This window comes from Nostoc sp., assembly GCF_036919895.1.
GTDB lineage: Bacteria > Cyanobacteriota > Cyanobacteriia > Cyanobacteriales > Nostocaceae > Nostoc.
Genome location: NZ_JBALBW010000065.1, coordinates 1 through 57671, shown reverse-complemented (window position 1 = coordinate 57671; position 57671 = coordinate 1). Strand labels below are relative to the sequence as shown.

Genomic DNA, 57671 nt, shown 5'->3' with positions numbered 1-57671 from the left:
GGTATAGCTTGATAATCATGTCAGTTATAATTTTACTGACTTTAATTCCAGTACTATTGCATCAAGAACAAGTTAGTAATAAATCTCAGAAATCGAACTTTTTTAAATCTTATTTTCAACCTTTTATCAACTTTCTCTCGCGTCCCAAAGCATTACCGTGGCTTTTTGTAGTATTGCTATATATGGGAGGCGAAATGATGTCAGGTACAATGCTTCGTCCACTTTTTGTTGATAGAGGCTTATCGCTCTCAGATATTGGCTTAATGTTGGGTATTGTCAGTTACAGTGTCCGTATTGTTAGTGCTTTGATTGCAGGAGTTTTGATTACCCACTTGGGAAGATTACGTTCTCTAGCTCTATTTGGCTTTGCCGCTAGCATGGTGACACTTTTGTATATCATACCTGCAATTGGTATCAGTAGTTTACCCGTGCTGTATGCTGTGTGTATAACAGTCAATGCAGCCCAAAGTATGGCATATACTGCATTACTAAGTGCCATGATGGATAAATGCGAACCTGCAACAGCCGCTACTGATTATACATTTCAGGTATCAGTAGTATACATTGGCGGAATTGCTGCTTCAGTTCTTAGCGGTGCGATCGCCAGCGCTACGGGATATACGTTTATGTTTATCATTAGTGCAGCCTTGAGTTTATTGAGCGTATTACTAATAACCAGAGTTGATGCTCTCGAAAAATAGCCAAACATCTGAGATAATTTTAATAAAAATTAACATTTTCCGCCGATGCTAAGACTGATTACTGACTTCGACGGCCCAATTATTGATGTTTCCGAACGATACTACCGCGTTTATCAATTCTGCTTAGAGAAAACCCGTCGCCCAAACCAAGTAGTGCAAGAACTTCCGAAAGCGGAATTTTGGCAGTTAAAGCGATCGCGCATTCCCGAAAAACAAATCGCTTTAAATTCAGGGTTAGACGAAGCCCAAGCCCAAGAATTTGCCCAGTTGCGGCGGGAAACTGTGCATACAGAACATTATTTCAACTATGATACTCTCGCGCCTGGTGCTGTGGATGCACTGTTAAAAATTCAACAAGCTGGAATTGATTTAGCAGTTATGACTATGCGCCGAGTTCGAGAACTAGATTATGCTTTTAAAAAATACGATTTAGGGAGATTTTTCCCAGAAAATCGTTGTTATTGCCTCAGTAACGACTACGTTAAAACTCGTGATATTGAAGATAAGCCTTTATTAATGGCTAGGGCATTACAAGAACTGCCCCCAGCAGCTGATACTTGGATGGTGGGAGATACGGAAGCCGATATCACTGCTGCTAAAAATTATAGTATTAAGGTGATGGCTGTGGAATGTGGTATCCGCGATCGCACCCAATTGGAACTCTACCACCCTGACTTAATCGTTAAGGATTTCAGCACTGCTGTAGATTTAGTTCTAAAACCTAAACGCCTTGTCTAAAAAGGCTTTGTAGTTGCAACAGACAGATTGAATTAATCAGTATTCAGCTTGCAAATTAAAGTAGGAGTCAGAATGGGTATTCTGACTCCTGAACCTCTTATTTGAGAAGAACACACAAAAGACATGTATTCTTTATAGAAACTTGCTTACAGTTGGCGGTTTACCGGAGAAAGCTACTAACCAACCACAATAATATAAACGTCACTACAGTAGAAAACTGATTCGTTCCCAGAGTGATGAACGATATTTGTGGTAGAAGCCAGCTAGCAACTAGTCCCCCAGCGATTAAGCCTATGATTAAACTTATCAGGGTAAACAAAACTGCCCGGCCAAATTTGCCTTCTTTGCGATTTAGAAAGTAAATACTGGTACCTACCCCAACCACCAATGCTAACTGCAAAACCTGCTGGCCTCCCTCTGGGTAAAACAAGCTGATAGAACTCAAACCCAGAAACCAAGCTCCTGGTAAAAGTATATCGGCAGGTGTTGGCTGATCCAGCATCCGTTGCAGCCATGCAGGTGACTGCTCACGAGGAGTTGGACTCTCTGTAGGAGGTGATTGCACTCGCAACTCTGGAAACCGGATACGTTCAGGGACTTTAATTTTACCTTCCTGGCGCATCCGTAAGCGATCCATTAAAATCGCATCGTAAGCCGCTTCAATTACTTCTAAATGCTTGGCATCGCCACCATGTTGCTCGAATAGGCGATTACGAGCATCCTGAATTTCATCGAAGCTAGCCTCTTCTGATACCCCAAGTTTTTCGTAGGGATTTTGATCGCTCATGGGAGTTTGTTACTTCAGCCTCAGTCAGCAGCAGTCTTTTGTCGAATAAAAAAACAGCTTTAGGTTTTTTTGGTCGAAACTAAAGTCCCAACCTACTTTGTGCCCTACGAGGATAGTAGCACGTGTTAGTTTGATTTGCTTTGTAATTTCAACTATAGTCACTTTAACATATCGCTATAACTCCGTGTATACCCTCATGTCGATTGTCTAATTCTGGCTCTAATCTAGAATTTGAACGGAGAGTACCTAAAATGCATAGTTTTTATGAAGAAATCTACTTTACTGTTTCAAATTTGGCAACTTACAGTGCCTTAGTAGAGTTTTTTTAATTATACTGAATAATCGCTTGTGGTATATATCCGCATATCGATTTAAAATTGAAACGTTTTAAGTTGCCACCTAACTGGGATTGAGAAGGTGTTTTGGTGTCAAGAACTATTGCGGCTAAAGTCAGAGTACTTATATACTGTGGCTAACATGAGTTTCACGTTCTCATCGCCTACAATCTCGATCGCAGTATTTATTTTTAAACGATCGGGATTCTCATACTGTAGCTATGTAGATTCTTAGTTAGTCCCAAAGTGGCAACTGCGTTTTTACGCAACCCCTCTTGTTAATCTTACGAATTTTTGTGCAAAATAATGGTCATGGCTCCTGCCAAGATTCTTGTAGTTGACGACGACCCTGCGGTTCGGAATTTAATCCAACGCTTTTTGATTAAGCAGAACTATCAGGTGGAGGCTGCCGAAGATGGAAAGACAGCCTTAAATCTATTTGAGCAATTTAACCCTGATTTGGTGATTCTAGATGTGAATTTACCAGATGTAACAGGGTTTAACCTCTGCCAAGAGATGCAAAGTCGTAATGGTGTTTTTGTTCTGATGTTGACTAGCCGTGCTGACGAAGCTGACAAAATTCGCGGCTTTGCTAAAGGTGCTGACGACTATCTCACCAAGCCTTTTGGACTAGGAGAGCTAGAAGTCAGAGTCGGAGCTATTTTAAGACGTCAGCGAGTGATAACTACTGCCGAGCAGAAACGCTTGGTATTTGAAAAACTGATGATCGATCCGGTGCGGCGGGAGGTAGCACTTAATAACCAAGCAGTACCTTTAACTGCTCTGGAATTTGACTTGTTGCATTTTTTAGCAAGTCATCCAGGTCGAGTTTGGCGGCGTGCAGAACTAATCCAAGAGGTATGGGACTATGAATATGTCGGCGACCAACGGGTTGTAGATGTACATATTGGTCAAATTCGCAAGAAGATTGAAATTGATGCTAGTCAGCCAGCATTAATTCAAACTGTACGTGGCGTAGGGTATAAGTTTGAATCTCCTGCTCACCCCCAACATCTGGAAGCAAAGTCCTGAGTTTATAGTCTAGAGTTTTTTAACTCTTGACTGTTAACTCTTGGGGTAATGATTTAGTGAATTTTTTTCGGCTTTAGTAAAAGACAAATTTAGACAATCGAACATAGGTAGATATTGCTCAAATACAGACCAGGCTGTTATTTGAGATATTCGTTTATCTGTTTAAAATAGTGGACAAGGAAGAGAGTCCACTGGAAAATATTTCTTAGCTAAAGCTGGTTAAGTAAGTGCGTATGTAAAAACATACATTGTCATTGCGTTCGTCCTTGGCGTTCCCGTTCGCGTAGCGTCTCCGAAGGAGAAGGGTACTAAGTGAAGCAATCCCAAGCCTTTGCGATTGATCACTTGGCTCCACTCTACTCGCAATGACAATGTATATTTAATTTTGTATTGCTTCAACCGTAAAATTAAGACCTAAGTACAAAGACAGGGGCATTTTTTTAATTGATAGGGCACGGTAAACCGTGCCCACATTAGGCTATGAGCCAAAATAACGCCCGTACCTATGGGGTGTCTAATAGATTAGCTGTTGCGGGTGAATCGATGACAGGCGTTTCTACTGAGGAGTGGTGGAACAAAGTTTCCAGATAGACTCGGGCAGCACGGCGATCGCTATCTCCATTTTGGAGTAAAAACAATGATAGTGCCGCCGTCAATACCCTGTTCTCATCCCAATCAGGATGGGTTTCTAAGTAGTTTTTTAAGGATTCGTGGAGTGTTTCGGGAATTTCTGTAAAGATGCTAACCGTTGATTTCATGAGATTTTCCTCCTATGAGGATAATCAAGAGGGACAAGTTGCTTGCGGTGAAGTGGCAATCAGGCTTCCTCACCACTCTTTTGCCAGTTCGACAATCTGCGCTTACATCTGGTGGTAATATATTTTACACATTTGATGCCAACGGTTGAACGAATTACAAAAGCAAGCCGAATCATTGTGCGCTAAGAGGGGGTGGGTTTGTCAATGCTGCGAAATGTTAAAAACGATTGTATAAAAAATAAATCCGAACGAAATAATCAGCACTTGAGTCTATTTTTCGTTACTTTTATTTATAAAAACTCAGTCATTGAAGTTCCTTGGCACTGTTAATTCACAATCCCCAGCCAGAGGGTAAGAAGCCCATTAGTTCGTTGTCAGCCTGTGGAAAACTGCTAAAATCCCTGTGGAAACCCTGTGGAATGAGTGAGAAAAATAGCAGCCAATGATAAGAATTACAAAATAGTCATGGTTTCATGACATTTAAGCTTAAAAAATTATCTTCTTAATCTCGGCTATCATCGTGGCTGCCTTCGATACATCCCCAAGTCTGAATTTTTGCGTGGTACTGGCTTTACCCCGTTTTATGCCCCTATCTTTTTTGTCAGCTGATTGAGTGTGATAAACCTAGAAGATAAATCACGGGTGGAGGAATCATCGGGTTATCCCGTGCGTTTATAACGCCTGGTATTCCTAGTGTTCTTGTTTCTTTATCGCGTTTCCCGGTCTGGTGAGATACAAGAACCCCACCCCCAACCTCTCCCCGCAAGCGAGGAGAGGGCTATGATATACCTGATTAGGAAAAGCTATATGGGCAGAGAATTAATAATGGAATTCTACCGAAATATGCAAGAGCATCATCTCAACAAAGCGCAAGGGGTATGACAAGCAATGCTAACTACAATGCAAAAGAGCGATCGCTATCATCTGCAAAACTGCTGACTGACAAACTAGCTTTAACCCTCCCAAAGAAGCTTGGTGGTGGTCATTGCAACTCGAACGCAAGTCAGATAAATTTTGGGATGGGTTTGATTGGTTTTGGAGTGCCGTTTCTGTCTTTAATTTGTTAAAACTGACACCAATTTTTTAGAATTGACAAATAATTAGTTAATGTACCTAAGTTTTAAAGCGGGTGATGGGACTCGAACCCACGACGATCAACATGGGAAGATGACATTCTACCACTGAATTACACCCGCGAATTGCTGCCAGATAATTTAAATATAAGAGCAATTATACCACTATTTATAGCTGTTTTCAATTGGCTAGAATATACACTGTTTTAATAACTGCTGATGGATATTTTTATCTGATAGCTGTTCAGATTGAAAAATCTTTTTAGCTACCTAATGACAGCACTTACTATCATATTTAACTAAAGAACAATGTCCTTACCTGCCTCGGTGAAGCGAACCTCTTTTATATTCCATTGAGCATTACTAGTTAAGGTTTTGCGGAGACTGCCAAACAGAGCAAACTGTTCGCAACTAGAAAGAGAAGCTAATTGCCGCTTCGACTCAGGAGATATTCGCAAATCAACTGTAGCAATGCCATTTTTGATATTGACACGATATCCAGACAAGCTAAAATCGCTTGTATCTCGTTTCTCTAAAATTTTACTTACTGCATTTTTCACAGGTTCTTCGGCTGGTATAGAAACCTTTTCGGGAATTAGTTCTTGGCACTGGGCATCACTTGTATATAGTGTGACATTAGTAGTTTTGCCAGTAACAGCTTTAGTTGATGAGGAAGGTGTCTTTTCTTTGGGAGATTCTGGACTAGGAGATTTTTCTCTCAACTGAGCTACGCTAGGAATCTGGCTGGGAGTTTGAGAAGAGACGCTATTCGTTGGTGTTGTCGGTGTTGTCGTAGGGGATGGCGTTCCGCTTTCAATATTACGAACGGTGGGGTTAGAACTACAACTGCTGAGGCTGACAAAGATTGTCGCAAAAATAAGGGGTAAAAAATATTTTTTGGGTGTGTTCATAATTTTGCTCATACATAAATGATGTTGTTGCTATCAACTTCAGTGTCGCTGGAATGAATTCCGTATAAAATTGTTAATTTTCGGCCAGTCTATAAAGTGTCAACCCGAAATCTGTTAAAGTCAAAGGTTACACTATACACCCAAATTAAAAAATCTCCTTTTTAAAGAGCGATATCTGACAACAAACCACTTTTAAAAAGCTTGACTATAAGAAGGACGAGTGTAGCAAAGGAAATATTGACGCTAAAATATTCTAGACTTTAGTTGTTAATTCCTATTAACCCTAATTGCTAGTTTTCACTACTTTTTTGCTTAGTCAACTCTTGAACTAATAATTGCACTCCCAAAGCCAACAAACCAATTGCTACTATACCAAATATCCCGCTTCCTAAAGCAACTACACCAACAACCAAAGTCCGAACAGCAGAAGAAATCTTAATTACCAATGGATTAATTGAATGGACAGGTTTAGCAGCAAAATTTGTAGCGATCGCAATCATCAGCGAATACATTGCATATCCCATTCCCCCAGAAATTACTGCCCCAGTAAAACAGCGTAACGGACTCGCTGTTGCCGGTGTTTTAGTTTCTGTTTGTGGTGTTAAATTTTGGTCACTCATACTATTTTCGATTGGGCGATTTAAAATGTTCTTGTCTATTGCCTTCGCTTCATTAGCGAAAAATAATTATTTAAACAGACAATGACACTTTAATACCATGTGTGATTGTCCGAGTTACAAACAATTCCAAATCTTCATCAAGAATTGCTTCCCTGACTTGCCGCAAAACTAGTTCTGCTTGCTGTTGAGACTCAAACAGAGCAAATACTGTTGGCCCAGAACCAGACATCATTGTTCCTAAAACGCCTTCTTGATTTGCAAACACTTCTCGTAACTGCAAGACTTGGGGATAGGCTGGCAATACCACGCGCTCTAAATCATTGTGCAATTTTTGGGCAATTTCTCTCGGATCTTTATCCAGGATAGCTTTAACTATTGCTCCTGAATGAACTGCGTTAGCACGTGCTGCCAAGTTATCACTATCTCTAATATAAGAATGACCAAATTGCTGCCGATAGGTTTTGTATGCCCAAGGTGTGGAAACTTCCAGACTGCGGTATTTCCCCAATACTATATATATATTATCTAAACTCGGCAGGGGAGAAAGTTGTTCGCCTCTACCTGTTGCGATCGCAGTTCCACCCGCTACACAAAAGGGGACATCTGAACCAAGTGTGCCTCCCAACTCCTCTAATTCTGACTGAGTTAATCCCAACTTCCACAGTAAATCTATCCCTACCAGCACAGCTGCTGCATTAGTCGAACCCCCAGCCAACCCAGCCGCTACAGGAATCTGCTTATTGACGGTAATCTCCACACCCCCATATTTAGCGAAGGCTTCGGGAAATTGCTTTACCATTAATTCTGCTGCTCGGTATGCCAGATTACTTTTATCTGTCGGTACTTGTGGGTGGTTGCAGTGAACGCGAATGCTGTCAGTGGTGATAGAACGCACATCAACTTGATCTGCAAGTCCAATACTTTGAAGTATCATGGCTAACTCGTGATAGCCATCGGGGCCATCGCCAATGATTTCCAGATACAAGTTGATTTTAGCAGGGGCAATTAGGCTGTAGGAACGCATTTTATAAGAATGGGGAATGGGGGAATGGGGAATTGGAAATTGGGAATGTCCCCTATTCCTTGCTGCCCACTCCTAGTTCATTTGCTAGAATTACCCATTGCTGAACGCTGATATCTTCGGCTCTGGCTTGGGGATTTATTTTTAATTGTTCCAGTAAGTGGCTCAAGCGATCGCGTTCTATAACAGATTGCAAATTATTTCGTAACATTTTGCGCTTGGCACCAAACCCCAGTTTTAAGAAAGTCTCTAACTGTCGGGGATTAAGTGCTGGTATTTCTATTTTTCGGGGGCGCAATCGCACCACTGCTGAATCGACTTTTGGCGGTGGATGGAATGCGGCTGCTGGAACGGTGCAAATTAACTCACACTCGGCCAAATACTGGACCCGCACGCTCAACGCCCCAAAGGTTTTTGACCCTGGTTTAGCATACAATCTTTCTGCGACTTCTTTTTGTACCAACAACACTATTGAGTCAAATGGTTCGGGGTTGGGGTTGGCGATCGTCCCCAGTAGTTTTTCAATGATTGGCCCTGTAATGTTGTAGGGAATATTGGCTACTACTTTATTTGGCTTTTGGAAATTGGGAAAGGCTACCAAATAAGATGGTAAATCTAGGGTGAGAAAATCGCCTTGCAGCAATAAGAAATTTTCAGTCTTGCCCAGTTGTTTTGACAACAGGTGGCATAAGTCGCGGTCTATTTCAACTGCAATCAGAGATTGGACTAAGGGCAATAAACGACGAGTTAGAATGCCGGTTCCAGGGCCAATTTCTAGGACGCGTTCGCCCTTGGCGTTGGCGGAGCCATCGCTTTCTGTACACTCTGCTGCTCGAATAATTGCGTCGAGTGCCTTTTCACTTTTGAGCCAATGTTGAGCAAAGACCTTACGCGGTCGGATCATCTGTATTTATTGCCTAGTCTAGTTTTTCGCTTTTTCTCAAAAACTTATTATAAATTGTGAAATCCGTCTACAGCGCTAGACTCACTGTAACGGATTTTGAACGGGTCGGGAATGTTGAAAAATTGCTAAAAGGACAATATTGTGGAGGCTTTAGCAAGTTCAACAGCTGAAATTTCAGAAACTTTGAATCTAGCGAAGCGAAATCTTAAGTAGTTCATGAATTTTCTGCGGTAGGAACGCTGCATAATTTGGATTGAGGGAGCAAAATAGAAAACATGACAATTGAATCCGATTCCCCTAATCTACCAACCCCAGAACCAGTTCCTGAAAACGACTTACAACCGGATGACTTTGACGGTACTTCAACTAAGAAAAACTTAACCTCAGAAGTACTAGCGGTGATTGGATCTTTACAATCTCCGCAACATACAATTGCTCTACAACAAGCCCGTTCCGAGTTCAAGCAACCCATTACCAACCAATTCACAGTTAAACCGAGAGCATTGCTAATTACTCTAATAGCGATCGCCATCACTTTCATCGGAATTATCTTCAATAACTGGATCGTCGGCATTATTGGAACGCTGATAGCTTTGCTGTTATCTTTAGCGATATTATTGCCCTGGTTCCAAGAAGTTTTCAACGAGTGGTTTTCACCCCAAGAACGCACCCTGTTTGTGGCCTTTTTGGGACTAATAGTAGCGATCGTTGGTTTGATTCGGTTCACAGGTATAGGCGATCGCTTACTTGTTGTAGCACGCCAAATTAACTGGGCTATTGCTGGAACCCTAGCAGATTGGTTTGGCGCTTTGGGACAAATTCTCATCGCCATCATTGCCGTCTATGTAGCTTGGCGACAATATGTAATTTCCAAAGACTTGACAATTCAGCAAAACCTACTCACAGTTCAGCAAAATATTATTACCCAGCAACAAACAATTGATTCCTATTTCCAAGGTGTTTCAGACTTAGTATTAGATGAAGAAGGATTATTAGAAGATTGGCCTCAAGAAAGAGCGATCGCTGAAGGACGCACTGCGGCAATTTTAAGTAGTGTCGATGGTAGTGGTAAAGCAAAAATTCTCCGCTTTCTCTCACGTTCCAAGTTGCTGTCACCTCTAAAGCGCGATGGTCGATTAGGTCGAGCCATTCTTGACGGAAGTGGCGGATATGCAGAAGACCGCCTAGAAGGTGTGCGCGTCATCGATTTAGGCGTAACGCTAGCCGCAGCAGACCTTTCTGGTAATGATTTGCGTTGGACTGACCTAAGTGAAGCAAATCTTGTCCGCGCTAATCTGGTTGGTTGTGATTTAGTTAAAGCTAACCTCTCCCGCACAATTTTATATTACGCTAATCTTAGCGGTGCTGACCTGAACGGGATTCGCTTATTCTACGGTACAGTGGACAAAGCATCACCCCGGAGTCGGACTGAACGACCAGATTATGAAACCGGCGAACACACTGGCGCTGTGGTAGAAAATGCCGATTTCAGCAATGTGCAACGGATGTCTGAGTCGGCGCGTTGCTACTGTTGCAGTTGGGGTGGCGAAAAAACGAGAGTTACTATCCCTGGTGGTTGTGAAGGTATTCCGAATAGGTTGGGAAAATAGTTATAAAAAATTAGTTAGCCGCATTAAAAATCTGCTGTGCAGTTAAATTTAATTGAGGAAAGGTAGGTGATGAAATCGCGGTGTTACCTTGAAATGATGTCATTTGATATTCACCATCAACTAATTCGCATACAAAAATAGTAGGTTGTTTGGGATTACCGATAAACTTTCTTGCACCCAATGCAGCATAATCAGCAATCCAATATTCGGGAATGCTCATTTCCTCATAATCCCTAAATTTATTGTAGTAATCATCTCGCCAGTTACTTGAAACAATCTCAATAACTATTGGAACCGATGCTGCTTGGCTTACTGTTGACTGTTTTTGAAAAAGCGGTTCATTCTCGAGATTATCAAGATTTAGCAGCAATACATCAGGCGAGTAAGCAGATTCGGCAGAAGGAGTTTGGATCAATACGGTTTTGGGAATTCCGTAGGGTAAATCAAGACGATCAAACTCTACGGTTAATTTCCGCGACAAAAACGCAATAACTTTCTCATGGGAACCAATTGGGGGTGGCATTTCAATAATTACTCCTTTGTGCAATTCATAGCGTTTTCCATCATTGGGATACCATTCAATAAATTCATTGAAGGTGAGTAATTTGGGCAACACTTGGGTCATAATCTTACCTCCATATTTTGCTTTATTTTTAACTTTTAACTTTTATCTTTTTACTTTTTAACTTCAGGTAAAGTTAGAATTTCAACGCCATCTTCAGTTACAGCTAAGGTATGCTCGCATTGAGCAGAAAGCTTGCGATCGCGCGTTACCGCAGTCCACTTGTCGCTGAGAACTTCGACTTCGTAAGTACCTTCATTGATCATTGGCTCAATAGTAAAAACCATCCCTGGTCTGAGACGCTTACCCTTCCCACGTGTACCATAATGCGGAACATCCGGCGCAGTATGAAAAATATTACTGATGCCGTGTCCAACGAAATCTCGCACTACAGAAAAGCCTTGTCCTTCAGCATACTCTTGAATAGCTGCACCAATATCGCCAATGCGTCCCCCAGGTTTAACTTCAACAATACCCAGGCGCAAACACTCCTCTGTCACCTCTACCAGCTTCCTTGTTTTTGCCGAAGGTGTACCAACAAAGAATGTCTTAGATGTATCGCCGTGATAACCTTCAACAATGGGCGTTACATCAATATTGATAATGTCACCTTCTTTAAGAATCTGCTTGGCATTGGGAATGCCATGACAAATTACCTCATTTACACTGGTGCAAATCGATTTCGGATAACCCTTATAGCCAAGGGGTGCGCTTTTTGCTCCATGCGCTTGCGTCCAACGTTCGGCTTCATCATTTAGTTCTAGAGTGCTAACCCCTGGTTTGACAAACGGTTCGAGATGCTGAAGAAGTTTGGCTGCTAAACGCCCAGCTTGACGCATTTTCTCTATTTCTCGTTGGGATAAAATAACAATTAGTTCAGTTTTCATTAACTTTTATCTAGACAAATTTACATAAACATAGTGAACCCTGTCTGTGCAGCTCTTTGAGCAGCATCAGCAACCTTTAAGGTATATAAACTCTCCTCTGGGGTAACGTACAAAGGAGTGCCATCAAAAAGATGATCTAACACCATATTTGTGTCTTTGGCAAACAAACCCCGCCGAGGGCCAACCTCTATAGTTGTTGTTTCCCCTGGCTGGATGAAAATTCCTGTGTCGCCATCAAAAATCAAACCACCCTTTTCCCCGTGAACTTCAAACTTGCGTTCTGATTGCCATATACTTTCACCTTTGCCATAAACTACTTGGGCTAAAAGTCCACTGTTAAAACAGATTTCGCTAGTGCAGAAACAGGTTTGGTAATATTCCGGTTCTATTTCCCAATATCGCTGGTGACAGTTAACAGTAAATACTTTACCAAATAAATCGGTGAGGCGATGTAGGCGGGACAGCCCCCCAATTAAGGGAAAGCCGAATAACTCGTGGTTATAAGTCCATTTGCGAGGTGCAGGATTTTGGGGATTGATGGTGCTGTAGCGAACATAAAACACTTCACCAATTTTGGCTAAGTTTTGCTTTAAGGCTTGATGCAAGCCACCCAAAAGTTCTAAATGTTCTACGTGCAGGAGTTTTTGTTGTGTTTTGGCTAAGGCAATCAGTTCCTCTGCTTCGACTACATCCAACGAAAGGGGATACTCTACAATTACATGTTTGCCGTTGGTAAGTGCTGCACGAGCGATCGCACCATGATCTCGATTCACAGTGCAAATTACCACCAGGTCTACATCTTCACGCTTTACTAGCTCTTGCCAAGAACTCAACGCTTCAATTGGGTACTCTTTGACAAAGGCTTCTGTTTTTTCTGCGGTATGACCAACAACTGCAATTAACTGCGATCGCTCATCATGGAGCAATGCCTCAGCCCGGAACTTTGCCGCATACCCCGTACCTACCAAACCTACACGCACTCTTGCTTTTTCCAAAGCTGCTCCTGAATTATACATGATCCTGATATATAAAAATTTGGCACAAACCCATTATGTTACGTACTGACAAATAGGTTTTTGTTCGTCTTTAAATTCTCGGAGTTTTTGGAGAAAATTTTTTGATTTCAAATTTTTTCAAGTTTCTTGATTGTCTTGACAAAAATCTTATCTTATGAATGAAAAGTCATTTGGTAAATCTAAATAACATCAAATTTAATCATAGTTACTTAGCTAAAGGATAGTTTTTTATTATCACAGCCCGACTATGGCAGTAAATACATAAATAAAACTTATCGGGATTAAGCAACTAAATTTCATTACTAATCGGGTTCAATTTCCAGTTACATCGTTTAATTTTTCTCGTAGTATCAGAATTGAAGCAAATATAAACTAGCGGCTAATTCCACAGAACAGCCGCGACCTTTGGCTTAAGATAACTTATACTGCCGTTCAGAAAAGAGAGGATTATTCAATGCCAACTTATAAAGTGACACTAGTCAACGAGGCTGAAGGGCTGAACACAACCCTTGATGTTGAGGACGATACCTATATTCTAGACGCTGCTGAAGAAGCTGGTATTGACCTGCCTTACTCTTGCCGCGCTGGTGCTTGCTCGACTTGTGCAGGTAAACTCGTATCAGGTACAGTCGATCAAGGCGATCAATCATTCTTAGATGACGATCAAATCGAAGCTGGATATGTACTGACCTGTGTTGCTTACCCAACTTCTAATCTGACAATCGAAACTCACAAAGAAGAAGAACTCTATTAAGAGCAAAACTAAATAGCCAAAAACCTATTTAAATTGGTGATTATAGTTGCTCAACTTCTTAACTGAGCGATCGCCACAAGTCTCAATCTTAGAGGACTAAACACCAAGTTGTGTGTGCCTCTTAAAGCCTCTTTGACAAAAAACCTGATTTCCTATTAGGCAGGAACACCAAATTTACTGTGTTCCTGCTTAATTTTTATTCCTACCTAAAGATAGATGCAAGTTAAATGGCGATTAGCTTAAGGTTTAATCTCTTTATTAAGAACTCGAATCTCAGTACCAGGATAGTAGAATTGAAGAATTTTTGGACTTGACCAACCTAATTTTGCTAGATTTTGAGCGCCAGTTTGACTTAAGCCAACTCCATGTCCTAATCCACCACCAATAAAAGCGTATCCCCACAGTTCAGCTTTGCCCTTATTCAGAGGTTCTAGGTAAAAAAGCGTACTCGTAGGAGCAGCAAAGGCACTGCGAACTTCGTCTTTGTGGAGAATAAAGGTGCTTTTATCAGTTTTAACTGCGAGTTCAAGGATGCGTCCGCTCTCACTCCGCTTCACTACTGCCATAGCCTGAATTGTCTTAAATTTGGCATGGGGACTGTTTTTCACCTGCAAAAATTTCTGTAAGTCCTTGATGATATCCTTTAAAGAGGTTTCCTTATGCCAACGAAACGCATCCCACTTGCTCTCATTAAATCCTTGTTGGATACTAATAAATTTCTGGAAGTTCTTTTCATCTGCCAAACTTTGCTTAGACAAGTCCCAAAAATTAGTCGCAGCATCTAGTACAGGGCGCAGATAGGGGCGATCGTCGCCATTCCAGACATCGCTGAAGGAAGCAGTAACGCCACCTGTGGTGGAAGAATACAGGGCATCTACTAGTTCGTTTTTATAAGTTACTACCTTACCTCTGGTGGAGGCGATCGCTCGATCTGTTTTAGCAGCCGCTCCATTTAGCCCATAATAAACTTGGCAGTGAGTATCAGCACACAACTGATAGTTATCTGCGGCAAACCTGCGTAAATTTCTTAAAGCATAAGTCCGGGCGAGAATTGCTTGGGCTTCTAGCGCCGCAGTTGGTGCATCCGTGCCTATTTCGTAAGGTACAACCCCACGTAAATAAGTTTCTAAGGGGACTTGGTTAACTAGAGTGTATGTGCCATAGGCATTTGGCTGCAAATTCAGTTGCCCAGCATAAAGACGAGCATTTTCTGGTTTTTCGCTTTTATTCACCCGAATCAAGTTTTTATCAGTGCTGATTTCTAAATCATTTGGGCTATAGCGTTTACCATCTACCACCCAACTAACTTGCGGCACTTGTTTTAAGACTTTAGTATCAAGATATACTTTTTCTTTAATAGAAGCTTGGATGTTCTGCAAAAGCAAGCGTCGCAGTAAAGGAGTGCTATAAACATCTCGTTTAGCCCAAACCTGCCAGCGTTCTGGCTGGGCTATTTCCACTTCTATTCCCTGAGAACGCCATTTGTTAGCACTATCTTCCGCAGTTTCAAAAGTGCGGTATGTGCCTAAAACTACCATTTCTTCAACATCTGGCTGGGGTAAAGCTTGCATGACTGTTTCCAGCTTTACGGGGTTCTTTGTTACCAGGGTTTGCAGCTTGTTGCCCACTTGAAATTTTAGCTTTAAGCGATCGCCTTTTGTGGGTTCCAGTTGCAGTTTGGCTGTGGGTTGTGAGCCAAATCGCTGCACAATCCCAATTTTCAATTCCATACCCTGGATGTCGCTCTCAGGCCCTGATGCAGCAGTCAGACCCAATAGACAAAATGTTGTCAGCACAGTGTGGGAAAAACGCCAAAACGAAAATTTCATGGCTACCTGATAGCATTCGCACAGCGTCTCGTAGAGAAGCGGTAGTAAGTAATCCTTCGCGTTGGCGGTTCCTCTTCTCGCAGAGAGCCTCTTTTGCCCCTTAATGCGGCGTTGGAGCTGATTTTCCAATTGCTTTGCAGCGCGGTCTTTTTGTCGCATGAGTGCTCCAATGATACCATTACCAGTTTTGCCCCAAATATCCATTGCAAAACAAAGTCATAACGACTATGATTTACTTAAAGGTACAAAACAGAACTAGTTGGATAAACTCCTTATGGTTAGAGTCCAAGAAATTCCATTAAATCAGATAAAACGACCATTGCCCCGTGCAAACGATCCAAATAAAGTACAAGCCTTAATGGAATCGATTGCGGAGATTGGGCAGCAAGAACCTATTGATGTCCTAGAAGTAGATGGACAATATTATGGCTTTTCTGGTTGCCATCGGTATGAAGCTTGCCAGCGTTTAGGCAAAGAAACCGTTTTAGCCAGAGTCCGTAAAGCACCCCGCAGCGTTTTAAAGATGCACTTGGCATAGATAATAGGCATGGGGCATGGGGCATGGGGAATAGGGACTTAATTTTCTTGCCAATAGCCCAATTCCTAATGCCGAATTTCCAATCCCCAATTACATATAACCTAATTAGGAGAAAATTATGTCATCGAAAGTAACAGTCAAAAATGTAAATATCGGCATTGACGAGGCTAGTAGGGCTAAAATTGCCGAGGGTTTATCTCGTCTGTTGGCTGACACTTATACACTGTATCTGAAAACTCATAATTTCCATTGGAATGTAACGGGGCCAATGTTCCAAACCTTACATTTGATGTTTGAAACCCAGTATACAGAATTAGCCTTAGCAGTTGATTTAATCGCCGAGAGAATTAGAGCGCTTGGCTATCCCGCACCAGGAACCTACAGCGAATATGCCAAACTGAGTTCGATCCCAGAAACACTCGGAGTTCCTAAAGCTGTGGATATGATCCGCTTATTAGTGGAAGGACAAGAAGCCGTAGTCAGAACTGCACGGTCTATTTTCCCCGTCACAGAGGAAGTTAACGACGAACCTACTGCCGATTTATTAACTCAACGGATGCAAGTACACGAAAAGACAGCTTGGATGTTGAGAAGCTTACTGGAAGAATAGGGACTAGTACCGCAAGGCAGAATTCAAAATTAATGCGGCGTAAGCGTTTCGTTGATTTTGAATGGTCTGTTTATTTCCGGCGTGTTGTAAGCTAATCGGCATTTAAATTGCATAATCAGGGCGCTCATGTTGCCTACCCCACAAGATATTGAGCAAATTTGAATATGCAAGTTAGATGTGTTCTAGCTTACTAGGGTGTGTTTTCAAACTATAACCACAATTGAAAACACGCCCTAGCATTCAGCTAAACTTGCGATCGCTCGAAGAGGAAAAGCGTAGGCGTAGCCCGTCGTTCGCGTAGCGTCTCGCAGAGAAGATATCGCTTTCATCAATGGCTAATCCGTTATTACCTTCGTCTGTATTTGTCCCATCTGTTGGGGAATTGAAATCAGAATTACTAAAACTAGCGATGGTTTCTGATGTCAGATATTTTACTGTTTCTGCGTAGATGCCTAGTACCTTGTCGTTAGACATTGCTTGACTCACTAGAGAACTAACATCATAGTTATTAAAACTAGAAATTGTCTGTGACGTGAGATTATCGGCAATTTGTCCATAGACGCGTAGCAGATTGTTGTCAGAAATCACCTGCCTTGCTAGAGAACTGACATTAGAAAGATTTAAACTAGGGTTTGTAACTTGTGGACTATTTCCTGCGGTATTTGCGATCGCTTGACTAACTAGAGAACTGGCATTAGAAAGATTTAAACTAGAGTTTGTAGTTTGTGTACTATTTTCTGCGGTTTCTGCGATAATCTGCCGTACTTGGGCATCAGTCAGATTGTGGTTAGCACTAAGCATCAGAGCAACTACACCAGCAACGTGGGGAGTCGCCATAGAAGTACCGCTATAAGTGGCATATTTATTATTTGGAACCGATGAATAGACCTTAACTCCTGGGGCTGTGACGTAAGTGATTTTATTCGTTCCAGAACGGTTAGAGAAGTCGGCCAAATTGTTATTGCTATCTACTGCTCCAACGGCAATTCCCGACTTGGATGCATAGCGGGCAGGATAACCTGGTGATGAGTCACCATCATTACCTGCTGCCATGACGACAATCACTCCTTTACTGCTGGCATATTTAATGGCTGACTCCAGAGTACTGTTGGAAGATGAGCCTCCTAAACTGAGGTTAATCACATTCGCTCCATTATCCACAGCGTAGTGAATACCTTTAGATATGGAACTATAGGAACCAGAGCCAGAGTCATTCAACACTTTGACGGGCATGATCTTGGCATCATAAGCAATACCAGTGACACCGTAGCTATTATTTTCTCCTGCGATCGTGCCGGAAACATGAGTGCCATGACCGTTTTTATCTAAGGTGTTGTTGTTTTTGTCGGCAAAGTTCCAGCCCGAAACATCATCAACATAGCCATTACCATCATCATCTATACCGTTACCTGGAATTTCCTTGGTATTCGTCCAGATATTATTTTTTAAATCCTCGTGGTTGTAGTCAACCCCAGTATCTAAAACAGCAACCACGACTCCCTTACCTGTATATCCGCGTGCCCAAACTTCCGGTGCTTTAACGAGGTCTGCTCCCCAATTATTGCCGCCAAGATCGGGAACATCAGCAAAAGTATTCTGACCAGCAGCTTTAGCCACTGCTGCTGCTGCATTAATTAAGCCATAGCCGTTGGTGGAGTTATAACTTTCCGTGCTAAAAGCATTAGTCGTAGAGTCACTATTATTTAGCAACTGCACATCAGAATCAGCTGAATTGTAGCTACTACGTCCGCTTAAGTTGAGACTAGAGCCATCCTTAGTATTAAATGTATCTAATGAAGAGGTTGAAGTAAAATTTAAGCTTTTATTAGTAGAAAAAAAGTTGTTATTCGTCTTATCATTGAGCATAATTTTTTCTCAAAATCAGCAATTTTTTTTACAACTAAAATATTAAAATTTCTGCAAAACAAAAACTTTAATATGTAAATTAGCCGTATTGTTAATAATTACTATGAAATCTAATAATAAAATGCTAATTTTATTACCAAAAAATATTATGAGAATCGTGTTTTTTCTGAAGAGCTACACTGATTTTCACATATTTTAAATATGCTTAATTATGAAATAAGCGGCAGAATGAGTGGCATTTGCTGCTCATTCTGCCGCCTATAGGAATTCTATTTTACTTTTGCTCAACCACACTTAAGGGATTGTTTTATGCCAAACTATTTGCTGCTGTGGTTGTGACAATCTGACGCACTTGGGCATTAGTTAGACCTTTCTTAGCACTGAGCATTAAAGCTATTACCCCAGCAACGTGAGGAGCCGCCATAGATGTTCCGTCTTCAAAACCATACTTATTACCCGGAAGTGTCGAGTAGATACCAATTCCTAGATACCCGTCGTCTTCAAGTGTCAAGTATGCTCCAGGAGCTGTAACGTATGCGAGTGGAGTCGTTCCAGCACGGTTGGAGAAGTCAGCCAGTGTTCTATTATAAGAGACTGCTCCAACCGCAAGTCCCCATTGGTCAGCATAGCGAGCTGGATAGATTGGTGCTGTCCCGCCGTCATTACCTGCTGCTGAGACGACAAATACCCCTTTGCTGGCAGCATATTGAATGGCTGACTGTTCATCACTGTTAGGAGAAGAGCTACCTAAGCTGAGGTTAATGACATTGGCTCCATTATCCACAGCATAACGAATACCTTTGGCGATCGCGCTACTGTTACCTTGACCATCGCTATCTAAAACCTTGACTGGCATAATCTTGGCATTATAGGCAATCCCAGTGACACCAAAGTTATTTTTTACTGCTGCGATCGTACCAGAAACGTGAGTACCATGACCTTCGTCGTCTAATGGATTGTTATTGTTGCCAACGAAGTTCCAACCGTTGACATCATCGATGTAACCGTTACCATCATCATCTTTGCCGTTACCAGCAATTTCCTTGGTATTTTTCCAGATATTAGCGTTCAAGTCAGGGTGATTGTAGTCTACTCCACTATCTATCACAGCTACAATAACGCCCTGACCTGTGTATCCCTTTGCCCAGACTTCCGGTGCTTTAATTGCGTCGGCTCCCCAATTATCACCACCTAAGTCAGGGACATCCGCAAATGCACTTTGACCTAAAGCTTTTGCCACTGCTGCTGCGGCATTAATTAAGCCATAACCTGTAGTTGAGTTAAATCCGCCACCGTTGACAGGATTCAAAGTAATTTGTGTGGTAATGTAAAAAGCGTTGTTACCTTCATTGCTTTCAGCAACATTTCCCGGCCCATCGGCTTTCAATATCAGGTAGTATTTACCGGCATTAATTGTAGGAGCAAGGGTAATAGATGTGGAGCGAGAAATAACGGCAGAAGGTGTCACACTTGCACTCGCATCAATTTCAGTCCCTAAGCTGATATCATCGTCATCACCAAATGTTGTATCTCGTGAAAGATAAAAACTTGTCTTACTCCCCCCAGCAGTGCCATTACCTTGGTTTTTCAGTTGATAATTAACTAGGAGTGTAGTACCAATAGCAGCACTACTAGCAGATGTAGCATTTTGGATGACCAAATCTGGTGCAGTAATTGTAATCGCTTTGGCAACAACGTTGTTATTTTCATTGCTTTCTCTCAAAGACCCAGAGCCATCTGCTTTATACAGCAGATAGTAACTACCAGTGGTAATGGTGCGAGAAATGGACAAAGATGTAGATTCTGAGCTTACAGCAGAGGGTGCAAGGTCGTTCAAGTTATTAACGAAGTCAGAACCTAAATAGACATCATCATTGCTGAAGCTTGTATCTTTGGAAAGATAGAAGTATGTAGAGTTAATACTAGCTTTGCCATTACCTTGGTTTTTCACCTGATAGCTGAGTGTGATTGAAGTGCCGATGTTAGCGCTAGCAGGAGCGGAAGGATTTTGTATTAATAAGTCTGGTGCAGCAACCGTAATTGCTTTAGCAGTGACGTTGTTGCTTTCATTGCTTTCAAAAATCTCGCCATTGCCATCAGCTTGTAATAGCAGATAGTAGTTTCCAAAAGTGGTACTACTGCTGAGTACGAAAAAGTCAGATTCTGAGCTATAGTAACCAGCACCCAATCCAGAATAGAAGTAGTTCTGGTTAGAGGCTAAGAGTGTATCATCGTTGCTCAAAGCGGCATCTTTAGACAGATAAAACTTTGTTGTACTTGTACCAGCAGTTGCAGTCCCTTGATTTGCTAGTTGATAATTGACTGTGATTAAGCTACCAGGGTCAACAAGACTAGGAGCGGAAACATTTTGGATGATTAGGTCTGGTTTGGGGCCATTAATAGCGATCGCTCGGCTGACAATATTATTAGTTTCGTTACTTTCGCCAATATTGCCATTAGCATCGGCTTGATACAACAGATAATAGTTACCTGCGGCGATCGCATTTTTAATGGTGACTGATACTGTCTCTGAACTAGTAGCACCTGCGGCAATGGCGTTAACGGTATCGGAGCCGACCAACATATCATCATTACTAAGAGCAGTATCCTTGGATATATAAAACTTGGTGGTAGTTGCAACAGCACCACCAACACCTTGGTTTTTCACCTGATAGCTGAGTTGAATGGTGCCACCAACGGCTGTTGTACTGGGAGCTACAGCGTTTTGTATTATCAAGTCTGCTTGAGTAATAGCGATCGCTTTACTAGCAAAGTTGTTGGTTTCATTGCTCTCAACCGCATTCCCTGCACCATCAGCTTGATAGAGCAAGTAATAATTACCCGTGGCGATCGCATTTTTAATGATGACTGATGCTGTCTCTGAGCTAGTAGCACCCGCGGTAATAGCGTTAACTCCATCGGAATCTAAAAACACATCATCATTACTAAAAGCAGTATCTTTGGATAGATAAAACTTGGTAGTAGTTGCAACAGCACCACCAGCACCTTGATTCTTGACCTGATAGCTTAGTTGAATAGTGCTACCAACAGATGCTGTACTAGGGGCTGAGGTATTTTGAACTATCAGGTCTGATTTTTTAGCTTGAGTAATGGTGATTACGCCGGCAATACTATTGTTAGTTTCATTGCTTTCGGCAACATTCCCATCACCATCGGCTACATAAGCTAAGTAATAATTCCCAGCAGTGATGTTACTCCCAAGGGTGAGCGTGGTTGACTCGGAACTATAATTACCCGCAGCAATACCGCTAACGTAGTCATAGCCCAAGTACACATCTTCATTGCCGATATTTAAATCTTGGGAGAGATAAAACTTGGTGTTGCTAGCAACAGCACTAGCATTGCCTTGGTTTTTGATTTGATAGTTCAGTTGAATGCTACTTCCAGCCGCCGCCGAACTGGGATTTGAGGTATTTTGTACTATCAGGTCTGGTTTAGTAATATTAATCACGCCAGCAACAGCGTTGTTGTTTTCGTTGCTTTCGGCAACATAGTTATAGCCATCGGCTTGATACACCAGATAATAGCTACCTGCGGCGACGCTATTACCGATGGTGAGTGTGGTTGACTCTGACCGATAGTAACCAGATAGGATGCTATCAACGTAGTCATCACCTAACAATATATCTTCACTTCCTAAAGAGAGATCCTGAGACAGATAAAACTTGGTGTAGCTATAACCAGCACTGGCATTGCCTTGGTTTTCAATTTCATAGCTTAGTTGAATGGTACTGCCAGCTGCGGCAGAACTGGGAGCCGAAACGGTACGTGCTATCAGGTCTGGCTGAATAGCAGCAGCGATCGCTTGAGTATCATTCTTGTTGCTTTTGCTGCTCTTTAAAGCATAATCATCCGTGTAATTTCTACCTCGAAAAGTGTCAATTCCTGTAGAAGTGTAACTACTGCGATCGCTCGATCTAAAACTAGTTACACCACTCAGATTGGAGCTAGAGTCATTATTATCAAAAGTATTAGATTTTTCTGATGATGCGAGGCTGGCTTTTATACCAGAATTTTCATTAATAGAGTTACGGTCTTTGGTAAAAAACATTAGTAATTTCACCTCGTATATATTCAAGTAAATTTGCACGAAAAAAAGTACTCAAATCCAGATATATCAGGGATTGAGCCGGGAAATATTTCTTTGTAAGACAAGTGCTACAAATACACTTAACTATAAGATGGCGTAATTAGCAAGTAAAATTACAGTTTTCTGCATACTTAAGAAACTCAAAAGGCGAATAGAGCATAACTCCATTCGCCAAAGACTATCTTTAAGCCGATTTTCAGGGATCAAGTCAGCATGAGTTAGAAGCTTGTTAAAGCTACTAAATGTTTGCTTGCTGCCGTTGATATAGTGACCAATACAAACCCTTTTGTTGCAATAACTCTGAGTGAGTACCACGTTCAGCAATCACGCCTTGCTCTAATACCAAAATCAAATCGGCGCGTTTGAGGGGAGCAAAGCGGTGAGCAATCAAGAACACGGTACGGTTAGCGGAAACTTTTTGCAGGTTTTGTAGTACTTGTTGTTCAGTTTCACTATCCAAAGCGCTGGTAGCTTCATCCAAAACTAAAATCGGCGCTTGGGAAAGAAATAACCTTGCGAGGGCAATACGTTGTCTTTGTCCGCCAGATAAAGCTGTACCGCGTTCACCCACATTGGTTTCGTAACCATAAGGTAATTGACTGATGAAGTCGTGTGCTACTGCTAGTCTTGCCGCCTCTACCACTTGCTCTGCGGTAATATCGGGAGTACCGAGAGTGATATTTTCCAAAATTGAACCGTTGAATAAAAAGTCTTCTTGGAGAACTACACTAACTTGTTGCCGCAGTGAGGCTAAATCGGCACTTTTAATATCAAAACCATCAATCAAGATGCGTCCTGATTCAATTTGATAAAGGCGTTGCAATAGTTTAGACAGGGTACTTTTCCCAGAACCGCTACGTCCGACAATGCCAACAAATTGCCCTGGTTCGGCATTAAAAGATATTCCCCGCAGAATTGCTTCAAAGTTAGGCCGGTAGCGGAAAAATACTTGCTCGAAGGTGACTTGTCCTTTCAGGGGTGGTAAAACTAGGCCAGTTCCCAGTTCAGCTTCTGGAGCAACGTTGAGAATATCACCAATGCGATCTACAGAAAGTAGCACTTGTTGGAGGGTTTGCCATAACTGTACTAAGCGCAAAAGCGGGCCTGTTACCCTACCAGATAGCATTTGAAATGCAACTAGCTGTCCAATCGTCAGCTTTTGTTCGATGACTAATTTAGCTCCAAACCAGAGAATCAGCATGGTGGAAAAATTGGTGAGGAAGTCACCAATATTGCTGCTGATATTGGAGGTAGTAGAGGCTTTAAAACCTGTGCGGATAAAGCGAGCAAATAAGCCTTCCCAGCGATCGCGGGCGACTGGTTCTGCTGCATGGGCTTTAACTGAATGAATCCCGGTGATTGTCTCTACTAGAAAGGATTGACTATCGGCACTCCGGTTAAAGGTTTCGTTCAGCCAGTTACGCAGAATTGGTGTTGCAACTATCGTCAAAGTCGCAAACAGTGGCAATACTGCTAAAGCCACAAAGGTAAGCGGGACATTATAGTAAAACATCAATGCTAGATAGACCACAGCAAAGATGCTATCTAGAATCACAGTTAATGCTGTACCTGTGAGAAACTGACGAATTTGTTCGAGTTCCTGGACTCTTGCTACTGTGTCGCCGACGCGCCGCGCCTCAAAATAAGCCAAAGGCAGCCGCATCAGATGGCGAAATAGCTGTGCTGATAAACTTAAATCTAGACGACGGGCTGTATGGGTAAAGATGAATAGGCGTAAGATGCCAAGTACAGACTCAAATATGGCTACGCAAAGAAGTGCGATCGCCATCACATCAAGAGTCGGCAAACTCCCCTGCACCATCACTTTATCAATGACAACTTGGGTAATTAGCGGTGTTGTTAACCCCAAAAGCTGTAAGGTAAAAGATGCTAATAATACCTCTGTTAGCAATTTCTTATACTTCCAAACTGCTGGAGTGAACCAACTGAGGTTAAACTTTTCTTGCCGGGATATGAGTTCTACTTGCCACAATCGCCCATCCCAAGATGCCTCAACTATCGACTGCGGTAAGCTTTCACAAATGCGATCGGGATTTAGAGGATTAGCGATAATTAAGCGATCGCCTTTAACTCCATAAGCTACCACCCAAGATGGACTCTGGGGTGAGTCAGAATTCCACAACAGTAAAGCTGGAAATGATAGCTGTCGCAACTCACCCCAACTAACTTGTAACCGCCGCAACGTTAGCCCTATTTTTTCTCCTGCTTCCACAACCTGTTTTGGGCGTTGTCCTCTGAGTTGACGCTGCACCCATTCCAGTTGCACAGAATTTTCTAACTGTTGCGCCACCATTGTTAAACAAGCAGCAGCAGTGTTCCAGCTAGCAACAAACGGATAATTTGAGACGATTAAATTGGCGGCTGGGAGTCCTCTTTGCGGTTGGAGGCTGTGAGGGCTGGAAGTCCCCTCTGAGGCTGGTGCTAGTGAAGGAGTGGAAGAGAAGGAAAATGTCTCTCTTTCTCGCTCCATATTCACCGGTAACATTTGCCAAAATTCTTTAATTTGTGGGTTAGAAAATTCTGTCCACAGGGCTGAATCCCAATATACTACTATTACTTCTTTGCTAGCAGCTACAGCTTTAAAATCCGCAGACAGCTTTTGTAAATCACCAAACCAATCCCCTACATCTAGGGCGGCTATTGGTTTACCAATGCCTTCTTCGCGTAAGCGAACTTTTCCAGCCACAATTAAGAATTGGTAACGCCCAACATCGTTTGACCAAATTTTCTCTCCCAAACGATATTGACGAGTTTGGCACTCATTTTCTAATTGAGATTTTTGTTCGGGAGTTAGCCAGCATAGTGGTGGCTGACTCCAAGGCAAAGAAGCTAGCACTTTTAATCGTAAAGATTCATTATCCAGAATATTTAACTCACTTGTAACTTGACTGTCAGTTTTTGAATTTTCTCTGCTAGCCATTTTTCAAATAACTCATTTTGTAATGCAAGATTTAATTGAGTATCTTCTAAAGATGCTGGCAGAAATTGTTCTACTCGAAACAAACCATAAGGGCCTTCTCCTTGAGGAGAGTCTTTGCCAACGATTTCTATTGGTCCTACCAATTGTCCAGGACTGGCCACGTCAATAACTGACCGTAATATATCCGGCATACTTCCTCGGCTGACGATTCCCATCATGCCGTTCACTATTCGGTCATCTGAAAGTGAATACTCTTTAGCTAGTTGCTCAAAACTACCTCCTTCTTCAATTTGGGTGTGGAGTTCATCTGCCAATTCTCGATTATTGACAACAATCCGGGAAAGTACCACCCGATCCAAAAAGATTTTGCGCTCAATAAAATATTCTTGGAGTTTTGTCTCCGTCACTACAGCTTTTAGCTTCTCTAACTTGTAACCAAAAGTAACCGATGTGTGAAAGGTAGCGTAATCTGTGTTATTGGTCTTTAACCATTCTTGAAAACTTTGGGGATCAGTGAGTTGATTTTTCAGTCTAAAGTCAATAATTGCCTGTTCAGTTATTGTGGTGGCAATCTCAATATCGTCTCGTGTTCGGATTTCTTCCTCAATTACGTACTGACGGAGAATATCCCCAATGAACTGCCCCAATTTTCCAGAGGCTTGTAGGTATTTTACTGCTGACTCTATAGAAATTATTTGGTCATTAATTGTCAAAAACGATAAAGATTCCATGAATTAATTATGTGAAAATGGTTAAACACTTATAGGACTTTTAAATTAAATCATATAAAAATCATCTGGTTGTTGATGAATAAATATGATAAAGATTCCATAAACTAATTGGACGAAAATGGTCAAAAAATTATATAGCTAGAAAATACAATAATTTCCCATGATTATGTTTACAGTCTAGCGGGGACAAAACAGGATTGAAAATATCAGAGGTAGTGCAGTAGAGGAAAATTCAGGAGTCAGGATAGCGCAGCGTAAAACCTGCGGCGTAGCATTCCGACTTCTGAGTTTTTCTTCAACATCACCGATCTAGTTAATGATATTTACCCATGTCCAGGCAAGTAGCACAGCCGCGATCGCACCGATTAATGTATTAAAAATATTTACTACTTCATTGGTCAGCCAATTATACTTAGATTGCAGTGTTGCCCCAATCACACTTTCTAAGTTGGTGGCAATAAATGCTGCAAGTATACACCAAGCGACTCCTAATAGATCGATTAAACCAACTGCCCAACCAACAAATGCGATCGCAACAGAAGCCACAATCCCGGCTAAAGTTCCCTCCAAGCTTATCGCTCCTTCTGTACCGCGAGGTACTGGTTTGAGTGTGGTAATCAGAAAGGTGCTTTTACCATAAGCTTTACCAACTTCACTAGCAGTTGTATCAGCCAGCTTGGTACTGAAACTCGCTACATAGCCTAGTAATAATAGGGATTGGGGATTAGGGACTAGAGATTGAAGACTAGGGACAAGAAATCCCGAATTTATTATCCCTACTCCCAAGGCACACAGCGCCCCAGTCAAAGCGGAACCCCAGACATTCTCTGGCCCCCTTGCCCCAGAACGCTTTTCGGCAATTCCTTCAGCTTCCTTCTGCGCCATCCCGATGCGGGTAACGCCAGAACCAACCAGAAAATAGAACATTACTACTGCATATCCTTGCCAGCCTAGAGTTACCCAAATTAGGATGGCTAGAAACCACGCATGAAATGAACCAGCAGGAGTAAGCAGCTTTTTCGGAGCAATCCAAGCTAAACCCAATAGAATTGTGTTTAATACTACTGCCACCAACCAGGGATTAACAGAATAAATTAAAGATGACATCAGCAATTAATCATGAGTAATTTTGTCTGGACATCAACAGAATACCGAATTTGTCTACTTATTGCTTAATTTCTGAAACCTCTTCAGCTAAAGTAATATGTTTGTATTATTAACTAAATTGCACAAGCATCACCCTGAAAGCTGAGTGCAAAATTACAAAAAACGTTTTACACATAGCAGTCCTAAATCGTTTGTAAAAAGAAACGAACCGCAGAGGCTCAGTATTTCGACTTCTCTGCGAGACGCTCCGCGAACGCTCAATAACCGAACGCAGAGAGATAAATCGGAGATTTTCACGACTCATTTAGAATTGCTATATAAGTTATTGTCAATTAAAACTGTGTTCAACTTGACCACAATCAAAACTTAACAGAATTAATTGTAGATAATATCAACTACTGAATATTTTCCCACAAGCTATGAGCCAAACTTTATTCCATCTTGCTTTCCCTGTGAGTGATATTTCCCAAACAAAAGCATATTACGTGGATGGCTTGGGCTGCATTCCTGGTCGTGAAAACCATCATGCCCTAATTCTCAATCTCTATGGTCATCAACTAGTGGCTCACGTCACAAAAAAAGCCTTGATTCCCCAAAAGAGTATCTATCCCAGACACTTTGGGCTAATTTTTACCCAAGAACGTGACTGGCAAGACTTACTAGAAAGGGCAGAACAACAACAGCTACTTTTTCATGAAGAAGCCAAAAATCGCTTTGTCGGTTCTCCTCTTGAGCATCGCACTTTCTTTTTAGAAGATCCCTTTTATAACCTTATGGAGTTCAAGTATTATCGTCACCCAGAGGCGATTTTTGGGAGTTACGAACATACGCAAATTGGGGATAGGATTTAAGAAATTCGTAATTCGTAATTTAGAGATGAGTAGATTCAGCGTGGTAAGCATCTTGGCAACTAACTAGATGCTTTCTTAAGGAATGGCAGCTTAACATTGTTTCTTAAAGCTGTTTTTACTGCTGTTAAACTCCTTAAGTCTGTCAGCATCCAAGGGTGTAGAGCGACTGGTACTATTACTTCGTTTCCTACGGGCATTTGTGAACTATTTGCTGGCACAATCATCAAATCATAAGGTGTCCAGATAGATGTAAAATCTAGTTGCTCCAAGATTACAGCATCAGAATTTAAATCCTTGAGAAAAATGCTGTTAGGGCGCATTTGTACGCAACCAGGACGCTGGGAAGCATAAGCTACCACAGTTCCATGATGGGGTGATGAGATGGTGATAAACCTCTGTACGCGGTTAATTCCTCCCAGTCGCTGGATATAGTAACGGCTGACAATTCCTCCCATGCTGAAGCCTACTAAATCTAGCCCTTGTTCTGGCGCAAAGGTGGCTGCAACATAATCGGCTACCTGCTTTGCCAACTTATCCAGACCCACATCACCATTATTAGGAACTAGATCCAGGGAATATACAGACCAACCTTGTAATCCTAAATAACCCGCCATTTTATGGAAAACTGCCCCCGTATCATCAATGCCATGTACCAATAACACGGCATTGCGTTGCTGATTTTCAATATTCATCGCTAAAATCTGGCTGAATTAAGTCTGTAAAAAATGTAACTGGGTACTGTTGTTATCTGCCAACAGTTTATGACACTGTTCCCACTGGTTAAAAGTAAACCGCTTGCTTTTTTCCAATCAATAATTTTCAAACGAAGAAATATTAATTTTTGTAAAGCTTGCTTTCAGAATCTTGCTCTTAGTTACAGTAAAATTTAATAATTAGTTCTCGGTGTATACAGTTGGCAAGTGCTTGCATAAAGAACGTTTGCCCTATAGTTTTACTACAATGTTGATTAAGCACAAACCTATAACGGTTGTCACCAGAACCTGGTGACGCAAAGCAGAAAATGTAACATTTTTTCGTAATTTTTAACAATTACGGTCGAGTTCCAAAATATAACAGGCAGGAGTAATTGTAATGGATTTTATCAAAAAGTTATTTTCAGGTATTCTCGGTTTCATAACTGGGCTGTTACCAGGGAAGAAAAAAAGCAACGGCTACTTTTTAGAATTGGATGAAGCTAAAGATGCTGCCAAAGATGCTGCTAAAGAAGTAGCATCGAACGCGAAAAAAGTAGCAGAGACAGTTACATCGAATGCGAAGAAAGTAACGGCAGCAATTGCATCAGAAGCACCAACTCAATCCAAGCCAGATTCGTTGAACGGAACAAAAACCGCCGCACAGAAGGGTAAAGCAAAATCAGCTAAAAATCCCAAACCAGCTGATGTTACGCTAGTCCAGACTGCTGAAGGTCTTAGAGTTGAACCTGGCAAAAATGCAAAAGCCGCAGCAGCTAAAGTCCTCAAAGAGGAGCCAAAAGAAACAACCTTTGCACCTAAATATCTCTCTCCTTCGGTTACTAGCTCAAATGGCCGTCGCCGTCCAGGAGCGAATATGAGTGCTTACCTAGATATGGCACGTCAGATCAAAACCCCTGGTTAAGTCAAAAAGACGCGATTATCGCGTCTTTTTAGTGTTTCTATAGTACTGATGAGTTAAGTGTGAATCTGCAAGGTTAAGACAACTTTGCCAGTTGTAGATGGAGGAACTCTCCACAGTACGAGCGATCGCTTAATTTTCTCCACTACAACTGCATCTTTTACGGTCGAGGTTTTTTCATCCAAAACTACTTGTCTGACTCGACTTTTGTTGACGGTGAACTCAAAGACGATTTCACCACTGAAGCCTGAAGGCAAGTTTAGTTGTTGCAAGTGTTGGGTTAGGTCAGCTATTCCTATTTCATCCAAGCCTGTAATACTGATGAACTCTAAGTTATGGCTAATGGCTGCGGATATTTCATCTTGTTCCATCTCCTCGGAATCAACGCTCAAAGAAAACTCTACTTCTTTCGCTACTATCTCATTTTCGTTGCCAATGCAACCATCAGTGAGAAGTACAACACTCCGTAATCTTCCGGCTGGTGCGGGGAAATTGATGGCTGTACGAATGCCACTGAGCATTTCTGTGCTGCCATTAGCTTGTAATATCATGTCCGCTTGATTACTTGTTAAACCCGAAGAACCCCACCCCGCCAAAGCTGCGCTTTGTCTCCCCTCCCCGCACGCGGGGAGGGGATTAAGGGGTGGGGTGCAATGACTGTGGGAATCATAACTAATTAACCAGACATGATATAAATTGTTAATGTAAGCGATCGCATTGGCACGATTTTAGGTTTTATTGTTGATTTAACCAAGTTTCTAAATCAGCGACACTAGAAAAGTCTAGTAATGCTTCTCCTAGATTCTCTAATTTTTCAATAGATAATCCTTTAATCTGCTCGATTAATGATGGATTAATTTCCCCAATCCGGCGATTGATGTCATGGATAAAGCGGGTCATTTTATAGTTATCTACAAATTATTTAACAAACACCAGTCCACTATATAAATGAAAAGCTGAGTCCCAATTGCTCTCTTCCCTGCGAAACAAATGAACATGAGACTTGATATTACCCAGCATTTCTGTTTGATCTAATGTTGTATCTGCAAAAGGTGTAAAATCTGACCAAATTTTAACTTGAGGTAATTGCCGATCAATCCAACTTGATAAACTATTCCAATTAATTCTGATTGTATTTTGGCTAGCTTGGGGAATGATTTCTAAACCTTGCTGGAATTCATAGCCGTTATCATCAAATCGGAGAATGCAACGTCTACCAGGTAGGTGTAAATCACAAAACTGGGCATAGTCTTGTGTTTGGGTTTTCCGTTCCAGTTTACCGCGCACATCGCGATCTACGACTTCCTCAAAAATTGGCAAGAGTCCCACTACTCTCGCTGTAACTTCTGACCAGTCAAAGGTGAGAGAACCGAGTTGATTTGTGTCATTAAGGCAAACAACAGTAGCTTGTGGGGCAGATTCTTGGAAATGTTTGACTTGATAAACTCGAATTTGCTGAATTTGAGCTATTGTTGCCCAAAAGCAAGGAATGCCAGCCTGCTGTAATTGTTTGCCATAAAATTGTAGTTCTCCTACTTGTCCAGTGCGGTATAACCTCCAGCCACGACTTGGCAGTAATAGCCTTGCAGTGTAGGGATCTGACTGCATAATCTGGGCGAATTTTCGAGATGCTTCTGTTTTCATCTCGTTACTAAGTGGTTCTAAAACTAGTACGCCGATTTCGGTATTATTCGGTTCAGATTTTGCTCGGGAAATGGCTCTTTGTCTTTCTTCAAGCTCAATTTCTTGTAATCGTTGCAAACCTTGACGTGCTAGGCTCACTATTTTGGTATTTGTTGTATTTCGCAGCAGTTGCCGATAAACTTTTTCTGCATCCTGATATTTTCTAGATACTTCATGCAACCGACCATGATAAAACTGTACCCAAGGATTGTCTGGCGATTCTACTAGCAGCTGTTTGAGTAATTTGGCAGCTGTTTGATAGTCTTTATGGTCAAAAGCGATCGCAACTTGCTCAATCATCACTTAATAAATACGCGCGAGAGTGATGTCTCATGCAAAATATTTTTTGCGTGAGCTATAAATCATTTATACTTCACAACTTGCGGTAATCAAGGATAATGCTACTACCGGGGCTGTAACTGCTCTCAGGATGCGGCGACCAAGGGAAACAGGTTGAAATCCAGCTGACTTCGCATTCTCTACTTCTTGTGTTGTCCATCCTCCCTCTGGCCCGGTAGCAATGACAATGGTTTCTTGTCTTTTGTCCTGTAAGCAATCTTTTAAATGGGGAAACTCACCACGCGCTTCACAGATATATTGCTGGCTATTTGCGAATGACAGATGACCAATGACTAATGACAAACCCGTATTAAAAGCAACAGGTTCTAAAATTGTTGGTACGAATGAGCGCTCTGATTGTTCGGCGGCTTCCGCAGCGATGCGCCGCCAACGTTCGAGCTTTTGAGGACTAGGATGAAGTAAGGTGCGATCGCTTAATACTGGTGCAATACAAGTTACTCCTAACTCTGTACAACACCGCACCACTTCATCAAATCCATTGCCTTTGGGTAACGCCACCATCAGCGTAATTGATATAGGTAATTCTGTTTCCACCAAAAGCGGTTCTAAAACCTGTGCTTGTTCCCCTGCTAGCTGCGCTAACCACCATTTTCCCTTGCCATCCATTGCAATAAAGCGATCGCCTTCACGCAAGCGCAACACCCGCCCTAAATAATGTTGCTGTTCTTTTGTGAGCAAAATTTGCCCTTGTTGAAATTGGGAGGGTGCGATCGCAATTCTTTGCAGTTGAGACATGGGAGTTGATAAGTTCAAGAATATAAAACCATGATGGACACAGATAAATCCATCTGTGTCCATCATGGTTTAATGATTTATTCGGCTTACGAAAGATTCTGAAAGTAAACCTCTAGCGCTTCAGTCACTAACTGAGTCATCGGCTTACCTTGGCTTTCTGCTACTTCCTTCAACTTGCTATAAACCTCTTCTTTCAAGTTCACCCGATGGCGCGATTTATTTGCACCATTGGCTGCTTGGGGTTCGTAGGTGGCGCTAAATTCACGGATGGCATCAAAACCAACGCGATCGCAAAAATCACCAAAGCTTTCCTTCGATTTCCGAGATTTCTTAAAGTAAACAAAAATCGGCTCTAGGAAGCTTTCTAAATCATTATGGTGCAGCTTTTCTGTGTAAGGTTGCGCCAATCGAGTCTGATTTGGCGAACCCCCTAACCATAATTGGTAAGATTCTGGAGCGCTACCGACAAAAGCCAATTCTGCCAAGTAGGGACGAGCGCAACCGTTAGGGCATCCTGTCATCCTTACCACAAAATGCTCTTTTTGTAAACCTAATTTATCTAATAGAGCGCGAATTTGCTCCAAAATACCTGGTATTGCCCGTTCTGATTCTGTGATTGCCAAGCCGCAAGTGGGCAAAGCCGGACAAGCCATTGCATACCGTACTAAGGGTTCGATTTTACTGGGGTCGTCTCCCACGCCGTGACGGCTGAGAATGTCTTGAATAGCTTCCTTGCTATCTGGTTCGATATCGTAAAAAATCACATTATGGTTGGATGTGAGGCGGATGGGTAAGTTAAACTGCTCGACAATTTCCCGCAAAGCAGTTTTCAGTTGAAACGAACCTTCATCCTTTATTCGACCATTGTCAATGGAAATTCCTAAAAATAGCTTGCCATCACCTTGTTCATTCCAGCCAAGGAAGTCGTGAAATTTAAACTCTGGCAGTGGTTTGAAGGCTTCGATTGGTTTGCCAAAATATTCTTCAACTTGGGTACGGAATTTATCTACACCCCAATCGTTGATTAGATATTTTAATCTGGCATGACGACGATCGGTGCGATCGCCATAATCTCTCTGAGTGGCAACAATCGCCTTCACTACGTTATAAACGTCATCTTTCGTAACATAACCAATAGGGTCTGCTAACCTAGCGAAAGTTTCTTCTTTCCCGTGTGTCCGTCCTAAGCCGCCACCAGCAAAAATATTAAATCCTTCTAATTGTTTCTTCTTATTGGTAATTACTACCAAAGTCAGGTCTTGGGAATACAAATCTACCGAATTATCCCCTGGCACTGTCACGCAAATTTTGAATTTACGCGGCATATAGTGAGTGCCATAAATCGGTTCTTCGTTGTCATGAACAATTGTGCCATTCCCATTGCGCTGTCGCGCCGCCTTCACCTCTGGGTCTTCTTCAGCACTAATTGCCTTTTCCCCATCTAGCCAAATTTCGTAATAAGCACCTGTCTGCGCTGACAACAAATCAGCAATATTTTGGGCATACTCCCAAGCATACTGATACTCTGGGCGATTCTTAAAGGGGGCTGGTGGAGCCATGACGTTGCGGTTGATGTCACCGCAAGCTCCCAAAGTCGAACCCAAATTATTGACAATCGTAGCAATTGATGCTTTCAGGTTCTTCTTTAAAATACCGTGCAGTTGGAAACCTTGACGGGTAGTTGCGCGTAACGTTTGGTTGCCATACTCATCAGCGATTTTATCTAAAGCCAGATATAGCTGCGGCGGTACTAAACCACCAGGATTTTTTGTCCGCAGCATAAACTGGTAATCTTTTTCCTGTCCCTTGGTGCGGTTGTCGCGGTTATCCTGCTGGTAAGAACCATGAAACTTCAAAAGCTGCACCGCATTTTCGGTAAAATGGGTAGTATCTTGAAGGATCTCAGTTGCTACAGGTTCACGCAAAAAATTACTATTTTCCTTGATTCCTTCTACTTTGGAAGGCTTACGGCTAGCGATTGGGGAAGGAGCAGATTTAACCATTAGACTTGTATAGTATTCTCAATAAAGCATTGCGTAGACACCGAATCAACACCCTTCGGCGACTTTATCCCCGGTAATCCGGCCGGAATAACGAGGAATGATTTAATTTTACCACGGCAAAAGCCGGCTTTGTCAGTGATGTAACACTTAACAAAACCAGCTTTTGGAAGTAGTGAGTTTTTAGTGCTAAGTCCTGAGTACTTAAGTAAAGTATGGAGTGACTGAGGACTCAATAATTTTTTATTTGAAGCGATAGCCAAGACCGCCATTTATAGTGACAGCAGAAGCATCGCTATTTTGGTACGCACCAAGTCCTACTTTAGCGTTAGTGTAGACGAGAAAATTGTTAGCAACTTCCGATTCAACACCAGCACCTACTACTACTGAATCTCTGTTACCTATAGGGGTTGGTGAACCATCTTTTTCTACAAAAGAATAACCACCAGTTAAATAGGCGTTAGTTCTATTAGCAATAGGCACATCCACAGAAAGTTCTGGGATGATAGCACTTGTCTTATCACTCCAGAGAACATTACCGCGTGCAGAAAATGGCGTAGTTCCTAATTTCACGCGACCTGTAACATTACCACCAAATGTAGCAGCATTGTTGATACCTTGCCCGCCGCTCGTAACGCCAGCTGCAACACCAGCACCAATATAACTAGCGTCAGTACCCTTTTTGGTTTCAGCAGACGCTTGACCAGCTGATAGAACAAAAGGAGCAACTATTAAGGAAGACAATGCAGAAATTGTGATGAAAGACTTGAGTAAGCGTTTCATAGTTTTTACCAAAATTTGTATTTTTTACTTGTATATTCCCAGTCGATAATCGTGTGAGAATGTTCCAAATGTTTCCCTAATTTTATTAAATGAATATTGCAATTGATGTATGAATTTACAGCTTAACCATCTCTGAGAATAATAAATAAGCTGTTATAATTACATTCAATGTCTTTTCGTCTGAATTCTTTGTTCCAAAAATAGACGCTTTTAAAACTGTCACAATATTTGGAACTAAAACTATGTCGGAATAGGGTAAATAAAATACTCGATTAACATTTTTTGCCAAGCTTTTCACAGAGGATGAAAAACTCGGCTGTAGCATCTGTTGCAACAAGCTATAGAGGGAATCTATAAAGTTAATTTTGAGCAGTTATCGTGGAGATTGAATAATGCTAACCGGTGCAAAAACGTTGTCTGGTTTGATGGGTTTATGTGTCGGTGATGCGTTGGGTGTACCGGTGGAGTTTACTAGCCGTGCTGAACGAGCGAAATCTCCAGTGACAACGATGCAGGGTTATGGCACATGGAATCAACCACCAGGAACTTGGTCAGATGATAGTTCGTTAAGCTTTTGCTTGGCTGAATGCCTTTGTCGGGGGTATTCGTTGGATGCCATAGCTAGTTCCTTCTGGCGTTGGTACAAGGAGGCTTACTGGACTCCTCGGGGCGATGTCTTTGATATTGGTCAAACTACTCACACAGCAATTATGCGCCTGAAACAGGGAGTTGTTCCCCATCAGGCGGGTGGAAAGGTTGAAAATAGTAATGGCAATGGTTCGCTGATGAGAATCTTGCCGATGGCTTATTGTCACAGAAGCTTAACTTTAAGAGAATTACTGGCGCGGGTGCATGATGTTTCAGCGATTACTCATGCTCATGCGCGATCGCAAATGGCCTGTGGCATTTATATTAGTATTGCAGTGGCGCTCTTAGAAGGGGCTGACCCTCAAACAGCTTATTTACAAGCATTGCAAGATATCCAAACAATATATTCTGTCCGAGAATTTTTGTTAGAAAAGCCGCATTTTGGCAGAATTTTCAGTGGTGAAATTGCCAAGATACCAGTGGAAGAGATTAATTCTGGTGGCTATGTGATTGATACTTTAGAATCGTCTCTGTGGTGTTTATTAAATAGCTCGTCTTATTCTGAGGCGGTACTGAAAGCTGTCAACTTAGGTGGGGATGCCGATACAACCGCCGCCGTCACTGGTGGGTTAGCGGGAATTTATTACGGGGTGGAAAATATTCCTCAAAAATGGATGAACCAAATTGCCCGTAGACAGGACATTATTTATTTAGCAGAGCGTTTTACAAGAGCCGTCTACAGCTAGTTTGGAATTAGAAATTAGACTAAGCGTTTACGTTTAATAAGCGGCTTTTCGCAAGTAAAATCAGTTATAGAAAAGTTTCATGCTGGTTGAACAATGCTAACCGATGCAAAAACGTTGTCTGGTTTGATGGGTTTATGTGTTGGTGATGCCTTGGGTGTGCCAGTGGAATTCACTAGCCGCGCCGAACGGGTAAAATCTCCAGTGACAACAATGCTAGGTTATGGAACTTGGGATGTTCCTGCTGGTACATGGTCAGATGATAGTTCGCTGACCCTTTGTTTGGCAGAATGTCTTTGTGACGGATTTTCACTAGATGCGATTGCTGATTCCTTCTGGCGCTGGTATCACGAAAGTTACTGGACTGCTCAAGGCGAAGTATTTGATATCGGGAACACCACATTTTTAGCAATTGTCAACTGGAAACAAGGAACTCCACCCTTAGAAGCAGGTGGTAGTAGTGAAAATAGTAATGGCAATGGTTCTTTGATGAGAATCCTGCCGATGGCTTATTGTCACAAAAGTTTAACTCTGGATGAATTGCTGGCGCGGGTGCATCAAGTTTCTTGTATTACCCATGCTCATGTGCGATCGCAAATGGCCTGTGGCATTTATATTAGTATTGCAGTGGCGCTCTTAGAAGGGGCTGACCCGCAAACAGCTTATTTACAAGCCTTGCAAGATATCCAAACAATATATTCTGTTCGAGAATTTTTGTTAGAAAAGCCCCATTTTGACAGAATTTTTAGTGGTGAAATTGCCAAATTACCAGTTGAAGAGATTAATTCTGGTGGCTATGTGATTGACACCTTGGAATCATCCCTATGGTGCTTATTAAATAGCTCGTCTTATTCTGAGGCGGTGCTAAAAGCTGTCAACTTAGGCGGAGATACAGATACTACCGCCGCCGTCACCGGTGGGTTAGCGGGAATTTATTACGGGGTGGAAAATATTCCTCAAAAATGGATGAACCAAATCGCCCGTAGACAGGACATTCTCTACTTGGCAGAGCGTTTTACAAGGGCTGTCTATAGTTGAGGGGACTAGAGACTGGGGACTGGGGACTGGGGACTGGGAATACAAGGAGAATAACCAATGCCCAATGCCCAATCTTAAACAGTAGACAAAGAATAAACCTGACCATCAATCAACAGTCGTGTGATGCCCTTAGCTTGGAGATGAATCCGAGCCTTATGGAGCATTTTACTATCAGGAACTTTAATCACGCGATCGCGCTTGGTAGAAAAGCGCTTGGCGACACGATGGTTATCAAACACCGGCAGAGTTCTTTGCTGGGTTTCCAGGCTGGGAATTTGCCCCAAATCACCAAAGTCCTTCAGAGGTCGGGTAATTAATTCTGAGGAACGGTCAATTACTAAATAGCAAGTTTTCGGCAAATTGGCTATCGACAGAGGTAAAACTTGAACTGATGCTTCACCGGGTCTTCTTTTTGTGACTAACGGCCTTTCATCATCTAGGTCATCATCATCAAAGTCTTCTTCCTCAAAATCGTCATCCTCTAAATCATCATCATCTAAATCATCCAAATCCTCCGATTCATCTAGCAAATCTTCGCCCAACATCTGCGCGATGACAGCCGCTCCTGGATGCTCAACCTTTAGCGGTGGAATGGAGATGCTGACTATTTCCGGTGGCTTCTGCTCTGGAGTTTCTAGTTTCTCTGTGACTCGGAGCTTCGGTTTCTCCGCCGCCGAGGGGCGACGGCGCACCCGTCTAGCAGCGAGAGACTCTGCCGTTTCCTCTGAGAAAAGTTCCTGTTCTACATGAATTATGCGACGTGGTAATGGCTCAACTTTTGGTACTTCCAAGGGCTGGCTCTCGATGGGCGGAACTTCTATCTCCGGCTCCGGTTGAGTCAGTAGAGGTAACTGCTCGTAGCTTACCTGCGCCCTGCCTTCAGGAGTTCTCGCAGCCCGCTTTAAAGAGACTAAATATTCATACTCATCCTCTGGCAAAGTGCTTTTGAGCAGGCGACTAATTGTCGAGTTACTCACACCATAGCGTTCTGCCAAAGTTGAGGTTGTTTCGGCAGTCTCTCGATATAACTTAAGAATTTCTTGCTTGTCAGAGTCTGTTAGTTTTCTCACGGTAGATACCAAAAATCTTTACTAAGCTCGTTTACGTCCGGTGGTACGCCGCGTTCGTCTTAGTGATGCGTCATATTCTAAGACAGCGCCCATACCAAATAACACTCCACTAAATACCCAAAACACTTCTAATATCTCCCCACTTTGATAGTTGGGGCCTTGGGCGTATTTAAACCACATATCTGCAATGTAAAGCGAAAAGGCCGCTGCTGCAATCATTCGCCAAGACTGGGAAACTCTTCCCCCCCAAAAGGCTAACAGCAGAGTGGTAGCAATAATTAACAGAACTACATCGCTAACTACGTAAAACCAATTCAAAATAGCGACTAGCAATTCTGAGGGTGTTTCCTGCTGCATAGAAATCCACCATGCCAACAAACTACCGAACACTGCAATTGCTAACACAATTAGCCATTGCCATTTTTCCAGATTGATTCGCCTGGAAGCCACAGCTAAAATCATGCCTGCGCCAAGTAATAGATAAGTCAGTACAAAAAATATATCGCCTACAGACACATCTGGTTCATCTTTTAAAACTATTTCGGTATATCCGAAAATTATCCCCCCAACGAAATAGGAAAGCATACCCAAGCCAATCAAGAGCCAAACATTTCGCCCACTGACGATTTGTGGACTCAGCCAGTTCCTCAAGCATAAGATACTAGCACCCAAATAAGCTAAAGCTTCAAAAATATTTGTGCCAATCACATACCACTCGGCTCGGCTTTCTATGCCATCGGCTCCAGGAACTTTGGCACTAAATAACAAAAAGTATAGCAGTGCTAGTACAGCCCAGCCAATATTAGCTAAGACAATGTTCTGAGTGTTGAAAATGGATTTAGAAAGGAACGAATTCTCGTAAGAGTTATTCATAGGACTTGACTATGTAGATGCACTCTGGCAGTATTTTTAGTTAAAGGACTGTGTATCTAGAAGTGTGTCTGCCAGGTAACACACAATCGGACACCAAAAGCAAGTACCAGTGGCCGGAACTTTGTTAAAATTTTCCATGCTACTGCCACAGTTTACCCAGTGGCGATTGATTTAGCCAATTGATAAACAGCGATCGCTCGGCTTCTGGCATATCTTCTAGCTTATAAATCACTTGTTTGGTAAAATTTGCGTTGCCAAAATACGCTTTTCCTAATCGATGCAGTTCTTGTAACAAGATAACTACATGATTTTCCTGCCAATCAGGTATTTTGGCTGTCGGCAAAGGATTAGTAGATACCAAATATTTAACTGCTTCTAGAGAAGATACTTGAGGAAATTGCTTCTGCTTTAAGACCTCCGCAATATCTTTTTCAAATAATGCAGCTTGTCTAGCACCTAAAAACTCTTCAATGTCGATAGAAACACCCTGCAACAGCAAAATACTGGCTTGGATTAAAATCGCCGTTTTGCCATGACCACCTGTGTCACCATCCAGCTGCTCTAAACGGATTTTACCCCAGACGCTAAAACGTTCCGGTTCCTCCAGCAAAACACAGGCTTTACCCCGGTTATCCGTTAATTCTCTCCATAAGGCTCTAGCTTCTTCTTCTTGACTAGCTTTGAAAACACTAATCAAACGAAAAGTTTGCCCTTGATAATTAAGGATCGGCACCTGCTGATCCTTTTTTGGGTGCTGAATGCTTGATATTTCAACATCCTGCCGTTTGAGAATAAACATGGCACTAGCAAATAACTCCTCACAGGGGCACTCTTAATATGGAATATATAATGGCATTTGGCAGTATCGCCAAGGCTGAAATTACCTAGCATACTGTGGAAATGGGTTTAGCGATCGCCAGATCCTTCCCGAAGGTAGTCGCCCAGAGGAGGTTGGCGTTAACAGGCAAAGAACCCCTTGACAACTCAATATATCTAAACCAATAGCCATCTGTTTCGTTTTTAGTGTAAATTGACTAGCTAGCGACTAGCATCTTAGCCTTGCTAGCAGGAAATCTGCAATTTTCGATTGCTTCTTGATACGCAGAAACGATATAATAGTTTAGATGACTCCTTTGGGAGCCATAATTTTGTTTTGGGCGCGTAGCTCAGTGGATAGAGCAATTGCCTTCTAAGCAATCGGTCGCAGGTTCGAACCCTGCCGCGCTCGTTTTAACTCAATATGAACCCTCAAGCACCGTGAAGTGATATGACAATTTCCCCGTTTGAGGGTTCGCTATTGCTGCATCATACCAAGAACAAAGGCGATATTGCTGCTACGAAAGCGATCGCGGTTTGTCTTTGACTATTGACTACTTACTAGCGACTCTTTTGGAGTATTAATCAGCGCTAGCTCAATAGTATCTTCAGATGGCTGCGTTATTTGAACCTCCAATCCAGGTCCAAAATATTTGGTCATTTTTTCCTGCTTTTTTTGCCACTCATCAATTGGTATTAGCGGTGAATCAAATTCTAAAATTAGGGCATAGTTACCATTGATTTCTTTTTCTTGTAACCCTGTGACTATTGGTCGTTCCTGGTCTGTGGGACTCAAACCTAGAAAAGAAAGTGTTGTATCTAAATGAGCATCTTGACCGTAACAATATCGGGTGATATCTTTGCGAATTTTATTTTGAGTATCAGTTGCTTGCTGTTGGCGCAATATCAATGCTGACGGTGATGTAGTTTGGGTAAAGGGAACTGGCTTGAGTTCATTAGCTTTCAGTGCCAGCCCTCCCAACAATAGAGGAATCCCGTAAAAAAATCCGACAAGATTGAGTGTGGCATTATTACCAGCATAGGCGACAAAGCCAATGATGGTTAATATACCGCCGATAGTTAAACCGAGTGTTCCCAAAGAGATTTTGCGTAGCATGAGCTTAAATTAATATAAATTCTGAATACCTCAATACAATTTCCAAAAATCTTGGTAACAAATAAATCGGCTGTAGGGGCGTATACCTGTCATTATTGTCAACTTAAGTTATATGCCGTCTCTAAGAAGCTTTTAGAGATTGTCTCCCCAAGAGTCTCTGACTAGGGAATACCTAGCCTCTGCCTGAAACAAGGTTTTAGAGGAGTTCTAGTTTAAGTTGACAAATGGACAACAGTACGCTCCTACCAACGGACTTGACTTATAGCAGGAATTTTGTGAAAAGGTATCAGTTATTATTATCATCGGCTATGAGTAACAAATTAGGGAAGAGTATTAGCTTAAGCCACCAAGTGGGTGGTAAAAATAAAAAGTCATATCCTCGGATCTATCTCTTGAGCGTTTAATGTTTAATTAGGTTGACCTACTTAAACACCCCAGAATGCTTGGTTTTAAGTTAACTTAAAACTTAAAGGTAGTTTAAAGATCGGGAAAAAATAATGGATTTACAGACTATAAAAGAACGGATTGTCGCAGTTCAAAGTAAACGCGATTACCTGTTAAGCCTACTGGAGCAACCAAATCTGGGAACTTTGAGGGTTGACGTAAATCAGGCTTTAGAAGAACTGGATGAATTAATTGATGAATTTAGACGCACCATTTCGGTAGAGTAGAAATTATCAAAAAGAGCGTCGATCTAACCCTAAACTTCAGGTTAATACCGACGCTCTTCAGTACTATTGTGTCCTTAAATCCCCAGAATTGAACTAAGCCTGAGTTGGCGAAGCAACATAGCTGTATCATTTATCCTGCAACCGAACCATCTGCTGCACGCTGACCTAACTGCCTAACTAAGGCAATGAGTTCGCTTGTGGGTACATCTTTCTTGCAAACATCATCAAAGCTAGACATTGCCTTTTGCCCTTGAAAATTTACATCTTCCACTGAGGAATAAGCAAGGATCTTGGTGTTCGGGGATATAGCTTTAATCTGACTAGACGCACTCCAGCCATCCATGAGCGGCATCTGTAAATCTAGAACAATCACATCAGGATGGCAGCGTTTAACCATTTCTATAGCCTCTTCACCATTACTGGCTAAACCTACTACTTGAATATTTTCCTGGCAAGAAAAAACTAATTGTAAGGTTAAACGAGTCAGTTCGTGGTCATCAACAACTAGAACACGCAAGGTAGAAAACTCACAGGATAACATTAACATCGAGGGGAAAGACAAATTTATTCAGAATAACCTCTCTAATTTATCCGAACAAGTGCCAGCACTGAATCTATCGAATGGTTGAATAACTTGCGTAAACCCATGACAAACAACTTAGTTGCTTTTAAAAAATTAAAGTTTTCTAAAAGCAACTAAGTTGAGCTAGTTGTCAAGGTAGAACGTACTATAGGACTAATATTTGATTTTTGAACAAAATTAGGTATTGTAGGGGAGCCAGTGCGTTGCAGAGGTTCCCTCCGTTGTAGCAACTGGCGTTGTGTTAGAACGAAGTTCATAACGCACCATTATCAAGGATTTAGTGCGTTACGCTATCGCTAACACACCCTACGGATCTTTTCTCCAAATCAAACCAGATTCCTATAGTTCTTTAATCAATCAAGTTTGAGGCTAGACCAGTTGACCGTAATACCATATTCATAAGAATTTTTTGTGAATTAGCTTCTGGAGAATCATCATAGGGACGGCGCTGAATGTAGCTGCCATCGGCTTGTAATTCCCAAGCTTGGCGATTATCTGCAAGCATAATTCCCATAATTTCTTGTAAATCCTTCGCAATATCAGGGTCTTTCACTGGGGTAATTACTTCTACTCGACGATCTAGGTTGCGGCGCATCCAGTCGGCACTACCGATAAAGATTTCCTCCTGTGTATTGTTATGAAAATAATAAATCCGAGAGTGTTCTAAAAAGCGACCGATGATGCTAATGACGCGAATATTTTCACTAATATCTTTGAGTCCTGGACGCAAACAACAAACGCCCCTAAGAATTAAGTCTATTTGCACTCCGGCGCGGGAAGCTTCATATAAAGTGGCAATAATTTCTGGATCGACTAGAGAATTCATTTTGGCAACAATGCGTCCAGAAAAACCATTTTGAACATTTTCAATTTCGCGGTGAATTAGTGCTAAAAAGCGATCGCGCATATTCACCGGTGCAACCAGCAACTCTCGATAAGACTTTTGCAGGGAGTATCCTGTCAAGAAATTAAATAAATCTGTGATGTCAGCACCTAATTCTTCACGGCAACTAAATAATCCCAAATCTGTATACAGTCGTGCTGTTTTGGGGTTATAGTTACCAGTGCCAATATGCACATAGCGACGTATCCGGTCTTTTTCGCGCCGTACCACCATGAGGGTTTTACTGTGGGTTTTTAGCCCGACTAAACCATAGACTACATGAACTCCAACTCTTTCTAGTCGTTTTGCCCAGTAAATATTATTTTCCTCATCAAATCGCGCCTTTAATTCCACCAACACGGATACCTGCTTGCCATTTTCGGCGGCAGCAATTAAGGCGTTGACTATGGGTGAGTCGCCAGAAGTCCGATAAAGTGTCATCTTGATAGCTAACACGTCCGAGTCGTAGGCCGCATGGGTAATAAAGCGCACTACTGTCGCCGAAAAAGATTGATAGGGATGGTGTACTAGTAAATCCTTTTCTCGAATCACAGCAAAAAAGTCTTTTCCTTCGTCTGTCTCCAGTGCATCTGGATCTAAACTTGGTTCCCTCAGCCTTTGCAGGCGTAATGGGACAACAGATTGGCGTGGTGGATCTTTGAGTTCCGGCAATGGCAAGGCCATAAAAGACATCAAATCCCGCAATCCCAAAAGACCGTCTACTTCGTAGAGATCGCTTTCTGTTAATTCCAAATCGTGCAATAATCGCGATCGCACTATTTCAGGAGTCTGGGATTGAATTTCTAGCCGGACTGGACTTCCACCCAATCGCCGTTTTCGCAATTCCTGTTCAATCGCTAATAGCAAATCATCTGCTTCATCTTCTTCTAATACCAAATCATTATCACGGGTAATACGGAACGGATGATATTCTTGAATATTCATCCCTGGAAATAGAGATTCCAAGTTATGAGCGATCGCTTGTTCTAAAGGTACTCCAGTCCAGTGGGCAGGTTTATCATTATTTTGCTCTCCCAATTCAGGCGGAATCGGTAAAAATCGTGGTAGTACGCTAGGGACTTTAACTCTGGCAAAGAATTCTTCTTCTGTGTCTGGGTTTTTAACTACAACAGCCAGATTCAGACTGAGATTAGAAATAAAAGGAAAAGGATGACTAGGATCGACAGCCAAAGGTGTCAAAACTGGAAATACTTGTTCTTCAAAATAGCTATTTAGATGAGTGCGCTGTTTTTGATTCAAATCTATGTAATCCAGAATATGGATGCCATGATTTGCTAATAATGGCCGAAGTATTTCCTCAAAATGTTGATGCTCTTTCTTTACATGAGGAATCAGGGTAGACCTAATATCGTCTAGCTGTTGTTGTGGTGTCCGACCATCGGGAGTTAACAGGCTGACTTTCGCCTCTACTTGTTGCTTTAAACCAGCAACCCGCACCATAAAAAACTCATCCAAATTAGAGTTAAAGATTGCTAAAAACTTGAGGCGTTCGAGAAGCGGCGTGCGATCGTCACAGGCTTCATGTAATACCCTGCCATTAAATTCTAACCAGCTTAACTCTCGGTTAAGATAATATTGTGGATCGCTGAGATTGATGGGAGTAGCGCTTTTCTTAGATTTTGCCATAATGACCTAAGGGCAGGGAGATGTAGCCCATTGAATTGGGGGACAATAAACATATTAAGTTAAAGGGTGCTTGAGCAGAACGCTGAAGCTATTTTTGGTTATATGGATTCTTTACCTCCCTACAGATAAAGAACGGATATCAGGCTTAGAGGATGTTTGAAAAGTCCTTTTGTCGGTATCAAAAGTTTTAGATCCCCCTAAATCCCCCTTAAAAAGGGAGACTTTGATTCCGATTCCCCCCTTTTTAAGGGGGGTTAGGGGGGATCTAAAAGTGCCTAAAATCACAGCAAAATACTTTTCAAACAACCTCTTAAATCAAAAATCTATTTGTATCTAAATAACTTCAGTCAAAGACTCAAAAATAAACTCATGTAGGCACGAAAGCCAACATTACTAAGAAATTTGTGGGGATTTTGCGAACCCAACAGCCCGTTGTAAACATCGCATCTGTCCAGTATTTTGCACTATCGCCCAGCGTATTTTCCAGAGAATTCACTCTACCCAATCCATAACTCAATACGCTTGGGCTAAGGCGATCTTCATTAACCCTCCTTAAAAAAGAGGGAATTAGAGCAAGCTTTTTTAAAGGGAGTTGAAGGGATCTGCGGGATAAAATATCACAACCACCAATTGCATTGACCCATAACTAGATTTTATGCCGGTTTCCATATAAATAATAACTGCGACTGGGGATTAAAATTGTTGCCTGCAAAATATTACCTACAAACATGCACTTAAGATTTAGCAAAGATATGACATAGGCGTTTATGACAATTGCTGACGAATTCTCGATCAGTGCTTACGTAGAATAATAGTATTATAAACAGTCTAAATCCTTACCTGTAGTGCTTTCTGGATTAGAATTTAAAAATTCCAATTTTAGTAATTATTGAAACAAATTATATACAGATATCAAATAGATACAAGTTTTGTTTTAACTCTATTTTCATGAGGTTTTTCTTGCTATTACTCAGATTCAGGCTAACAAAGAATGTATTAGTTTTTTTTATTTATGATTATTAAATTTTTTAAAAATTCAGTATTATTTCTGAGATATTTTTGGTAGGCAATGGTTATATTGAAAACGCAAAGAGAAACAACACAAGGAATTTGTTAATCATGAAAATTTCTGCGATCGTTAAAGGCGGCATCTGCTTATTAGGTTTGGTTGGCGTTGGTAATATCCTGGCTGCACCAGCAAGTGCAGATCAAGCTTCTGCTCGGGGTGCAGTTACAATAGTTAGACCATCAGGTTCTTCTCTCAGCGTCAGTGCTGAGTTGGTTGCAGCTCCAGGTACAGACTTTACCGCACTAGATGTTGTCGTTAATGGTCTTACTGCTGAAGGTACAAACCAAGAAATTGTCACAGGCCTCACATTAACCCCAACACCTATAGCATCTTCAACCACACCTCCTACCACAATTTCAGCAGCTATTGCAGGACAGATTGCAGCACAGACTTTTACAACTGTTGAAGATTTAGCAACTCTTGTCAGAGCAGCTGGCGCTGGTGGCGGTCTAGAGTAGATTTGATTTTTGCCTAGCTACTTACTTACAAAATTTTTAACAACTCACAGAACAGTTGAATAAATTAATAGAGCGTAGGGAGGAGAAATAGCAATGCTATATTATCTTCCCTATATTTATTTTGTGGCTCAGATTCGCGACTTTTTTAAAAAAGTCGCGAATTTTGTTGTACGGGTCTTTCGTAGAAACACATAGTTCCTCGTACCTACTGTTACAAACTCCGATACAAAGATTACATTTTTCCTTTGTGCTTTACGTAAGTTCTAGAATTATCATGCGACTCCTCATCAATCCTTTACATAGCTTTAGTGATATCAATATAAACCCTGAAACTCCTAGAAAATAATGAATCGAGCGCTTACGTAACAATACCAACCCTCAAAATGTTCATCGTTAACAAAACGCTCATATCAGGGATTCTATATTTTTATCTGACGAGAGGAATAAAAAAAGATAAAGAGAGATTCCGCCTCTACTTTTGCTAGTCGAGGTTAATTTTGCGTTTTAAAGCAAAATCTGGAAACAAGCTAAAGCGAAGAACACGAGGAGCTTATAAAAAATGAATAGCTTATCCAACAAATTATCTATAATTTTTCAGGGAAGTATCTGTCTATTAGGTTTAGGTTTAATAAATGTAGGAAACTTTTTAGGCACACCAGCAAATGCACAACAGGCTACTGCTCGTGGTGCTGTTACTCTTATTAGACCTTCTGGTAGTTTTCTCAGTGTCAGTGGCGAGGTAACTTTACCTTCTGGATCTTCCTTTAACGGAGGTTTAACAATTTCTCCTACCTATGGAGGTATTGCAGGTGGAAATAACGAAACCATAACTAGTCTGACTATAACCCCAGGATTAGTTCAAACTACTACACTCCCTAACCCAAGCTCATTTATTGATACAACAGCGAATTTATTAAAAAATACTACTTCTGTTGAAGATTTAACAACTATAATCCGAGCGGGCGCTGGTAATAATGGCTTAGGTGGTTTAGATTAAACAGAATTGACGAACTAAAAATATTAGATTCCCGAATTTTTTAAAGTTGGGGGATATTTTGTGATGCCATCAAAATCGATAACCACCTTGAAGCTGTAGGTCAAATCCATTCTCGCCTGTACCAATTTGAGTTTCTATAAACACACTATTATCTGCAAAACTATGCCTCAAAATAACTCCATAGTTGAAGCCAGAAACTCGGCTACTCAAACCCAAATTATTGATACTATAATTTTTCAAATAAATACCAGCAGAAATATTTTTGCTGACTCGGTGTAAGCCTTGAAATTGAAAGAAATACTCTTTACCCATTTCTAAATTTGTCTTAAGGTTCAAACCATGACTAGTACTAAATTCTCCATTAAAAAGACCTAAAAAATCCCCGTTGCTATTATTCTCAATAAAAGCGATACCAGGAGCTAAAGAAAAACCGAAATTTCTTTCTTGATGCTGATATAAATAACTTAAAAAAGTAGAAAAAGGATTATTTTTATTAGAGGCACTATTCCAGTCAACTCTCAAGTATGGTACGTGAGTGTTAATAGCTACAGGTTTTTTGGCTGAATTTAAGCGCACATCAGTTTTAATATAGTTAAGAAGTATATTAGTATATAAACCTAATGTTGGTTCTTCCGTTCCTAAATTATTATTAGAAACGCCTGGTGCTGAGTTAGCATCTATATTAAACCACGTTCCTACATTGGCACTATAGTTAAAATTTCCAGAAGAACCGGCTGCTAATAATTCAACTGTCGGCAAGGATAGATAACCGTTAAAACTATTAAAACTAACACCTATTTTGTCAACTCTAGTGAGTTCCATATAATCGAATGCTAAATCGGCTGCTCGCACCTGTATCGGTACTATCGTCGAATCTGCTGAATTAAATTTTTGTACAAATTGTTGTCCTTGGGCGTTTGTCAAAATTACTTCGGCAGCAGAGGATTCGTTAACAGGATCAATGGAAGTATCATTTAAAGGAATTGGAATACCAATGTAAGTCAGAGGGCCAAATTTTTCATTAGAGAGCTTGAGATCGGAAAAGAATGTATTACCTTCATTTAAAATAGAAATATCTCTTTCAAGAAACTGAACTGCTCGTTTGTGGTTTCCCGTTCTTATTTGCAAGATACTAGAGTTCTTAGGAGTTACTTGACTAGGAAATGTGTAAGTTCCAGATACCTGCTCTAGTCCACTCGATGCATTGACATAAGATAAAGTGCGATTCAACCTGTTATTGATTTGTCTTCTTTGTTCAGATGTAGCAGTTGTACTTAAAGAAGTAAAATCTTCCCCATTCTTAAACTTTTCTCTAGCTTCGTGTAAACCTTGTTGAATATTATCAATTTTAATAGCTTCAAAAACTTCACCTAATAGTAAACCTAATGTAGAATTTACTGATTGAATAGCATCAAGGCTAGTATCGCTGAATTTAGCTGTGAGAGATAAACCTGGGGCAGAAAAAATATTAGAATAAGTAGCTTTAATAGCAACCGGATCGTATTGAATTAAGCTGCGATTATGAGGACGACTAACATACAATCTATGCCAATCTGAACTTTCTTGAGTTTGGGATAGTGTCTCAAATACAGGTTGTCTTCTCCCTAAAGATACCCACTGTAAAGAGTTAAGATAATGGTAGTCTTTCTCAGGTTGAGAGAGAAAAGGATTGACTGCTACATTTAATAAGTCAAAGTTATCAAATTCGCCAAGTTGAGCAACCTTAATACCTGGTAAGGAAGAAACAGGAGCAGTAAAACCAAAACCTTCTCCCGTCAATATATTTCCCCAGGAGATACCAGCAGCTTCTAAGGCACTATTAGGAATAACTTCACCTATCTTGAGTTTGACATTTCCACCATCTAATAAAGGCTGTATGTTCGTCGTTGGAAAGCCTTGCAAAATTTTGGGAGCATTGACAGCATCTAAAGCTTGAAATAAAGCTTGTCCACCATCAGCACTCAAAGTAGAGCCACTACCAATAGCTGGAATAGGATTTCTTAGAACTGTGACATTAGGATTGTTTTCGTTAATTCCACTATTAATAGTAACTCTGCCAGCAGGTACTCCTTCAGGATTCACCAATTGTCCGGCTATTGAGGTTATAGAAAAATTCTGAGCATCAACGGTTCCAAATAAATTCTGAAAATCTGTAGGTATAGCGAATAGGGTTTGCAATCCCCAAAATGCCTGTTGTGAAGTAACATTTTGGGTGATATAAGTATTAGTTTCTCTTCCCTGAGACAGAATGCCAACTTGGGAGCCTTTAGTTTCAACTACTATTCTATTATTATCGAGAACCCAGTAAAACTGGTCAGCTTTGGGAAATTTAGCATAAGTAAATTTATTAATAATCTGATTGTCCCCAGAAAATTTTAAACTTATATCTGTATCTATATAATTTTCATTCTGATTTGGCTTAAATAATTCTGTGGAAAAAGTAAGATTATCTGTAGGATTAACAATCCAAGGATACTTATTGGCACTAAATGTCAGAGCATCAATAATTATTTTTTGTTGTTGTGTTTGTTGTTGCTTCTTTGAACGACGTAGCTTTTCTATTAGTATTTGTTGTGCTGGTACATTCGGTTTAGTTGTATTAGGCTTAGTCTGTTCTTCACCTTCATCAGGTGGCTTGGGAGGTTCTACTTTATACTCTTCAATTGGGATAACATCAGCTATAGTGAATTCGGATAACTGTTTAGTTTTCTGCAAGTCAGAGTTAGTTTCTTTTAAGAGGTTTTTGCTTTGAGGATTATCTATTTTATCTGAATTTAGTAAACTCCGATCGCTAAGATTTCCATTATTTACCGCGATTAACTCAAGTGGAATTAACTTTGTAAATTGTTCCTTTTCATGTGAGCTAGAATTCGCCTTTTTTAAAGCTTGTATTAATATAGTTTTATTGTCTAAAGCATCTAGGTTCTCTGATTTTGATAACCTGTTATCACTAGCAATCTTATTTTCTGCATTCAAAATTATATTGTTACGACCGTTAAACTCTAAGGCGAGCGCAGAAAATTGAACTAGGATAACTTTGAACAGGATTGTTGAAGATAAAAAGCACGTTACAATTAATTGTAAATTTTTTTTGAATCTCATTAGTGAGATTTTTACAATTTTGTGATTCGAGATTTTACAGGTTTCCACAATAGAAATATACTGTTTGGTAGAATGGATTTAAGAATAGAAAGCATAATCAATTCAAAATAGCGATCGCCAACTACTATTTTCACTGCAAAAAAAACTATTAAGCCTCAAAAACTATTCATTGTTTCGTTTTAAAAAAATGATTTTTAGTTACTCATTTTAGACAAAATCAAACATTATTTTCGTTAAAACGATATAAGCAGATAAGCTTTAAATAAGTATTTTTGGTATTGATTCTAAGTATGTATAGACTTTGTATTGCAACCTCTCTACAAAAGATTTCGAGCTTAACTCAAAGGAATTGTGATATAGATAGCCAAAGAAAATCGATTTTTGTCAGATTTGTAAAGAATTAAATAGGATTAAGCAGATTTACTGCAACAAGAGTGTAATTCTTGAGCAAAATTTAAACCTCAGCAAAACCACGAGAGCTAAAAAAACCAGATACTCTTTAACCGTATAAATACGTAATATGAAGATATTCAATCAAAAAAGTTGGTGAAAAAAATATGTTTCAGGCTACTCGCCGCCGTCTTGCAATTTGGTACACTGCCGTTACTGCTGTATTACTACTACTGTTTGCTAGCGGTGTTTATTTATACGTTCGCGGCACACTGATTGAGCGGATTGATGATACCCTTAACCATGTAGTGGAAATAGTAGAGCGTTGTCTTACAACAAGTCGGTGTGCATCAACGCTCATATTTGAGCCAATTGATGCTGATGCAGATAAATTTCGCATTAACGTAGAAGCCAGTTTTCACGACAATACCGATCCAGTAGAAGATGACCACATCGACCTAGAATGGTTTAGTCCAACTGGTAAATTAATTTGGTCAACGCTATCCGAACCCCTAAATATTCCCATTCATGCCAACCGCACTGGTGAAACTGTGCGCGTAGTTAGGGGAGAGAGTGAAAATTCAAAATTTCTCACTCAAAATTCACCACTCTTATTACGACAAATCACCCAACGCGTAGAAATGGGGCGGCAAGTAGTAGGATATCTGCGTGTTAGTCATCCCTGGTTTGAAGTAACTAAACCCAGTCGTGAGTTAATTTTTGATTTGGCGCTAGGTATTGGGTTAATGGTGGTTTCTGTAGGGGCAAGTGGCTGGTTTCTTTCGGGTAAGGCGATGGAACCGGTAGGGGAATCTTATCAACGCCTCAAACAATTTACTGCTGATGCTTCTCACGAACTTAGAAGTCCCATTACTTTGATTCAAACGAATGTGCAAGTCGCCCTTGCTGACTTGGATTTAGCGGAGACAGAAGCAACCACTTCTATGCAGTATCGGCAACAGTTAAAGGTTGTGGAACGGTTAACGCAGCGTTTGGGTAAATTAGTCAATGACTTACTATTCTTAGCACGGCAAGATAGTGGGATTAGCAAAGATATATTTTCACCTTGTCCTCTAGATGCCTTGCTGATAGAGGTGGTTGAAGAACAACAATTGTTAGTCCCTGAAAAAGAAATCGCCCTTTCTCTAGACTTAATCGATCCTCCTGCCTCTGAAACTAACCCTGAATTATTGGAAAATTGGTTTACTCTTGTGGGCAATTGGGATCAACTGGTGCGTCTATTCACAAATTTAATTGCTAATGCTTTGCATTACACTCCAGCAGGTGGACGGGTAAAAGTGGAATTGGCGCGGATAGAGGGAATAAATCGCGTTTCTGGACTACGTTACACCACTGCCCAATTGCAAGTTAAGGTGAGTGATACCGGAGTTGGAATTCCGCCAGAAGCCCTACCACGGTTGTTTGACCGCTTTTATCGGGTAGATCCGGCACGGACTCATACAACTGGGACTACAGCAACAGCCAGCGCTACTAGTTCAGGATTGGGATTAGCGATCGCTCAAGCTATTGTCGAATATCATCAGGGTCATATTCAAGTTGAAAGCATTTTTGGTAAAAGTACTACGTTTATCATCACTTTACCAATAACTTTTGAGTCTTAAACAAGACAGTTAAACTGTTGCAAAAAGTTGGTTGATGACAATAATTAAAATCTGTAGACTTATTTACTGATTGAGGTTTTCAGCCTTGAGAGGGAAATATATTGATTTTTTTTAGATTATTTCCGCATCCTTAGCTAGATACGCAAAATCGAATGGGTTGTTAAATTTTAAATGTGTTCAACAATTAATAATCGTTAATCTAATTTACTGGTTGAAAAATAATTCATTTAAGACAGGACTTACGCACAGGTAACGGAAATCGAACCACAGAGGACGCAGAGAACACAGAGAAATCAGAGTTTCAGAGAGTTGTTGCGTAAGTCCTATAAGAAAAAAAATTAAGCTTTTCTAGGAGTCAAGAAAGAATATGAAGTCTCAAAGTTTTCGCAAATCTGCTCAGTTATTTAGCGTTATTTTTGGGGGATTACTGATTAGTGCGCCAGCAATTCCTCAAGCAGTTGCACAAGAATATACTCCTAAAGTTAACCCTTGTCCCAGGATTTTCTACGAAGAACCACATAATAATCAAGTAGTGGTGCCAGCAGGATGTCCTCCTAATGCGCTAACACAAAGACTAGCTGCTCAAGGGCTTCTTCCTGCCCCTGCGACCCCATCACCAGAGCTAGGTGTCGGCGGTACTCCAGAAGCAGGTGCTAGAGTTACTGGCGATCAAACTCAACAGCCCTCACCAGGAGCGGTTCCTAATGACCAATCACGACTATTACAACCACGGCAAATCCCCAGCGCAACGATCGCACTAACTAATGGTACTGTTAATGTCAACTTGGTAAATGACACTGCGGCTAATGTAACTTTCCAAGTGATTGGCGATACGGCACCGCGATCGCTACAAGGTAAGTCAAATGTAATATTGCAAGGTTTAAAAGTACCAGTAACGGTGACATTTGAACGAGAAGATAAGGGACAGTTGATAGTTACTCCACAAGCTTCTTCAGAGCCAGGAAGTTTGGAAGTTAGATTTAACGAAGCCACAAATGCAGCCCAGGGTAGAAGTGCGATGAGAATTGAACGAAATGGTTCAGTTTTCTTAAATTAATCAAATAGTGCGAAAGGAGGGGAAATTCATGAATTGCTCCTACTTTCGTTGAAGCATTTGAGTTAACTGATCCCGTAATTGCACCTCTTGTTTGCTGTCTTCTAATGTCCGCGCTATGACAATAGCTCTTTCGTAAAAATTGCGGGCAGTTAAGTAATTGCCTTGTTGCTTATATAACTGAGCGTAAGACTCAAAAGATTTTAATTCTTCTCGCAAATTTTGCAATTCTTTAGCGAGTGCTAAACGTTGTTCTAGTAAATCAAAGGCTCTTTCGTAGCGCCCGGCAGTAGTGTGAGCTTTAACTAAACCGTCAATTGCTCGTAATTCATTAGTGCGATCGCGGTTTGTTTTAGCTGTCCGCATCGCTTCGCCATAGGTAGTAATGGTATCCTGATAATTTCCAGATGCTAGGTAAGCATCACCTAAATTATTCAGGGTATTTGCTTCACCGATGCCATCGCCAGTTTGACGGCGGAAAAGCAAAGCATTTTCATACAATTTAATCGCCTTGTTATAATCTCCCAACCTGGCAGTTACCAAACCCAAATTACTCAGAGATAGTCCTTCCCCTTCAATGTTTTTGACACCGTGAGCAATTGCGAGTGCATCTTCGACTATTTTACCAGCAGCAGCAGATTCTCCTTGTTGTAGGAGAAATGTACCAATATTATTTAGCACAAAAATCTGAGATTGGAAGTCTTTAGTATCACGAGCGATCGCTAATCCTCGTCGTAAAGCATCTTCTGCCTCTTTTGAACTACCAAGCTGAATATAAGCCTTGGCAAGCAAATTGTAAGTCAAACCTTGTGCTTTCAGGTCGCCAATTGAGTGATATAGTTCTAGTGCTTGCAAGCAAGACGTAATTGTTTTATCGGCATATCCTGAAGCATATTGTTGTTTGCCAATACTCAGTAAGCTGTCTGCTTCATCTCTGGATTGTCGCCCAACAGAACTATTTAAAGGACGGTGGAGTTGTTGCGTAATATCAGCCGCACCGGCAGCTATCGGACTCAGCAAAAAAGTAAACAGTAAAAAACTATGTAAAAGTACCTGGGGACGAGAAATCACACCTACGCAAATTAATTGCCTGGGAAATACAAGCCGTTGTTTCATAAAAATTACCCCTAAAGTTGCGGGTTTAAGTAGAAGGTCTAAGAAGAAGTTTTAAGTTTATAAATTGAAGACAAAGAATATACGCATTTACACTTAAGTTAAGATTGAGTAAAATCTTCCCCAAAGTATATGGTGCGGATGTCTGTGGGTAATTTGTCCTCTAGCATACGATAGCCTTCCTGGAGAGAATTGGCTACTTCGTTTGGAGCGATCGCTTCTCCTTCAGCTTGCAGATAGGCAGCGATTCTCGTTTCACTCCAATGGAAAGTTTGAGCCATTAACACGATTAATCGTAAAACACCTGGTAGTTGGTCTAATGCTTGTTGTACATAGCACCATAGCGGCGGCGAAGTTGCTTGCAGAGAATAATGAATTGCTTCTGTGGGTGGTAGCTTAATCTCGTTGATGCAGAAAGCTGTCATATTAATTAACCAATTCTGCATGGTTAAGGCTGGCTCTCCTGATTCCGGGGTGGTTAAATTTAGTCCACCGAGTTCGTAATAGATATGCCGCCAGGTGAGGGCAAAGAGATAATCTGCCTGCACAGGCGATCGCGCCGAATGCCGAATTAAGGTATACACTATGGGGCTATAGCGGCAAAAAATCACCGTAAAATACTTGCCGGCATCTGGATGGCGCTGAAACAGAGTCAGTAGTTCATGGTCAGTGTGATGAAATAGCGACTTTACCAGAGGATGATTAGCTTCAGGAAAATGAGGAATTTGCACAATTCTTTGAGTTGATAGTTGTTAAAATAGTTATGGGAATTGCACTCCCGTAGTTAATCGCATAATATCTTGGTGTTGCCCAGTTTGTAGCCCAGACTCAGACTACTTGAGTTATTGATAAACTAGAAACAAGGACTTAATTTTAGTCTTAATCCACAATAATAAAATCGATTCCCCTATAGAATCCTTATTTGTTCATGGTTATAGCAGTTAGTGTGATGTCGTTCCTGCTCAGTCCCCTTACCTTTGGTTCCTTTCTCCCTTCCTTGCCCTTAGATAGCCTGTTTTCTACCCAAGGCATTATGGTAATGCTGCTAGCAGCTTACGCTGGTGCAATGTGGATGTTCCTCACCAGTGCCCCAAAAGTACACACTGTAATGGTGTCAGATTTGGAGATTGCCCGACAGTTGTATGAAGGGCTGCTAGATTTGCCAGCAGCTGAAGTGCCTTTGCACTATTACTACAACTACGAACAAACTATAGGCGCAACTGGGATCGATCCGCTATACATGTCTACTGGGCCGAGTTTGTCAAGCAAAATGATGAGTAATGCCACTGAAGGTTTGTGGTATCAATTGAAGAAAAATACCCAGTTACACGTTATTACTGGTGCGAGTTTAGGTAGCAAGAATCAACAACGCCACGTTTGTTTTGATCGCGACTGTCTGGAAATGATTTTAATGCGAGTCGAAACGCGCGGTTTGAAATTAAAGATTCGTAACCAAAAGCCCCTGAACTTTTTAGTGAAAGACTATGAAGGGCGAGTGATTGAGGTGGCTGAGGTAGCGAATTAGTCATTAAATTTTAGATGATTTTATATTGTGTGGTGCGTAGCTTGCCGTTGTAGGCATCGCGCCACACAATATTTTTTTAAGTAGCTAGTGTTAAAACATCTCAAAAAAAGCATCATCTAATTCATAACCCAGCATTTGGGCCATGGACTTCAGCCTGGAGAGGCTGGGGATATCTTGCTGTTTGAGCCAATCACCTAAAATAAAGATTTTGTGCATCAAAAATATTTCTAAGGCTTCAGGATTGTACTGGATGCCATCTTGAGAACTGAACTGATGTGGTACTAGCATGGCGGCATAACGAGCAAATTCTCCAGCTTTCCAATCTAGTAAAAATGCTAACCAGGGGTATTTGGCATCTAGGCGCAGAAACCACAGCCGCACCTCTGGAATTTCGGAGAGTTCCCGTGGATCGCCAGGTTCGAGATCGTAATTGATGTCAAAGCGTAGCTGTTGTTCGTGGGATGCAACCCCATCTTGCAGCCATTGTTCAATCACCGTTGAGGCAGGCGACAGTTCGAGATTGTTAATGAAGTCATTATTGAGTGCGATCGCAATTATCTTTGACTCAGCAGCCACTTTCTTTTTGCTCAACTGTAGGATCGAGAATCTACAGTAGCAGCTTTCAGGGATTGACGCTACATTGAACTTGAGAAATTAATTGGTATTTACTAATACTTTTTTGCTGATAATTTGGTCAATCTATCCAAGCTTTAGAAACAAATTTGACCTTCTCAAATTTATTTGATACTTTTACTTAGTTTTTGCTGGTTATCATAAATATAGCGGTTCCCATTCAGCAACATTACATCACCAGGTGTAGAGGCACGGCACTGCCGTGCCTCTA

At 41.2% G+C, this 57671-nt stretch carries 49 protein-coding genes, 2 tRNA genes and 2 pseudogenes (1 of these 53 running past the window's edge); 19 read left to right on the top strand and 34 right to left on the bottom strand.

Annotated elements, in window-relative coordinates; translation table 11 throughout:
* Positions 1-701, top strand: partial view of an MFS transporter gene (locus V7K55_RS11880; protein WP_334831413.1) — the 3' portion only. 490 nt of this gene lie to the left of the window's left edge; the window shows 701 of its 1191 coding nt (coding positions 491-1191); its start codon lies off the left edge, out of view; its stop codon occupies positions 699-701.
* 45 nt (positions 702-746) lie between these two features.
* Entirely contained in the window at positions 747-1439 is a 693-nt protein-coding gene (locus tag V7K55_RS11875) for an HAD family hydrolase (RefSeq protein WP_334831411.1), read from the top strand.
* A 160-nt stretch (positions 1440-1599) separates the two neighbouring features.
* On the opposite strand, the gene V7K55_RS11870 is transcribed toward V7K55_RS11875, so the two are convergent.
* Positions 1600-2226, bottom strand: a complete 627-nt coding sequence (locus V7K55_RS11870; protein ID WP_334831410.1) for a CPP1-like family protein — start codon at positions 2224-2226, stop codon at positions 1600-1602.
* A gap of 647 nt (positions 2227-2873) precedes the next feature.
* On the opposite strand from V7K55_RS11870, the gene V7K55_RS11865 reads away from it, so the two are divergent.
* On the top strand, positions 2874-3593 hold the full coding sequence (locus tag V7K55_RS11865) for a response regulator transcription factor (RefSeq protein ID WP_094348795.1): 720 nt from the start codon (positions 2874-2876) through the stop codon (positions 3591-3593).
* Between the two features lie 566 nt (positions 3594-4159).
* Here the strand turns inward: V7K55_RS11865 and V7K55_RS11860 are convergent.
* Positions 4160-4351, bottom strand: a pseudogene (locus V7K55_RS11860) (DUF2811 domain-containing protein); the annotation flags it as partial.
* An 878-nt stretch (positions 4352-5229) separates the two neighbouring features.
* Between V7K55_RS11860 and V7K55_RS11855 the strand changes: the two are divergent.
* Positions 5230-5418 carry a hypothetical protein gene (locus V7K55_RS11855; protein WP_334831407.1) on the top strand — a complete coding sequence of 63 codons (189 nt, stop codon included), beginning with the start codon at positions 5230-5232 and terminating at the stop codon, positions 5416-5418.
* A gap of 57 nt (positions 5419-5475) precedes the next feature.
* Here the strand turns inward: V7K55_RS11855 and V7K55_RS11850 are convergent.
* The 5 genes from V7K55_RS11850 to rsmA all read right to left on the bottom strand — a co-directional run bounded on the left by V7K55_RS11850 (position 5476) and on the right by rsmA (position 8880).
* Positions 5476-5547 (bottom strand) — tRNA-Gly (locus V7K55_RS11850).
* 176 nt (positions 5548-5723) lie between these two features.
* On the bottom strand, positions 5724-6347 hold the full coding sequence (locus tag V7K55_RS11845) for a sporulation/spore germination protein (RefSeq protein ID WP_334831405.1): 624 nt from the start codon (positions 6345-6347) through the stop codon (positions 5724-5726).
* 278 nt (positions 6348-6625) lie between these two features.
* Complete coding sequence (locus tag V7K55_RS11840; RefSeq protein ID WP_334831403.1) at positions 6626-6955, bottom strand: DUF3082 domain-containing protein; 330 nt, start codon at positions 6953-6955, stop codon at positions 6626-6628.
* A gap of 70 nt (positions 6956-7025) precedes the next feature.
* A complete protein-coding gene (gene ispE / locus V7K55_RS11835; RefSeq protein ID WP_334831401.1) occupies positions 7026-7979 on the bottom strand; it encodes a 4-(cytidine 5'-diphospho)-2-C-methyl-D-erythritol kinase in 954 nt (317 codons plus the stop codon).
* A gap of 52 nt (positions 7980-8031) precedes the next feature.
* On the bottom strand, positions 8032-8880 hold the full coding sequence (rsmA, locus tag V7K55_RS11830; RefSeq protein WP_334831399.1) for a 16S rRNA (adenine(1518)-N(6)/adenine(1519)-N(6))-dimethyltransferase RsmA: 849 nt from the start codon (positions 8878-8880) through the stop codon (positions 8032-8034).
* Between the two features lie 275 nt (positions 8881-9155).
* Here rsmA and V7K55_RS11825 point away from each other — a divergent pair, with 275 nt between their 5' ends.
* A complete protein-coding gene (locus tag V7K55_RS11825) occupies positions 9156-10490 on the top strand; it encodes a pentapeptide repeat-containing protein (RefSeq protein ID WP_334831397.1) in 1335 nt (444 codons plus the stop codon).
* Positions 10491-10500: 10 nt separating this feature from the next.
* Here V7K55_RS11825 and V7K55_RS11820 read toward each other — a convergent pair whose 3' ends face one another.
* From V7K55_RS11820 to V7K55_RS11810, 3 genes are read right to left on the bottom strand one after another with little or no spacing between them, the layout of a single operon-like run.
* Entirely contained in the window at positions 10501-11115 is a 615-nt protein-coding gene (locus V7K55_RS11820; protein WP_334831395.1) for a Uma2 family endonuclease, read from the bottom strand.
* Positions 11116-11165: 50 nt separating this feature from the next.
* Entirely contained in the window at positions 11166-11939 is a 774-nt protein-coding gene (map, locus tag V7K55_RS11815; protein WP_334831393.1) for a type I methionyl aminopeptidase, read from the bottom strand.
* A gap of 20 nt (positions 11940-11959) precedes the next feature.
* The gene (locus V7K55_RS11810) at positions 11960-12955 is read right to left on the bottom strand and encodes a Gfo/Idh/MocA family protein (RefSeq protein WP_334831391.1); all 996 of its coding nucleotides are present in this window, start codon (positions 12953-12955) and stop codon (positions 11960-11962) included.
* Between the two features lie 454 nt (positions 12956-13409).
* Here V7K55_RS11810 and V7K55_RS11805 point away from each other — a divergent pair, with 454 nt between their 5' ends.
* Entirely contained in the window at positions 13410-13709 is a 300-nt protein-coding gene (locus V7K55_RS11805; protein ID WP_334831389.1) for a ferredoxin, read from the top strand.
* A gap of 239 nt (positions 13710-13948) precedes the next feature.
* Here the strand turns inward: V7K55_RS11805 and V7K55_RS11800 are convergent, their stop codons facing one another.
* Positions 13949-15697, bottom strand: coding sequence for a SpoIID/LytB domain-containing protein (locus V7K55_RS11800; protein ID WP_442949086.1), 1749 nt, complete (start codon positions 15695-15697; stop codon positions 13949-13951).
* Between the two features lie 115 nt (positions 15698-15812).
* Between V7K55_RS11800 and V7K55_RS11795 the strand changes: the two genes are divergently transcribed.
* Together V7K55_RS11795 and V7K55_RS11790 are read left to right on the top strand one after the other, a co-directional pair.
* Positions 15813-16076, top strand: coding sequence for a ParB N-terminal domain-containing protein (locus V7K55_RS11795; protein WP_012410090.1), 264 nt, complete (start codon positions 15813-15815; stop codon positions 16074-16076).
* A gap of 118 nt (positions 16077-16194) precedes the next feature.
* Positions 16195-16686, top strand: a complete 492-nt coding sequence (locus V7K55_RS11790; protein WP_094329375.1) for a Dps family protein — start codon at positions 16195-16197, stop codon at positions 16684-16686.
* A gap of 240 nt (positions 16687-16926) precedes the next feature.
* Here V7K55_RS11790 and V7K55_RS11785 read toward each other — a convergent pair whose 3' ends face one another.
* From V7K55_RS11785 to V7K55_RS11765, 5 genes are all read right to left on the bottom strand, one after another.
* Positions 16927-18552 carry a S8 family peptidase gene (locus V7K55_RS11785; protein ID WP_334831386.1) on the bottom strand — a complete coding sequence of 542 codons (1626 nt, stop codon included), beginning with the start codon at positions 18550-18552 and terminating at the stop codon, positions 16927-16929.
* A 307-nt stretch (positions 18553-18859) separates the two neighbouring features.
* Entirely contained in the window at positions 18860-22624 is a 3765-nt protein-coding gene (locus tag V7K55_RS11780) for a CARDB domain-containing protein (RefSeq protein ID WP_334831384.1), read from the bottom strand.
* Between the two features lie 277 nt (positions 22625-22901).
* Entirely contained in the window at positions 22902-25604 is a 2703-nt protein-coding gene (locus tag V7K55_RS11775; RefSeq protein WP_334831382.1) for a type I secretion system permease/ATPase, read from the bottom strand.
* A complete protein-coding gene (locus V7K55_RS11770; protein ID WP_334831380.1) occupies positions 25553-26335 on the bottom strand; it encodes a peptidylprolyl isomerase in 783 nt (260 codons plus the stop codon). The genes V7K55_RS11775 and V7K55_RS11770 overlap by 52 nt, the downstream gene beginning before the upstream one ends.
* Before the next feature lie 309 nt (positions 26336-26644).
* A complete protein-coding gene (locus V7K55_RS11765; protein WP_334831378.1) occupies positions 26645-27442 on the bottom strand; it encodes a TIGR00297 family protein in 798 nt (265 codons plus the stop codon).
* 419 nt (positions 27443-27861) lie between these two features.
* Here V7K55_RS11765 and V7K55_RS11760 point away from each other — a divergent pair, with 419 nt between their 5' ends.
* A complete protein-coding gene (locus tag V7K55_RS11760; protein ID WP_334831376.1) occupies positions 27862-28293 on the top strand; it encodes a VOC family protein in 432 nt (143 codons plus the stop codon).
* A gap of 59 nt (positions 28294-28352) precedes the next feature.
* Here the strand turns inward: V7K55_RS11760 and V7K55_RS11755 are convergent, their stop codons facing one another.
* Positions 28353-28985, bottom strand: coding sequence for an esterase/lipase family protein (locus V7K55_RS11755; protein ID WP_334831374.1), 633 nt, complete (start codon positions 28983-28985; stop codon positions 28353-28355).
* Between the two features lie 400 nt (positions 28986-29385).
* Here V7K55_RS11755 and V7K55_RS11750 point away from each other — a divergent pair, with 400 nt between their 5' ends.
* Entirely contained in the window at positions 29386-29910 is a 525-nt protein-coding gene (locus tag V7K55_RS11750) for a hypothetical protein (protein WP_334831371.1), read from the top strand.
* A 53-nt stretch (positions 29911-29963) separates the two neighbouring features.
* Here the strand turns inward: V7K55_RS11750 and V7K55_RS11745 are convergent, their stop codons facing one another.
* From V7K55_RS11745 to V7K55_RS11720, 6 genes and pseudogenes are all read right to left on the bottom strand, one after another.
* Positions 29964-30458 (bottom strand): after-VIT domain-containing protein, encoded by a 495-nt coding sequence (locus V7K55_RS11745; protein ID WP_334831369.1) that lies wholly within the window; start codon positions 30456-30458, stop codon positions 29964-29966.
* Positions 30459-30642: 184 nt separating this feature from the next.
* A pseudogene (locus tag V7K55_RS11740) lies at positions 30643-30786 on the bottom strand (DUF4351 domain-containing protein); the annotation flags it as partial.
* Between the two features lie 39 nt (positions 30787-30825).
* Complete coding sequence (locus V7K55_RS11735) at positions 30826-31890, bottom strand: tetratricopeptide repeat protein (protein ID WP_334831367.1); 1065 nt, start codon at positions 31888-31890, stop codon at positions 30826-30828.
* Positions 31891-31956: 66 nt separating this feature from the next.
* Positions 31957-32685 carry a 16S rRNA (uracil(1498)-N(3))-methyltransferase gene (locus V7K55_RS11730; RefSeq protein WP_334831469.1) on the bottom strand — a complete coding sequence of 243 codons (729 nt, stop codon included), beginning with the start codon at positions 32683-32685 and terminating at the stop codon, positions 31957-31959.
* 86 nt (positions 32686-32771) lie between these two features.
* A complete protein-coding gene (gene sir, locus V7K55_RS11725; RefSeq protein ID WP_334831365.1) occupies positions 32772-34688 on the bottom strand; it encodes a sulfite reductase, ferredoxin dependent in 1917 nt (638 codons plus the stop codon).
* A 240-nt stretch (positions 34689-34928) separates the two neighbouring features.
* Positions 34929-35468 carry a hypothetical protein gene (locus V7K55_RS11720; protein ID WP_322643070.1) on the bottom strand — a complete coding sequence of 180 codons (540 nt, stop codon included), beginning with the start codon at positions 35466-35468 and terminating at the stop codon, positions 34929-34931.
* A 392-nt stretch (positions 35469-35860) separates the two neighbouring features.
* On the opposite strand from V7K55_RS11720, the gene V7K55_RS11715 reads away from it, so the two are divergent.
* Entirely contained in the window at positions 35861-36802 is a 942-nt protein-coding gene (locus tag V7K55_RS11715) for an ADP-ribosylglycohydrolase family protein (protein ID WP_334831361.1), read from the top strand.
* 93 nt (positions 36803-36895) lie between these two features.
* Positions 36896-37837, top strand: coding sequence for an ADP-ribosylglycohydrolase family protein (locus V7K55_RS11710; RefSeq protein ID WP_334831359.1), 942 nt, complete (start codon positions 36896-36898; stop codon positions 37835-37837).
* Positions 37838-37911: 74 nt separating this feature from the next.
* Here the strand turns inward: V7K55_RS11710 and V7K55_RS11705 are convergent, their stop codons facing one another.
* The 4 genes from V7K55_RS11705 to V7K55_RS11690 form a co-directional block, all read right to left on the bottom strand.
* Positions 37912-38907, bottom strand: a complete 996-nt coding sequence (locus tag V7K55_RS11705; protein ID WP_334831357.1) for a transposase — start codon at positions 38905-38907, stop codon at positions 37912-37914.
* 21 nt (positions 38908-38928) lie between these two features.
* Positions 38929-39780: a hypothetical protein gene (locus V7K55_RS11700; RefSeq protein ID WP_334831355.1), complete on the bottom strand. Its 852-nt coding sequence runs from the start codon at positions 39778-39780 to the stop codon at positions 38929-38931.
* Between the two features lie 139 nt (positions 39781-39919).
* On the bottom strand, positions 39920-40579 hold the full coding sequence (locus V7K55_RS11695) for an Npun_F0813 family protein (protein WP_334831353.1): 660 nt from the start codon (positions 40577-40579) through the stop codon (positions 39920-39922).
* An 81-nt stretch (positions 40580-40660) separates the two neighbouring features.
* A complete protein-coding gene (locus V7K55_RS11690) occupies positions 40661-40789 on the bottom strand; it encodes a hypothetical protein (RefSeq protein WP_334831351.1) in 129 nt (42 codons plus the stop codon).
* A gap of 146 nt (positions 40790-40935) precedes the next feature.
* On the opposite strand from V7K55_RS11690, the gene V7K55_RS11685 reads away from it, so the two are divergent.
* Positions 40936-41008 (top strand) — tRNA-Arg (locus V7K55_RS11685).
* A gap of 135 nt (positions 41009-41143) precedes the next feature.
* Here V7K55_RS11685 and V7K55_RS11680 read toward each other — a convergent pair.
* Positions 41144-41713 (bottom strand): DUF2854 domain-containing protein, encoded by a 570-nt coding sequence (locus V7K55_RS11680; protein WP_334831349.1) that lies wholly within the window; start codon positions 41711-41713, stop codon positions 41144-41146.
* 497 nt (positions 41714-42210) lie between these two features.
* Between V7K55_RS11680 and V7K55_RS11675 the strand changes: the two genes are divergently transcribed.
* Positions 42211-42384, top strand: a complete 174-nt coding sequence (locus tag V7K55_RS11675) for a hypothetical protein (protein ID WP_094329394.1) — start codon at positions 42211-42213, stop codon at positions 42382-42384.
* Positions 42385-42514: 130 nt separating this feature from the next.
* Here V7K55_RS11675 and V7K55_RS11670 read toward each other — a convergent pair whose 3' ends face one another.
* Together V7K55_RS11670 and ppk1 are read right to left on the bottom strand one after the other, a co-directional pair.
* Positions 42515-42931 (bottom strand): response regulator, encoded by a 417-nt coding sequence (locus V7K55_RS11670; RefSeq protein ID WP_334831347.1) that lies wholly within the window; start codon positions 42929-42931, stop codon positions 42515-42517.
* 385 nt (positions 42932-43316) lie between these two features.
* Complete coding sequence (gene ppk1, locus V7K55_RS11665) at positions 43317-45497, bottom strand: polyphosphate kinase 1 (RefSeq protein ID WP_334831345.1); 2181 nt, start codon at positions 45495-45497, stop codon at positions 43317-43319.
* Between the two features lie 1119 nt (positions 45498-46616).
* Between ppk1 and V7K55_RS11660 the strand changes: the two genes are divergently transcribed.
* Positions 46617-47024 (top strand): hypothetical protein, encoded by a 408-nt coding sequence (locus tag V7K55_RS11660; RefSeq protein WP_334831343.1) that lies wholly within the window; start codon positions 46617-46619, stop codon positions 47022-47024.
* Positions 47025-47583: 559 nt separating this feature from the next.
* Positions 47584-48021 (top strand): hypothetical protein, encoded by a 438-nt coding sequence (locus tag V7K55_RS11655; protein WP_334831341.1) that lies wholly within the window; start codon positions 47584-47586, stop codon positions 48019-48021.
* Positions 48022-48090: 69 nt separating this feature from the next.
* Here V7K55_RS11655 and V7K55_RS11650 read toward each other — a convergent pair whose 3' ends face one another.
* Positions 48091-50997 (bottom strand): hypothetical protein, encoded by a 2907-nt coding sequence (locus tag V7K55_RS11650; protein WP_334831339.1) that lies wholly within the window; start codon positions 50995-50997, stop codon positions 48091-48093.
* Between the two features lie 683 nt (positions 50998-51680).
* On the opposite strand from V7K55_RS11650, the gene V7K55_RS11645 reads away from it, so the two are divergent.
* Together V7K55_RS11645 and V7K55_RS11640 are read left to right on the top strand one after the other, a co-directional pair.
* A complete protein-coding gene (locus tag V7K55_RS11645; RefSeq protein ID WP_334831337.1) occupies positions 51681-53135 on the top strand; it encodes a sensor histidine kinase in 1455 nt (484 codons plus the stop codon).
* A 367-nt stretch (positions 53136-53502) separates the two neighbouring features.
* Positions 53503-54192, top strand: a complete 690-nt coding sequence (locus tag V7K55_RS11640; protein ID WP_334831335.1) for a hypothetical protein — start codon at positions 53503-53505, stop codon at positions 54190-54192.
* A 39-nt stretch (positions 54193-54231) separates the two neighbouring features.
* On the opposite strand, the gene V7K55_RS11635 is transcribed toward V7K55_RS11640, so the two are convergent.
* On the bottom strand, positions 54232-55305 hold the full coding sequence (locus tag V7K55_RS11635; protein WP_334831333.1) for a tetratricopeptide repeat protein: 1074 nt from the start codon (positions 55303-55305) through the stop codon (positions 54232-54234).
* A gap of 98 nt (positions 55306-55403) precedes the next feature.
* The gene (locus tag V7K55_RS11630) at positions 55404-56033 is read right to left on the bottom strand and encodes a sigma-70 family RNA polymerase sigma factor (protein WP_334831331.1); all 630 of its coding nucleotides are present in this window, start codon (positions 56031-56033) and stop codon (positions 55404-55406) included.
* Positions 56034-56230: 197 nt separating this feature from the next.
* Here V7K55_RS11630 and V7K55_RS11625 point away from each other — a divergent pair, with 197 nt between their 5' ends.
* The gene (locus tag V7K55_RS11625) at positions 56231-56827 is read left to right on the top strand and encodes a glyoxalase-like domain protein (RefSeq protein WP_104901533.1); all 597 of its coding nucleotides are present in this window, start codon (positions 56231-56233) and stop codon (positions 56825-56827) included.
* Positions 56828-56917: 90 nt separating this feature from the next.
* On the opposite strand, the gene V7K55_RS11620 is transcribed toward V7K55_RS11625, so the two are convergent.
* A complete protein-coding gene (locus V7K55_RS11620; protein ID WP_334831329.1) occupies positions 56918-57403 on the bottom strand; it encodes a CRR6 family NdhI maturation factor in 486 nt (161 codons plus the stop codon).
* Positions 57404-57671 lie beyond the last annotated feature (268 nt).

Excerpts from the sequence above, each read along its gene's own strand:
- V7K55_RS11875 (WP_334831411.1), top strand. The coding sequence starts at position 747 with ATGCTAAGACTGATTACTGACTTCGACGGCCCAATTATTGATGTTTCC.
- V7K55_RS11870 (WP_334831410.1), bottom strand. The coding sequence starts at position 2,226 with ATGAGCGATCAAAATCCCTACGAAAAACTTGGGGTATCAGAAGAGGCT.
- V7K55_RS11865 (WP_094348795.1), top strand. The coding sequence starts at position 2,874 with ATGGCTCCTGCCAAGATTCTTGTAGTTGACGACGACCCTGCGGTTCGG.
- V7K55_RS11855 (WP_334831407.1), top strand. The coding sequence starts at position 5,230 with ATGACAAGCAATGCTAACTACAATGCAAAAGAGCGATCGCTATCATCT.
- V7K55_RS11845 (WP_334831405.1), bottom strand. The coding sequence starts at position 6,347 with ATGAGCAAAATTATGAACACACCCAAAAAATATTTTTTACCCCTTATT.
- V7K55_RS11840 (WP_334831403.1), bottom strand. The coding sequence starts at position 6,955 with ATGAGTGACCAAAATTTAACACCACAAACAGAAACTAAAACACCGGCA.
- ispE (WP_334831401.1), bottom strand. The coding sequence starts at position 7,979 with ATGCGTTCCTACAGCCTAATTGCCCCTGCTAAAATCAACTTGTATCTG.
- rsmA (WP_334831399.1), bottom strand. The coding sequence starts at position 8,880 with ATGATCCGACCGCGTAAGGTCTTTGCTCAACATTGGCTCAAAAGTGAA.
- V7K55_RS11825 (WP_334831397.1), top strand. The coding sequence starts at position 9,156 with ATGACAATTGAATCCGATTCCCCTAATCTACCAACCCCAGAACCAGTT.
- V7K55_RS11820 (WP_334831395.1), bottom strand. The coding sequence starts at position 11,115 with ATGACCCAAGTGTTGCCCAAATTACTCACCTTCAATGAATTTATTGAA.
- map (WP_334831393.1), bottom strand. The coding sequence starts at position 11,939 with ATGAAAACTGAACTAATTGTTATTTTATCCCAACGAGAAATAGAGAAA.
- V7K55_RS11810 (WP_334831391.1), bottom strand. The coding sequence starts at position 12,955 with ATGTATAATTCAGGAGCAGCTTTGGAAAAAGCAAGAGTGCGTGTAGGT.
- V7K55_RS11805 (WP_334831389.1), top strand. The coding sequence starts at position 13,410 with ATGCCAACTTATAAAGTGACACTAGTCAACGAGGCTGAAGGGCTGAAC.
- V7K55_RS11800 (WP_442949086.1), bottom strand. The coding sequence starts at position 15,697 with ATGCGACAAAAAGACCGCGCTGCAAAGCAATTGGAAAATCAGCTCCAA.
- V7K55_RS11795 (WP_012410090.1), top strand. The coding sequence starts at position 15,813 with ATGGTTAGAGTCCAAGAAATTCCATTAAATCAGATAAAACGACCATTG.
- V7K55_RS11790 (WP_094329375.1), top strand. The coding sequence starts at position 16,195 with ATGTCATCGAAAGTAACAGTCAAAAATGTAAATATCGGCATTGACGAG.
- V7K55_RS11785 (WP_334831386.1), bottom strand. The coding sequence starts at position 18,552 with ATGCTCAATGATAAGACGAATAACAACTTTTTTTCTACTAATAAAAGC.
- V7K55_RS11780 (WP_334831384.1), bottom strand. The coding sequence starts at position 22,624 with ATGTTTTTTACCAAAGACCGTAACTCTATTAATGAAAATTCTGGTATA.
- V7K55_RS11775 (WP_334831382.1), bottom strand. The coding sequence starts at position 25,604 with ATGGCTAGCAGAGAAAATTCAAAAACTGACAGTCAAGTTACAAGTGAG.
- V7K55_RS11770 (WP_334831380.1), bottom strand. The coding sequence starts at position 26,335 with ATGGAATCTTTATCGTTTTTGACAATTAATGACCAAATAATTTCTATA.
- V7K55_RS11765 (WP_334831378.1), bottom strand. The coding sequence starts at position 27,442 with ATGTCATCTTTAATTTATTCTGTTAATCCCTGGTTGGTGGCAGTAGTA.
- V7K55_RS11760 (WP_334831376.1), top strand. The coding sequence starts at position 27,862 with ATGAGCCAAACTTTATTCCATCTTGCTTTCCCTGTGAGTGATATTTCC.
- V7K55_RS11755 (WP_334831374.1), bottom strand. The coding sequence starts at position 28,985 with ATGAATATTGAAAATCAGCAACGCAATGCCGTGTTATTGGTACATGGC.
- V7K55_RS11750 (WP_334831371.1), top strand. The coding sequence starts at position 29,386 with ATGGATTTTATCAAAAAGTTATTTTCAGGTATTCTCGGTTTCATAACT.
- V7K55_RS11745 (WP_334831369.1), bottom strand. The coding sequence starts at position 30,458 with ATGATATTACAAGCTAATGGCAGCACAGAAATGCTCAGTGGCATTCGT.
- V7K55_RS11735 (WP_334831367.1), bottom strand. The coding sequence starts at position 31,890 with ATGATTGAGCAAGTTGCGATCGCTTTTGACCATAAAGACTATCAAACA.
- V7K55_RS11730 (WP_334831469.1), bottom strand. The coding sequence starts at position 32,685 with ATGTCTCAACTGCAAAGAATTGCGATCGCACCCTCCCAATTTCAACAA.
- sir (WP_334831365.1), bottom strand. The coding sequence starts at position 34,688 with ATGGTTAAATCTGCTCCTTCCCCAATCGCTAGCCGTAAGCCTTCCAAA.
- V7K55_RS11720 (WP_322643070.1), bottom strand. The coding sequence starts at position 35,468 with ATGAAACGCTTACTCAAGTCTTTCATCACAATTTCTGCATTGTCTTCC.
- V7K55_RS11715 (WP_334831361.1), top strand. The coding sequence starts at position 35,861 with ATGCTAACCGGTGCAAAAACGTTGTCTGGTTTGATGGGTTTATGTGTC.
- V7K55_RS11710 (WP_334831359.1), top strand. The coding sequence starts at position 36,896 with ATGCTAACCGATGCAAAAACGTTGTCTGGTTTGATGGGTTTATGTGTT.
- V7K55_RS11700 (WP_334831355.1), bottom strand. The coding sequence starts at position 39,780 with ATGAATAACTCTTACGAGAATTCGTTCCTTTCTAAATCCATTTTCAAC.
- V7K55_RS11695 (WP_334831353.1), bottom strand. The coding sequence starts at position 40,579 with ATGTTTATTCTCAAACGGCAGGATGTTGAAATATCAAGCATTCAGCAC.
- V7K55_RS11690 (WP_334831351.1), bottom strand. The coding sequence starts at position 40,789 with ATGGCTATTGGTTTAGATATATTGAGTTGTCAAGGGGTTCTTTGCCTG.
- V7K55_RS11680 (WP_334831349.1), bottom strand. The coding sequence starts at position 41,713 with ATGCTACGCAAAATCTCTTTGGGAACACTCGGTTTAACTATCGGCGGT.
- V7K55_RS11675 (WP_094329394.1), top strand. The coding sequence starts at position 42,211 with ATGGATTTACAGACTATAAAAGAACGGATTGTCGCAGTTCAAAGTAAA.
- V7K55_RS11670 (WP_334831347.1), bottom strand. The coding sequence starts at position 42,931 with ATGTTAATGTTATCCTGTGAGTTTTCTACCTTGCGTGTTCTAGTTGTT.
- ppk1 (WP_334831345.1), bottom strand. The coding sequence starts at position 45,497 with ATGGCAAAATCTAAGAAAAGCGCTACTCCCATCAATCTCAGCGATCCA.
- V7K55_RS11660 (WP_334831343.1), top strand. The coding sequence starts at position 46,617 with ATGAAAATTTCTGCGATCGTTAAAGGCGGCATCTGCTTATTAGGTTTG.
- V7K55_RS11655 (WP_334831341.1), top strand. The coding sequence starts at position 47,584 with ATGAATAGCTTATCCAACAAATTATCTATAATTTTTCAGGGAAGTATC.
- V7K55_RS11645 (WP_334831337.1), top strand. The coding sequence starts at position 51,681 with ATGTTTCAGGCTACTCGCCGCCGTCTTGCAATTTGGTACACTGCCGTT.
- V7K55_RS11640 (WP_334831335.1), top strand. The coding sequence starts at position 53,503 with ATGAAGTCTCAAAGTTTTCGCAAATCTGCTCAGTTATTTAGCGTTATT.
- V7K55_RS11635 (WP_334831333.1), bottom strand. The coding sequence starts at position 55,305 with ATGAAACAACGGCTTGTATTTCCCAGGCAATTAATTTGCGTAGGTGTG.
- V7K55_RS11625 (WP_104901533.1), top strand. The coding sequence starts at position 56,231 with ATGGTTATAGCAGTTAGTGTGATGTCGTTCCTGCTCAGTCCCCTTACC.